The following is a 56,816-nucleotide window of genomic DNA, read 5'->3' on the forward strand; positions in this document are numbered from 1 at the left end:
CTGCCGAGCTGGTTCGCCTGGGCATCCCCCGCAACCAGATCACCGCCCGCGGCTTCGGCGAGACCAACCTGCTGGTCCCGACCCCCGACAACACCCGCGAGCCGCAGAACCGCCGCGTGGAAATCATCCTCCGCTGATCGCACGCATCAGCGTCGGATACCGGGAAGGGGCGCCGAAAGGCGCCCCTTTCTGCGTTGCGGGAGGAACCATGATCCTCCACATTCCGACAACAGATATGCCCGATACTCCTCCCATGTCCTCCGCCTCCTCCCGCCGCCGCCGCCGCATGACGCTGCTGCTCGGCAGCGCCTTTGCCGCCGCATGGCTTGCTGCGGCTCCGCAAGCACAGGCCCAGTATACCGAAGGGCTCTACATCGCCGGCGGCGCCGGCTTCAGCCTGCTGCCCAACACCGGACTCGGACTCGATTCGACGGTTGTCACCGGCCTCGCCGCAGCGGGCTACGGCAACCGGGCGACGGTCGGATTCGCGCCGGGCTTCGCCGGGGTGCTCAGCCTGGGCTGGGGCTTCGGCAACGGCCTGCGCGCGGAGATCGAAGGCAACTTCCGCAGGAACGACACCGACGGTTCCTCCGGCGTCGCCGGCTGGTCCGCCGATGGCGGCATCAGCGGCCACCAGCAATCCTGGGGCGTGATGGGCAACGTCCTGCTCGACCTGCTGCCGATCGGCCCCGTCATGCCCTATGTCGGCATCGGTGCAGGCTACGTCGTCACCGACTGGGCCGGGGTGCGCGGCTTCAGCCAGAATGGCGCGCTGCGCATGACGATCGACGACAGCGACGGCCGATTCGCCTACCAGGCCATCGCTGGGCTCGCCTTCCCGCTCGACTTCCTGCCGGGCCTCGCGCTGACGGCGGAATACCGCTTCATCGCCACGCTGCAGCCGCGCCTGCAGGTGCGCTTCGACAACCCGACGACAGGCGCCACCGTCGCGCGCGGCACGGCCGAGCCGGATGCCTACAACCAGTCGGTCATGCTGGGCCTGCGCTACTCCTTCAACACAACCGGCACCACGCCGACCCCAGCCCCGGCGGCTACAGCGCCGGTGCAGCAGCGCAGCTTCATCGTGTTCTTCGACTGGAACCGCGCCGACCTGACCGAACGCGCCCGCCAGATCATCGCCGAGGCCGCGCAGCAGGCACGCGCCCAGCGCACCACCCGTATCGAGGTCGCCGGCCACGCCGACCGGTCGGGCACCGTGCAGTACAATCAGGCGCTATCGCGCCGCCGGGCGGAGACGGTGGCCGCGGAACTGGTCCGCCTTGGTGTGCCGCGGGAGGAGATTACGATCACCGCGCTTGGCGAAAGCCAGCCGCTGGTGCCGACCGCGGACGATGCGCGGGAACCGCAGAACCGGCGGGTGGAGATCGTCCTGCGCTGATGTCTCAGAGAGGGGCTTTGCCTCTCTCCGAACCTCACCCCACCAGGATGCTAGGCATCCTGGACCGCAGGCTTCTGGTGCCGGGCGCGACAGTCAGACCGGCATGATCGGTGAGCGCGAAGCGCACCTGCGCCCGGCAGTATACGGCGCGAAGGGAAGGCCCGCGGATGCGGGCCACCCGTCGTCTGACGGCCGACTTAGCGCCGCGCGGAGGCCCGGCGTGCTGCCGGCCGGCGAGTCGCCGCCGCGGCCGTGCCGCAATCCGGCGCGTCGTAGCCTTCGATGATGTTGCGCTCATTCACCAGGCGCGGCAGATCCGCCACGGCGGTCTGCACCACCACCTGGAACAGCGGCTGGGCGTCGCGGCAGAAGAAGGCGCCGCTGCGCAGCGCGTCCTGCGAATGCTCATTCGCCAGGTTGGTGTTGTACTGGTCGAGCCGCCCGCCGCGCGCCGCGCCGCCGTAGCTGCGCTGGAAGTGCGACGCCGCCACGCGGTCAGCGGCCGACAGGTCCGACCCGAAGCGGCGGAGGAAATTGTTGTAGCCTTCCGGCGCATTGTAGCTCTGCCCGGTGCGGCACTGCAGCGCAGCCACCATCAGGTAGGAGCGCAGGGCGCGAATCTCGATCGCGGAACGCTCCTCGGGGCGAAGGCAGGCCTGCGCCAGCGCCGGGCCGGCGATCAGGACACCGCAAAGCGCGGCAAGGGCAGTGCGGGTCTTGGGCTTGTTCATCATCGGGCGCCGGGCGCTCCCTTCAGCATGTGGGGTGGGCTGCCCCACGCGCTGGCCCCCGAAACCGGTCGCGCATCGAAGCTGTCCCTGCTGCGGCATTTAACCGGCCTCGCCGGTCAAGACCACCAAAATCTTGTTTCAATCATTCATGGATAACAGGGTGTTGCACGGCGGCGTGCAGACGGCACCGTAGCGTCAGGCTGCCTTCGCCCCGCCAGCGGGCCGCCGGCACCGTTGGGCACGCGCCAGACCCGCCAATCGGCGGTCGAGGAAGGCGAGCGCCGGCCCGACATCCTCAGAATCATCGCGCAGCCAGAAGGCGAGCGTCGCGCCATAGATCGCTCCGAGAGTCGCCCGCCGCGTGTAGCGGGAAATGTCGGCCGAGGTGTCGCCCGCCGCGTTCCAGATTGCATCGGCGGTGCGCGCCGCCCCGCGCAATCCTGCCGGCGCGTTCCATGGCAGGGCGAACAGCGCCAGGGCCTGCCGCGCCGCCTCCTTGTGCGGGGCAATCAGCCGCAGGCGGGCAGCGACCAGCGCCCGGACACGCTGCGGGGTGCGCAGCGCATCGAGGTCGCCGGCGGCCTCGGCCATGTCGCGATCGGTCAGGTCGAGCCATGCCTCCACCGCCGACGTCACGCCGCGCGGGAACAGGAAGCTCGCCTCGTCGGGCGGCAGCCCGGCCGCTTCAAGGCCGGCGGCGATGCTGCGCGCCGTCCAGCCATGGCGCGGCACCACCGGCAGTATGGCGCGGATCGCGGCATCGCGGCCCGCACGGTCGGATTCGGAGAGCGCTTCCATCATGCCTCCTTCCTGGCCGCGGCGACGCGGGCCAGTTCCTCGTTGAAGCCGAACAGGGAGAAATCCTCCATCCGCATCGGATAGAGCATGCCGTCCAGATGGTCCGTCTCATGCTGCATGACGCGGGCAACCAGGCCGGCCGCCTCGCCCTCGATGGGCCGGCCGTCGATGTCGACGCCACGGAAACGCAGCCGCGTCGCGCGCCGCACCGCTCCACGCAGGCCGGGGATGGACAGGCATCCCTCCCAGCCGAGCTCCGTCTCCTCGCCGATCGGCTCCAGCTCGGGGTTGATCAGGGCGGAGATGCCCCCCGCCCCGGTGCGCCAGACAAATAGCCTCAGCCCCACATGCACCTGCGGCGCGGCAAGGCCGAGGCCTGACGCATCTTCCATCGTCTCCGCCATGTCGGCGACGAGTCGCCGGATGTCAGGCGCGGTCGGGTCTTCCACCGGCGCGGCGGGGGCGAGGAGGACCGGATGCCCCATGCGGGCGATCTTCAGCAGGGCCATGGTGGGAAAAGGCTCGAAAAAGTGGGCGCGACCATGCATATAGGGCCTTCGCGCCGCACGGGAGGGCTTTCGGCGCGGCGGGGAATCGTGATAAGCGTCCCGCAACCGATGCTGACCAGTCGTACGGTCGTGTCGATTGCCCTTCGTTCTATCCACTTCAAACGCGCAGGAGGTTGCGCCGCGTGCAAGTCGTCGTTCGTGACAACAATATCGATCAGGCGCTCAAGGCGCTGAAGAAGAAGCTCCAGCGGGAAGGCGTGTTCCGCGAGATGAAGCTTCGCCGGCACTACGAGAAGCCGTCCGAGCGTCGTGCGCGTGAGGCCGCCGAGGCCGTCCGCCGCGCCCGCAAGGTCGAGCGCAAGCGCCTGGAGCGCGAGGGCTTCTGAAGCCCCACGTTCCGCCCTTCCCGGCGGAAGCACGTAGGAAACCGCGGCACGGGCGACCGTGAGCCGCGGTTTTTTGCTGTCTGCGACATGCCCCACCCCGTCGCAGCCGTCCGAACGGCTGCTCATGTCAGTCATGGCGGAACGGAGCGGCCGGGTCCGGATCCACATCTGACGATCTCGTTAGCAGGCGAATGATTGCCTCAGGCCAATGACTGCGCATAGGTTGCCCGCCAACAAGCTGGGACGCTGCGCACGATGGGCCTGAACACGCTATCCGAGTCATTTAGCCTGGGAGCACGCTCCTCGAGTTCCGGCCTGACCTATTCGCTCCAGCAATCGATGGCGGAAACCTACACCATCAGGAGCGTCACCGGCGGTCAGTACCGTTCGGGGACGGCTCAGCAGGATCTGGTTTTCCTGCAGGAGAACCAGAGCAACAGCGACAACACCGACGTCCACTTCCGCACCTTCAATACCGGCGCGGGAACCTTCAACGGGTCCACCGTCACCACGGTCAACGGGGTCTGGCATTACACGGCGACCGCGGACCTGAACGGCGACGGCTATGGCGATCTGATTTTCCTCAACCCCGAATACGGGTCGAAGTTCGATCAGTATACGCAGGAGCCGGAATCGCCGCCGACGCTGACCATCGGCGTTCTGATGGGCAATCCCGGCAGTTCGACGCCCTTCGCCGGCAGCAGCCTGAAGACCATGACCATCGACGCGACCGGTACGACCCAGGACGAGGTCGCGATGACCGATATGGACTTCGCGGACTTCAATGGTGACGGGATCGTCGACGTCATCGTCGCCGGCGTCACGGCAGGCAAGCCGTTGGCCGAAGCCCCCAGCACCTTCAATCCAGCACCTTCAATTATGTGTACACCGGGGCCTACACGATCGGACTGGGCGTCGGTGACGGCACCTTCAACTTCCAGCCGCTCGCTCAAATGCCGATGACGTATACGGGCAGCGACAGCGATCTCGCGCTCGGGCGCGTCGCCGCGATGGACTTCAACAACGACGGCTACGTCGATATTGCATTCGGCTTTCACCTGGAGAACCAGGACACGCTCCCGGAAAATGACTTCAGCTGGGTCATCTGGGGCAGTGCGTCGTCGAGCAGCAGCACGCCAAGTTTCTACATGAATACGGCGGATTCCAGCAGTGTGGTTGCTGTAGGCCAATGGGCAAATCCGCAGGACTTCACCGGTGTCTGGCAGACGCCTTCCGGTGGCGTGTCGACTCCCGGCAATCTGGGCGTCACGCTGAACTCATCCACCTGGGCGGCGCTCTTCAACTACGACAAATCGTTCTTCAGCAACGTCGAAGTCAACAGCCACACGCCGCGCGGCCCTTTTGGTCCAGCCTATGACTACGATGGCGATGGCTACATCGACTTGATGTTCAATGACGGCAATGGCTCGGCCATCCTGACCGGGATCAATTGGGACTACTCCGACACGTCGAACACGGTTCAGCACCAGAACATGACCCTGGGGACGGATATTTTTTCGTCAGGGGCGCTGGATTTCAACGGCGACGGCAAGATGGATTGGGCCGGGGGCTACAACGGCGACAATCACATCTACGCCTATGTGAACCAGGCACAGTTCGCCAGCGACGCCGCTGTCCAGCTTGTCGAGGGGGAGGCCGTGGCCGGCGTCGTCAACGGCGTTGCCGCCCATCGCATGATGGGGTCCGACTTCACCCTGTCGGTGGTCGGTGGCCGCGCAGCCTACGACAACGCCCTCGGCTGGTTCGAGATCCGCGCCGACGGCAGCTTCGGCGATGCCCGGTTCCTGAGTGTCACCGGTGGCACCACGGAGATCGATGGGCTGGGCGCCGGCAGCAGGCTGGCGCTGTTCCTTGTTTCGAACGGTGCAGCGCTCAACGATGACCTGACGGGATCCTTTCGCTTCGTGGATGCCGTGTCCGGCGGCGCAGCCAAGATAGGCTCCAAGGCCCCGGCCCTGGTCAGCGTGGACCGCGCGGGCCAGGTGGTGGAGGGCAACATCTTCCATACCGCGGACGCGAACAGCTTCGACATGCTGAACGCTCTGAATCCCACCGGCCATCATCAGACGCTGTCGCGGATGGACGCCTCGGGTGACCTTCTGATCGCCTTCGAAGACACCCTTCTTACCGATGGCGACTTCGACTTCAACGACCTGGTCGTCAAGGTCACGGTGCATGAGGATGCGGGCCTGCTTTGAACCGGTGGATTGGGCGCCTGGCGTCCCTCCCCATGCTGGTTTCCGGCCGCCCGACATTGAAGAGGGCGCCAGTTGCCATGGCTGCACCCTGCCGCGTCGAACGGCGGTGATCCGCTCGCTCTTGCGCGCGCGGCACGGGCCCGGGCGAGGATTCGGGCCCTAATCCCGAGTCTGCTCGGCGGCGCGGGCCTCGGCCTTTGCCTGGCCCTCGCCGAGCCAGTCCTGGCGGTGCGACAGCAACAGGCGCCGCCCAGCCTCCATCCCCTGAGAGGATTCCAGCGCGAAGCGTTCCGCGTCGCGCCGGCGCAGGGTCGCGATCACCTCGTCGGCGTCCTCCTCGGAGTTATGCAGGCGGATCAGCGCCTCCCGCCCCAGCGTAAGGGCCGATTCGAAGGTCTCGCGCACCACCTCGTCGGCGCCGGCGGCGAGGAGGCGCATCGCATGCTCGCGATCGAAAGCGCGGCACAGCACCGGGATGCCGCGAAACTCCGACTTCAGCAGGTGCAGGATGCGTAGCGCGGCATCCCGGTCGTCCACGCAGCAGAGAATCATCCGCGCTCGCCCGGCCCCGGCGGCGTGCAGGATGTCGAGCCGCGTACCGTCACCATAATGAACCTTGAAGCCGTAGGCGTTGGCTTCGCGCACCATCTCCGGGTCGGTGTCGATGACCGAGATGGAGCATTGCCGCGTCAGCATCGAGCTGCCGACCATCTGGCCGAAGCGCCCGAAGCCGATGATTAGCACGCTCGCCTCGCTGTGCTGCGGCGCCTCGACGCCGTCCAGCGACGGCTCCTCCGGCGGCACCATCCGGTCATGCAGGATGATCATCACCGGCGTCAGCACCATCGAGACGATGACGGTTGCCGTCAGCACCGCATTCGTCTGCGCGTCGATGATGCCGACCGCGCCGGCGGCGGCATACAGCACGAAGGCGAACTCGCCGCCCTGCGCCATCATCACCGCGCGCTCCAGCGCTTCCCGGTGGCCGGCGCGGGCCAGGCGCGCGACGCCGTAGATCGCCACGCCCTTCACCAGCATGTACGCCACGACGCCGATCGCGATGGTCGCCCAGTTCGCGGCGATGACCGCAAGGTCGAGCGCCATGCCCACCGCCAGGAAGAACAGCCCCAGCAGCAACCCGCGGAAGGGCTCGACATCGGCTTCCAGCTGATGCCGGAAGTCGCTTTCCGACAGCAGTACGCCAGCGAGGAACGCCCCCATCGCCATCGACAGCCCGCCAAGCTGCATGGCGAGCGCCGAGCCCAGCACCACCAGCAGCGCGGCCGCCGTCATCACCTCCCGCGCCCGCGCCTCGGCCAGCAGCCGGAACATCGGGTTCAGCAGCCACAACCCGGCGGCGATCAGCCCGGCGATCGAGGCCAGCCCAACACCGACCGCCTGCCAGCGCGCGACGGCGCTCGTTTCGGCCGCACCGGAGGCCAGGAAGGCCACGAGCGCCAGCAGCGGCACGATCGCCAGGTCCTCGAGCAGCAGCACCGCGACGATGCGCTGCCCGGCCTGCACGCCGACCATTCGCCGTTCCTCGAGCATCTGCATCACGATCGCCGTCGAGGTCAGCACGAAGCCGGTCCCGGCCACGAAGGCAACGACCGGCGGCAGGCCCATCAGCACGCCGACGCTCATCAGCAGCCCGATGCAGAGACCCACCTGCGCCAGCCCGAGCCCGAAGATCTGCTGCCGCATCCCCCACAATCGGGACGGCTCCATCTCCAGGCCGATGATGAACAGGAACATCACCACGCCGAGTTCGGCGACGTGCAGGATCGACTGCGCATCGCTGAACAGGCCTATGCCATAGGGGCCGATCACCAACCCGGCGACGAGGTAGCCGAGCACCGAGCCGAGGCCGAGCCGCTTGAACAGCGGTACTGCCACCACCGCCGCACCGAGCAGCGCGACCGCGCTGACGAGGTCCGGGCCATGCGATTCGGCGCTCATGGCAGGCGATGGAATGTCATGGGAAGGCCCTGCGGGTTAGGGTGGCATGCTGGCGCGCCGCGACGGGCCGTGCAACGCACAGGGAAGAAAGAGCGGGGGAGCGAACTCCCCCGTGCCCCCTCCTTTTTCTGCCTGTCAGCCTGTCGCGCCAACGCGGCAGGCACGGACCATCAGGCCACGGGCGGGTCGAAGGCCCGGATGGGGGGGAGGTTGCCGGTGAAGCGCTCAACCTCGACGCTGGTGAGCTGGCCCGTGCAACCCTGCGCCAGCGAGGACGTCCCGACGTCGCGCGTCAGGATGTTCGGGTTGCCATGGACGCAGAGGGCCATGTCGTCCTCCGGGTCCTCCGGGTCGTACCAGGCGCCGGTCGGCAGTTGCACGACGCCGGGCCGCACATCCTCGCTGACCGCCGCCGTCGCGAGGCAGGCGCCACGCGCGTTGAACAGCCGCACGATGTCGCCATCGCCGATTCCGCGCACCGCGGCGTCGGTGGGGTGGATGCGCATCACCTCCCGCCCGCGGCGCTTCATCGCGCTGCTGTGGCCGCCGAAGTCGAACTGGCTGTGCAGCCGGCTCGCCGGCTGGTTCGCCACCAGCCAGAGCGGGCGGCCTTCCGCCGGCGCATCGGTCGGCTCCAGCCACGCCGGATGGCCGGGGCAATCGGCATAGCCGAAACCCGCGATCGCTTCCGAGAACAGCTGGATCCTGCCGGTGCGCGTCGGCAGCGCCGCGCCTTCCGGGTCGTCGCGGAAGGCGCGGATGATGCCGCCATCATCGTCCTGCTGCGGCAGGGTCAGGTAGCCTTCCTCCCAGAACGCATCGAAATCCGGTGCGGGCAGGCCCTTCTCCGCCAGCCCCTTCTGGGTCGGGGCATAGAGATGCCGCAGCCACGCCCTGGTGTCGCGGCCCTCGGTGAAGGCTTCCCGCTTGCCGAGCCGCTCCGCCAGGTCGGCGAAGATGTCGTAGTCGTCGCGCGCCTCGCCGAAGGGTTCGGCCACGCGATGCATCGCGACCATCAGCGGGTCGGTCGGCGCCGCGCCGATATCCTCGCGCTCCAGCGTCATCGTCGTCGGCAGGACGATGTCGGCATGGCGCGCGGTGGCCGTCCAGGCGATCTCATGCACCACCAGCGTCTCGACCGCCGCGAAGGCGTGGCGCAGCCGGTTCAGGTCCTGGTGGTGGTGGAACGGATTGCCCCCCGCCCAATAGACCAGCCGGATGTCGGGATAGGTCATCCGCTTGCCGTCATAGTCGAACTCGACACCGGGATTCAGCAGCATGTCGGAGATGCGCGCCACCGGGATGAACGGCCCGACGCCGTTCTTCCCCTGCGGCAGCGCCGCGGTCGGCACCGCGTTCTGCCGCTTACCGTAATGCGCGATCGACCCGAGCGCGTAGTTGAACCCGCCGCCCGGCAGCCCGTACTGGCCGAGCATCGCCGCGAGCACGCCGGCCATCCACACCGGCTGCTCGCCATGCTCGGCGCGCTGCAGGGAATGTGCCATGGCGATCAGCGACCGCTTGCCCGCCATGCGCCGCGCCAGGCCGGCGATGGTCTCGGCCGGCAGGCCGCAGATCGTCGCCGCCCATTCTGCGGTCTTCGGCACGCCGTCGCTGCGGCCGGTCAGGTAGGCCTCGAACTCGGCCCAGCCGGAGCAGTAGCGGTCGATGAAGGCGACGTCGTGCAACCCTTCGGTCAGCAGCGTGTGCGCCATGCCGAGCATCATCGCCGTATCGGTGTTCGGCACCGGCGCCAGCCATTCGTGATGGCATTCTTCCGGCAGGTCGTCCCGCACCGGGGAGACATTGACGAAGACGCAGCCGCGCTTCGCCGCCGCGGCCATCGAACCCCGCTCGACATGGGCGGAGACGCCGCCGCTCGCCACCGCCGAGTTCTTCAGCGCCATGCCGCCGAAGGCGACGCAGATCTCGGTGTGCTCGACGATCTGTTCCCAGGTGACGTTGCGCCGCGACACCGCTTCGAACGGCCCAAGGAAGTGCGGCAGGATGACCGCCGAGGCGCCGGCGGAATAGGAATTGACCGACTTCACATAACCGCCGATCGAGGTGTTCAGGAAGCGGTGCACCTGGGATTGCGCATGGTGGAAGCGCCCGGCGGAGGACCAGCCGTAGGACCCGCCGAACACCGCGCCGGGGCCGTGCGCGTCCCGCACGCGGGCGAGTTCGCCGGCCAGCAGGTCCAGCACCTTGTCCCAGGACATCGGCACGAATTCGTCGCGGCCGCGCCGGTCGCTCTTGCCGGGCCCTTTCTCCAGCCAGCCGCGGCGGACCATGGGCTGGGCGATGCGGGCGCGGTGGCGGATCGCCTCGGGGAAGTTCTGCAGGATCGGGTTCGGGTCGGGGTCGCCCGGATGCGGCTGCACCACCAGCCGCCCGTCCTGCCACCCGGCCTCGAAGACGCCCCAATGGGAGGAATGGGGCTTCAGCCGCGGTGGTGCGTTCATCTCAGTTTCCGGATCGTCCTGCGATGGCACCCGCCATGCGCTTCAGGCCGACGAATTGTTGCCGCACCCAGCCGCCCGTGGCCAGGGCTTCCGGCCCCTCCGGATCGCCCGTGCGGGGAAAGACATCGCGCCGGAAATCCGCCGTGCCGAAGATCCAGTCCCAGACCGGGAACAGCACGGCGTAGTTCTTCCCGTGCTCCGCGGCCGACAGCACGCCGTGATGCGCCCGGTGGAAGCGGGGGGAGACGATCAGCCGTTCCCCGACACGCCCGAAGGACAGCTTCACATTGGCGTGCGACAGGCTCTCCGCGAGCCGCGAGATCAGCACCAGCAGCGGGAACTGCCCCGGCGGCACGCCGATCAGCAGCGCGATGGCGCCGAACCACAGCGCGCCGATGATCTCATCCAGGATGTGGTTGCGGTCATCGGTCCAGAACGTCATCTGGCGCTGCGCGTGATGGATGGAATGCAGCGCCCACCACCAGCGGAAGGAATGCTGGAAGCGGTGCCGCCAGTATTCGCCGAAATCGAGGATCACGACGTAGAGGGCGAAGGCCAGCACCGGCATCTCGCGCAGGCCGGGGATCAGGTTCTCGAGCGTCGGCGGTACGAAGCCGCTGTCGGCGACCGTGCCTTCCCACCACGCGCTCAGCGAGTTCAGCAGCACGAAGGCGATCAGCGGCAGCAGGCCGAGGCGCGTCAGCAGCGTGTAGAGGATGTCGGTGCGGATCGCGCGTCGGTCGGTCACGGGCTCGACCGGCCACCAGGCTTCCAGCGGCCGGCACACCACATACACGACGATGATCGAGAAGATGCCGAACAGGCCGAACTCGATCCAGTCCACGGCGTCCTCAGCCCAGTCCATCAGGCCGAGCTGGTACATCGCCGGCTGGACGATGTGCTCGAACAGCCAGGCCGTGATGTCGTCGAGGGTGTGGGTGATGGACTCGGTCATTCGGGTCGCAACCTAGCCGGTCGCGGTGGCGCCGCGGAAGAAGGTTGGAGGGGCTGTGCCCCTCTCCAAACCTCACCTCGCCCAAGGCCGAAGGGCCTTTCGAAACCTTGAGTTGGCGCCGACCGCCGCGGTTCTCCTCGCAGGAAACGCCGGCACCGGACACGCCGCCCGGACCCAAAACGGGGACGCTTCGTCACCACGAAACGCCCGCCCAACCAGGTATCGGTTTCCAAAGGCCCTTCGGCCTTTGGTGGGGTGGGGTTCCGGGGAGGGGCAAAGCCCCTCCCCGTCTCCGCTCAGCGCAGGATGATTTCCACGCGCCGGTTCTGAGGCTCGCGCGTGTTGTCCGGCGTCGCCACCAGCAGGTTCGTCTCGCCGAAGCCCTGCGCCACGATCTCCTGCCGCGGCACGCCCAGCCGCACCAGCTCCGCCGCCACGGCATTCGCGCGCCGCACCGACAGGCCCTGGTTGTACTGCGCCGAGCCCGAGGTATCGGTGTAGCCGTTCACCTCGATGCGCGTGACCTGCTGCTGCGAACGCGCCTGCGCCGCTTCCGAGATGATCTGCCGCGCCCGGTCGTTCAGGTCAGCCCGGTTCCAGTCGAAGAACACCAGGAAGGTGCGCGCCGGCGCCGGCGCGACGGCCGGCGGCGCCGCGACGGGCGGCGGGGCCGCGTTGAAGGCGTAGCGTACGCCGAGCAGGATGGAGTGGTTGAAGTTGTCCACCTCCACCGGGCTCCGCTGCACCACGCCGTTGGCGTTGCGGGCGCTGGCGTTCAGCTCGGGCGAAAGCGTGCCGAAGAAGCGGTACTCCGCCGTCACGGCAAGCCCCGGCACGGACTGGATCGGCAGGGCGGCGCCGACGATCGCCTGGTAGGCGAAGCGACCATCGGTGCCGTCGACGCTGAACTGCGGCAGGGTGCTGCCGGCGGTCGAGCGCGCGCGGACATTCACATTGTCGTATTCCAGCCAGGCGTAACCGGCGCCGACACCGAGATACGGCAGCACCACCCAGTTCTGGGTCGCGCCGAAATCATACAGCGCGTTGACCATCACGCCGTAGCTCTTGGCCCGGCCGCCCGAGCTCGCGGAGCCGCCGTAGCCGCGGGCAGTCACGCTGTCGACCTCATTGTAGCGGAAGTTGCCTTCCAACTCGACCCGCAGGCCGTTGCCGAAGCCGTAGCCTACCGACATCACGCCTGCGAAGCCCATGTCGAAGGACGCGTTGAAGCCGCCGGACGGCGTCAGGCCGAGATTGTTCGGGTTGATGTCGGACGCATCCAGCCAGCTCTGGAGGTTGCCGCCGTCGGAATCCGTCAGCCAGTTCAGGCCGGCGCCGGCGGCGATGTAGACGCCGTTCACCGGCTGTGCGGAGGCCGCGGCGGCCGGCAGGACCAGCATCGTTGCGGCGAGCAGCGCGTTTCTCAAAGTCATGGATTGCATCCCATCCTTATCATTCGGCTTTGATTGCCGAAGGGCTCAACCACGGGGGGTGGAATGCGTTTCACGGCCCCGGTGCAACCCGCCGGAACTGTGACAGAATTGCCACTATGTTCGGGTCAGCGCCCGGAAGCCGGCAGGGTGGCGAAGCAGTAGCCACGTGTCTGGAGGCCGACAATCACCTCCTCGAGCACATTCGCGTAAGGGTCGCGGCGCGACCGGACGCCCCAATGCATGACGAGAACCTCCCCGTCGCGCACGGTGCGCAGCGCCCGGTCGGCAAGCGCCCGGTTGGAACTGGCCTCGCTGGACAGCTCGTCGCCCAGGAAGCCGTGAGCGCTCCAGCCCTGGTGACGCAGGCCGCAGGCCTCGGCCATGCGGATGGCGCCAGGGGTGGTGATACCGCCCGGCGCGCGCCACAGCGGCAGCACCACCGCATCGGGCGCAACGGCACGCAGGCGCTCGATCGGCTCGGCGAGTTCCCGGCACATGGCCGCCTGGTCCAGCACGGTTCGCCCTTCCCGCGTCCGCGAGACGTAGCTGGTGCGCCCCGGCCCGGCATCGCCCCGGAAGTACCAGTGGCGATCGGTATGGCTGGCGAAGACATGGCCTTCGGCGACGCGGGCGCGCCAGAACGCTGCCCAGCCGGGGTCGAGGCTGCGTTCCCCGGTGTGGGTCGGCTCATTGGCGACGAAAAGGGTCGCGCGAACGTTGCGGCGCTTCAGGATCTCGGCGATCCGCTCCGCCTCCCGCCCCCAGCCGGTGTCGATGGTGAGGTACAGCGTGCCGGCGCGGCAGGCGGGCGCGGCTGCCTGCTGCTGCGCCGCGGCCGGCGCGGCGAACAGCGCCAGCAGCGCGGCCAGGGCCGCCCTAGGATTCCACACGGCCCGGCTGGACGAAGATGCCGTGGGGGCTGCGGCCGACGCGGATCGTCTCGTATTCGCCGGTGCGCGGGTCTACGCGGGCAATCCGCCCGGCCCAGCGCAGCGTCGTCCATATCGCGCCGTCCGGGGCGAAGGCGATGCAGTCCGGCCCGCCCGGCAGCTCGATCACGCGTCGCACGTCGAGCGTGCTCGGGTCGATCTCGGCGAGGCGGCTCTGCACGCGGCTCGTCGCCCACAGCGCCTTGCCGTCGGGCTGGATGAAGATGGTGTGCGCGCCGCGGCCGATCTGGATCTGCCGCTCGATCTCCCGCGTCTCCGGGTTCATCACCGCGAAGTGGTCCGCGCCCATGACGCCGACGATCAGCTTGCCGCGGTGCCAGACGATGCCGGCCGGCTCGCGCCCCACCGGCGCCTCCCACATCGGGGTCCGCGTCTCCAGGCTGACGGCGGCGACCGTGCCGCTGCCCTGCAACGTGACATAGACGACCTTGCCGTCCGGCCGGAACGCCATGTGGGATGGCTTGTCCGGCATGCGCAGCCGGGCGAGCAGCGTCAGGTCGGACGCCTGGTAGATATCCACCTGGTTGCGTCGCAGGCTGCAGATAACGAGGTGACGGCCGTCGGGCGTAAAGTCGAGGTGATACGGGTTCGATATGCGCTCGCGCCGGCGAACGTCGCCCGTGGCGGGATCGACGAAGAAGATCTCGTTGCCACCGGAATCGGCGATCAGCAGGTCGCGCCCATCGGGCGAGAGGACCAGGTGATGCACCTCCCGCAGGGCGGGGATGCGACGCATCTCCTGCCGGCTGTCGGCATCGATCACCGAGATGCTCGAATCCCCCGAATTGAGGACGTAGACGAGTTCATTGGCGGCCGCAGCCGGCCGGGCCAGCAGCAGCAGCGGGGAACCAAGCAGGAGAGCGCGGCGGCGCATGGGCGGACCTGGGTTTCGCGACGGCGACCGGGGGATCGCCGATCGCCGGAAACTGCGCCGCGGCGATGCCGGACGCAAGCGGGGAGTCCATGCGATGACGCGTCCCGGCCCGTCAGGCCGCCGGCCGCTTCAACCGGTCGGCGAAGGACTTGCGGAACTTCAGCACCTTCGGCGCGACCACGGCGCGGCAGTAGCCGGACCACGGGTTGCGCGCGAAGTAATCGTGATGCTCCGGTTCGGCCGGCCAGAAGGGCGGCTCGGGCGCCACCTCGGTCACCAGCGGCCCGTCCCAGATGCCGGCCTTCGCCACCTCCTCCATCACGGCCTGTGCCGTCGCCGCCTGCTCGGGCGAATGGGTGAAGATGACGGAGCGGTACTGCGGCCCGACATCCGCACCCTGCCGATCCTTCGTGGTCGGGTCATGGATGGTGAAGAACACGCGCAGCAGGTCGGCGTAGGAAAGCTCCCTCGGGTCGAAGACGACGCGCACCACCTCGGCATGGCCGGTCTTCTTGCCGCAGACCTCCTCATAGGTCGGGTTGTCGACATGGCCGCCGGCGTAGCCCGACATCACCGAGACCACGCCGCGCAACTCCTTGTACACCGCCTCGAGGCACCAGAAGCAGCCGCCGCCGAGGGTCGCGGCCTCATGTCCCGCCTGTACGCTCATCGCATCCTCCATTCGCTCGCCATCGCCATGTAGGGATGACGGGTCATGCGAGGAAGACGAAGTCGTCGGCCGTCAGCGCCGCCTTTGAAACACCGGCGAGTTGCACCGAATCCCCCGGGCGCAGGTCGATGATGGCCCCATTGGCGCCATCGCGCGTCGCGGCCATCACCGCGGCGAAACTCGCGAAGCCGAAGCCCTGGAGCATGATGCGATCCTCCCCGGGGGTGAAGTCCGCCACGGCGTCCAGCCCCGATCCCGGTTTGAAGACGAAGGTGTCGCGGCCGGCCTCGCCGAACAGGATGTCGTTGCCGCCGCCGCCATCCAGCGTATCGTTCCCCGCGCGGCCGAACAGCGTCTCGGCCCGATCGGAACCCGCGATGCGGTTGGACGCGGTATTGCCGATGCCCACCGTCATGCCGTCGAGGATCAGCTCCTCGACATTGGCCGGCAGGGTGAAGGCGCCGGTGCCCAGGGCAATGACGCGGTCCCAACCCTGCCCCGCCAGCTCGATCACCGCATCGTCGGATTGCGAGACGACATAGGTATCGTTGCCGAGCCCGCCATACATCAGGTCGTAGCCCGGCCCGCCGTCGAGCCAGTCATCCCCCGCGCCGCCGCGCAGGATGTCGGTGGCAGCGTCGGCCCCGCCGTGGAGCGTGTCGTTGCCGGCATCGCCGTTGAGCTGGTCCCTGCCCGCGCCGCCGTTAATCGTATCGTTGCCAGTGCCGCCGAAGACGATGTCGTCGCCATCCTCGCCAAAGATCATGTCGTCGCCGGCGCGGCCCTGCAGCCGGTCCGCTCCGCCGCCGCCCCAGAGCGTGTCGTTGCCGTCCCGCCCGACCAGGAGGTTGTCGCCCTCGTTGCCGATCAGCCGCTCATGGCCCCCGGTGCCGATCGCGAAGCGGTTCCCGGACCCGGGGGCAAGGATGAACCATTCGATATTCAGCCGCAGGTAGTAGGAGGTGGTGGAGTAGACGGTGTCGTCGCCGCCGCCCGCGGCTTCGAATACCACCTGGTTCGACAGGGTGATCTCGAAGCGGTCATTGCCGGCGCCACCCCACAGGCTGTCCTTTCCGCCGCCGGCGATGATGATGTCGTCACCGGCTCCGCCATCGAGCACGTCGGCGCTCGGTCCACCCACGAGGAGGTCATTGCCGGCGCCTCCATACAGCGTGTTGAAGCCCGCCCCGCCGATGAGCGTATCGTCGGCGCCGTAGCCCGCGATGCGGTCGAAGCCCGCGGCGCCATCGAACCAATCCGCCGCGACGCTGCCATTGAGCGTATCGGCATAAGGGCTGCCGATCACACCCTCGATGCCGCTCAGCGTATCGCCGGTGGAGCTACTGCCGTTGCCGGCAAGGGAGACCGACACCCGGGCCGTGGCGGTCGCGTAGGACAGCGTGTCCCGCCCCTCCCCGCCGATCACCAGGTTGCGCCCCGCCCCCGGCAGCAGCAGGTCGTTGCCGCTGCCGCCGTCGAGCGTATCGGCCCCGGCGCCGCCTTCCAGCGTGTCGTCGCCCTCCCGCCCCTCCAGCCGATCGGCATGGGCGCCGCCAACCAGCCGGTTGCGGCCCGCCCCCCCGATCAGCGTCACCGCGCCCGTCGCGCCGGACGCATCCACCGCCTCGAAGCCGAGGGTGATGCCGCCGCCCGCCACCTGGTCGACCGGGCTGCCGAGGTCCACAGAGGCGCCGATCGTCAGCACCAGCGTATCGAAATCCTCCCCGCCATCGGCGTATGGGTCGGCGGGGTCGTAGTCCACGGTATCGTCGCCCGAGCCGGCATCGATGGAATCGGCACCCGGCCCGCCGGTGATGAGGTCCGCGCCGTCGCCTCCCGCGATGGTGTCGTCCCCCGCGCCACCGCGCAGCGTATCGGCGCCGACCCCGCCATACAGCCGGTCCGCACCCTCCCCGCCATCAAGGGAATCCCGCCCGTCCGACCCCCAGAGACTGTCCGCCCCGGCCCCGCCATGGACGGTGTTGCGGGCGAATAGCCCGTCCGCCTCCTCGGTGCCGGGGCCTTCGACGAAGATCTCGTCATCGCCTTCCCCGCCGTCCAGCCAGTCGTTGCCGGCGCCGCCCCAAAGCTGGTCGCCGCCGCCGCCCCCGATCAGCGTATCCGCGCCATTCCCGCCCAGCAGCCGGTCGGGGCCGGCACCGCCGAGCAGGCGGTCGTCGCCGGCGAGGCCGAAGACCTCCTGCCCGTCCGGCGCCGCGCCCAGCGTGTCGGCGCCGGCGGTGCCGACGGCGACACGGAAGGTACCGGCGGCGAATGCCTCCGCAGAAAGCACGCCGGCATCGATCCGGATCACCGCGTCGTCGGCATCGAGGATCAGGTCCTGGTTCAGATCGACGACGAACCAGCCGCCGGCCGCGCTGTCGCCGGACAGCGCCGGGATCCAGAAGGCCTGGTAGTAGCCCGGGCCGATGCCGTCCCCCGGCAGCGACAGGCCGAAGCCGGGGCCCGCCGCGAGTTGCCGGGCGGCCGCAGCGCCCCGCCAGACGAGCGGCGCGAGCCCCTGCGCCCCGGTGACCAGCCCGTCGATCAGGCCGAGCGAGATGAGGTCGCCGGCCGCGGCGTCGAAGTCGGTGATGGTGTCCGGCGCGCTGCCCGCTGCCTCCTCCAGCCCCGGCGCCGAAAGATCGATGACGAAGAGGTCGGCCCCGGCTCCGCCGGTCAGCAGACCGCCCCCTGGCCCGCCGACCAGCAGATCGTCGCCGTCCCCGCCTTCCAGCGTGTCAGCCCCTGCCCCGCCATAGGCGACGTCGTCGCCCGCCCCGCCTGAGAGGCTATCGGCCCCCTCGTCGCCCCAGAGCAGGTCGTCCCCGTCGCCGCCGAGCAGCGTATCGAGGCCGATCCCGCCGAACAGCGCATCGGGCCCGGCCCCACCCGCCAGCAGGTTGCGGTCGTCGGCCGCCTCGGTCTCCGGCGCGTAGGGGTCGGCGGCGAACAGCGTGTCCCAGCCGTCTCCCCCGTCCAGCGTGTCGCTGCCCGCACCGCCGATCAGCACGTCGGCCAGATCACCGCCGGACAGCGTATCGTCGCCGGTGCCGCCCTCCAGCCAATCCACGCCATCGCCGCCCGACAGGCTGTCGTCGCCCGCCTCGCCACGGAACAGGTCGTCGGTGGCGCCGCGGCCGGCCATCACGTCGTCGCCATCGCCGCCGAACAGCGCGCCGAACCCGGTCGCGAAGTCCGAGGGGTCGAGCACCTCCGTGGCATCGCCCGCCGGTACCGCGACGCGGATCAGCAGGTCCGCCGCGCCGAAGCGCCCGTCATCGTCGAGGTCGGCCCAGATCTCGAACCGCCAGGCCTCCCCCTCCACGCGCCGCCACAGCACATCGACCATGCCGTCGCCGACCAGCGCGGGGTCGAGCTGGAGGCCGGATTCCGCATAGCCCTCGAAGGCGAAGTCGGCCGGTGCGACGTGGAAGGCGATGATGCGCCAGACCGTCCAGGCGCCGGGTAGCAGGATGAGGTCGCCCCCGGGCACGCCGGCGCCCTCGAAATCCACGATCAGGTCGGGCGCGTCCGGCGGGCTCTGCGGCGCATCGATGCGGTCGAAGAGGAAGAGGTCGTCGCCCGCCCCGCCGATCAGCCGGTCGGTGCCCGCACCACCCTCGATCGTGTCGTCCCCGCCGCCACCGGCCAGCGTGTCGTCCCCTGCTCCACCGAGGATGATGTCCGCCAGAAGCCCGCCCAGGAGGGAATCGGCCCCGGCACCGCCGAGCAGCGCGACGGAAGCGCCGACGACCGCCCGGGCATCGACCTGGGCCGAGGACCCGCCGCCCTGCGCGGAGGCATCGATGGTGAACAGCATCCCGGGATCGGGCGTCGCGGTCGTCGCCGTGGCGTCGTCCAGCGTCAGCGCGATGGTGCCGTCCCGCAGCTCGATCACCTCGATGCCGGTGACGGTCGTCGCCGTGAGCGCGACGCTGAGCGTGCCCGACAGCGCCAGGCGATCCGCCGTGCCGGCGCCGCCATCCAGCGCATCGTCCGAACCGAGCGCACTACCGGCCTCGATGTAGTCATCCCCGGCACCGGCCGAGATGGTGTCGGCGCCGCCACGGTCCGCGCCGAACCAGTCGCTTCCCGCCGTGCCGTTGCGGCGGCTGTTGGCGGGGCTGTCGAAGGAGACCAGGCTGCCGTCCTGGAAGACCAGGTTGGAGGCCTGCAACCCGGCCCCGCCAACGCCGGTGTTCAGCAGGCGCAGCACCTGCCCGCCCGACGCCACCAGCAGGTCGCTGCCGCTGACGGAAAAGCGCAGCGACGCGGCGCCGATCGCCGGCCCGAAGACGAGCTGGTCCTGCGACGGCACGAAGTGCAGGCTGGCGCCTGGCAGGTCGGCGAAGGCGTAGGTCGTCATCGCATCCTGCGATCTCGGGAACCGCAGAAATGCCCGGACAGGCCTCAGTGACCGGTTAACGCGCGCGCCAGGTGCCGCCGGGGCGGATCAGTCCAGGCGCACCGTTGCGGCGATGGCGAGGATCGTCTCCACCGTCCGCCCGACCGGTTGGCGGGTGTCGATCTCCGCCTGCGCGGCGGCGCGCAGCCGCGGCTCGACAGCCTCGATGAGTCGCGCGACCGCCGCGCGTTCCGCCCCGCTCTGCCCGTAGCCATCGCCCGACCGCGCCGCCAGCCGTTCCATGATCGTGTCCGGCGGGGCCGACAGCAGGACGATCAGGTCGATCAGCTCGAAGGCTCCGCCCATGTTCTCCGCGCAGCCGCTGACGAACAGATCGGCCCCGGCATGCTGCGACAGCAGGGCGCGGACACGGTCCATCCGCCACACCCAGTCCCGCCCGGGGCGTGGCGTCAGCATGTCCTCGGCGGGAGCCTCGACCCAATGCGACCAGGCAGGCGCATCGAGATCGATGGCGCGATGCCCCAGGCGCGCCAATTCCTCGACGACAGCCGACTTGCCGGTGCCCGACATGCCGGTGATGAGAATGCGCGCCATCCGGGCCTCTTTCTCCGCCGCGACCGTTCGCCCCTGGCCTTGTCGATCCCCGGCCGAGGCTCCACCCTGCCGCCCGGCCGGGCGCGGTGCCTGCCAGCCCACCTCGCCGGAAGCCTCGCCCCATGCTGCAAGCCGCCATCCTGCCCGTCACCCCCTTCCAGCAGAACTGCACGCTGATCTGGGATGACGAGACGAAGGAAGGCGTGGTGATCGACCCCGGCGGCGATGCCGACCGCATCCAGGAGGCGATCCAGCAGGCCGGCATCAGCGTGCAGCGCATCCTGCTGACGCACGGCCATCTCGACCATGCGGGCGCTGCCGCGGAACTCGCCGCGGCGCTTGGCGTGCCGATCGAGGGGCCGCACCGCGCCGACGCCTTCCTGCTGGATGGCCTGCCGGCGCAGGGCGCGAAGTACGGCATGGACTGCAAGCCGGTCACACCCGACCGTTGGCTGGAGGAAGGCGAGACCGTCGAGATCGCCGGTCACGACTTCGCCGTGCTGCATTGCCCCGGGCATACACCGGGGCATGTCGTGTTCGTCAGTACCGCCCTCGGCTTTGCGCAGGTGGGCGATGTGCTGTTCCAGGGCTCGGTCGGCCGGACGGATTTCCCCTATGGCGACCATCAGGCACTGATTTCCGCGATCCGCACCAAGCTGTTCCCGCTCGGCGACGACATCCAGTTCATCTGTGGCCATGGGCCGGGCTCGACCTTCGGCACCGAGCGGCGCACCAATCCCTATGCCGGCGAGGGAGCCCCGGAATGAGCATCATCCAGGCCGAGATCCCCGCCATCCCGGCCACGCGGCCGGAGGCGGTCGGCATGTCCTCCGCCCGGCTCGCCCGCATCCGGCCGGCGCTGGATCGCGAAGTCGCGGAAGGCCGCTTCCCCGGCGGCGTCGTCGGCATCGCGCGTGACGGCAAGCTCGTGCATCTCGAAGCCGTCGGCTTCCTCGATGCGGAGGCGAAGACTCCGATGCGGCCCGATGCGCTCTTCGCCATCGCCTCGATGACGAAGCCGGTCTGCGGCGTGGCGGCGCTGTCGCTCGTCGAGGAAGGGCGCCTGCTGCTGTCCGATCCGGTCGGCGCCTATCTGCCCCCGCTGATGACGATGCAGGTAGCGATGCCGACGCCCGGGATGCTGTCGGGCGACGGCCCGATCGAGACCGAGGCCCAGCGCCGGCCGATGACGGTGCAGGATGCCGCGCGCCACACCACGGGCTTCGTCTATGGCGGCTTCGGCGGCACGGCGGTGCACAAGGCGCATCCGGGCACCTCGCTGACCGTCGCGAACGAGTTCGACGCGGAGGGGCTGGCGAAGGCGCTGGGCGCGACGCCGCTGCGTCATCATCCGGGCGAGGCCTGGGAGTACGGTTTTTCGACCGACGTGCTCGGGCTGGTCGCGCAGGCGGCGGGCGGGGCATCCCTCGGCACACTGATGCGGGAGAGGATCTTCGCGCCGCTCGGCATGGCGGAGACAGGCTACGTCCTGCCGCAGGGTGGGGCCGAACGCTTCGCGAAGGCGCTGCCGGCCTGCCCGCTGACCGGCAAGCCGCAATCCGTGACGGCGGCGACGACCGCCCCGCGGATCGAGGTCGGCGGCGCGGGCCTGATCTCGACCGTCTCCGACTATCTGCGCTTCGCGGAGATGCTGCGCGCGGGCGGCTCGCTCGGCGGCGCCCGCGTGCTTTCCCCGGCGACGGTGCGCTGGATGGGTTCCGACCACCTGCAGGGGATCGAGGGCGGCCCGGACCGCATGGATCCCGGGCTGAAGGGCTACGGCTTCGGGTTGACGGTCGCGGTGCGGAAGAACCCCGGTGGCTCCGCGTTCATGGGCGCGCCCGGCGCCTTCGGCTGGTCCGGCGTGTTTGGCACCTATTTCTGGGTGGACCCGGCCGAGCGCCTGGCTGTGGTGCTGATGGCCCACGCCCCGGGCGAGATGCGGCTGCGCTATCGCCGGCTGATCAACATGCTGGCGTACCAGGCGATCGAGAACTGAGCTTGGCCCGCACGGTTTCGTGTATGGTCGGGCCGCCATCCTGACGGACCCGCCGCGATGAACGTGCTGCTCGGCTTCCTGCCCTTCGTCGCCTTCGGCGTGCTGAGCGGGCCGCTCGGCACGATCCCCGCGCTGTTCGCGGGCGCCGCGGTGGCGGCGGTGTTGGTGCTGCGCGGCCAGCGGGCGGGGGCGGCCCCCAAGATCCTGGAAGTCGGCACGCTGGCGCTGTTCGTCGTGCTGGGGCTGGCGGCCCTGCTGCTGAGGCTGGACCTGCCGCTGATGGCGGTGCGGCTCTGTGTCGATCTGGGGCTTCTCGCCATCATCCTGACCTCGCTCGCGATCCGCCGCCCGTTCACCATCCAGTACGCGAAGGAGGAAGTGCCGGCGACGTACTGGGACAGCCCGCAATTCCTTCATGTGAACATGGTGATCAGCGCCGGCTGGGCGGTGGCGATCTTGGTGATGGTCCTCGCTGAATCCGCAGTGCTGCTGGGCATGATTCCGCAGCACGCCGCGACACTCGTCATCGTCGGGGCGCTGGTCGGCGCGGTGCTGTTCACGAAGCGGCGTGCCGCGGCGGCGTGACGGCGCCGATGCCTGGACTGTTGCTGTTGGAGGGGCTTTGCCCCTCCAAGCCACCCCAGCAAAGGCCGAAAGGCCTTTGCAAACCTCCACTTGGCGCCGGGCACCACTGGTAGAATGCGTGCCGCGACCCGCTCTTGCGCACGAAGCGCGCGCGGAGGGGACGGCAAGCCCGCCATGCCCGCCACCAACCGATTGCGGTCCAGGGGGTCCTACCCCTTGGCGGGGGTGGTTCGGAGGGGCGGCGCCCCTCCGACGGCGGCGTCGTCACGCCGCGTCGTGGAAGATGATCCCGAGCGTGTGCCGCCGCCCGCTCCGCAACCGGCTGACGCCGTGGCGGAGATTGACGCGATAGGTGCCGCGCGTGCCCTGCACGGGGCGGTTATGCACGGCGAAGATCACGCCCTCCCCCTGCGCCAGCGGCACCACCTCGGCGCGGGACTGCATGCGCGGGCGCTGTTCGGTCAGCACGAACTCGCCGCCGGTGAAGTCGCTGCCCGGCTTCGACAGCAGCATCGCCACCTGCAACGGGAAGACGTGCTCGCCATACAGGTCCTGATGCAGGCAGTTGTAGTCGCCGGTGCCGTAGCGCAGCAGCAGCGGGGTCGGGCGGGTCTGCCCGGCCTTGTGGCAGCGCGCGAGGAAATCCGCGTGGCGCGCGGGGAAGCGCGGGGCGAGGTCCATCGCCTCGTTCCAGCGGTTGGCCACCGGCGCGAGATGCGGCCAGAGGCCCTCACGCAGTGCCGTCACGACATCGGGCAGCGGGTGCGCGAAATACTTGTACTCGCCGCGGCCGAAGCCGTGCCGGGCCATGATGATGTGGCTGCGGAAGCCATCCTCCGCGTCATACAGCCCGGCGACCGCGGCGCAGGTCTCCGTATCCAGCAGCGGGCCGGTCGTCGCGCAGCCGAAGGCGTCGAGCTCCGCGCCGATGCGCGCCCAGTCGAGCGCGGCGATGCGATCGGCGATCATGCCGCAGCTTCGCGCATCAGCAGAGCGCGCTTGCGCTCGGCACCCCAGCGCCAGCCGCCCGTGCCGCCATCGGCGGGGACGACGCGGTGGCAGGGCACCAGCAGCGCCACGGGGTTGGCCGCGCAGGCGCGCGCCACCGCCCGCGCCGCGCCGGGATGGCCGATCCGCGCGGCGAGCGCGCCATAGGTCTCGGTGCGGCCTGGCGGGATGTCCCGCAGCGCGGCCCAGACGCGGCGCTGGAACGGGGTGCCGCGCAGGTCGAGGGGAAGGCTGGTCATGGTCTCTGTCTCCTTTGCTTGTCCCGCCCTTCATGCCCGGAACGCCGGCGCGCCGCCTTCCGTGTGTTGCGCCCGTCCGCGATCGGCGCGCACGCTCCCGGCCTCGTATCCGAGGGAGGAAAAACCGCATGATGATCGTCCAGATCAACTACACCCGCCCGGAGATGCCCAAGGCGGAGTGGGAAGCGCGCTACACCGATGACCGCGCAAAGCAGTTCCTCGCCGTGCCCGGCCTGCAATGGAAGATCTGGCTGGATGGCGAGGCCGACCGCCGCGCCGGCGGGATCTACCTGTTCGACAGCGGCGCCAATGCCGAGGCCTACATGAACGGCCCGATCGTCGCCCGCATGAAGGCGAACCCGGAGATCACCGACCTGCAGATCCGGATGTTCGACGTGCGCGAGCGGATGACGGCGATCACGAATGGCCCGGTGCCTGGCCTGGCGATGGCAGCGGAATAGGGCGTGACTGCCGGCGGTGACGCGCCGATGGCGCGCGTCACCCTCTCGGCTCGCCAGCGTGGCGCCTGGGCTGCGGAGGGTTCAGGCGACAGGTGAGAGCCAGCCGCGGTAGCGCGTCAGCCGACCCAGCAGCGGCACCGCGATCGGCACGTCGAAGGCGAAGCGGCCCTCGGCGTCTGGATACTCGCGCGCAGCGCTGATCGGGGCGAGGAAGCGCGGCAGGCGAAGGCCGAAGGCCCGCGCGCCGGTCGTTTCCAGCACGAGCCCGTCCGCGCTGCGGCGCAGCGCGAGCAGCCCGGTCAGTGGGCCGAACCGCTCTTCGATGCCGCCCTTGCCATCCGCGCGCAGCACCGACCGCATGGTGCGGCCGGGCCAGTGCCGTTCCCAGGCTTCCGTCCCGTCCGGCGCGGCGCGCATCTCGACGCGCAGCGGCGCCTCCGCCGTCGCGGCCGGCAGGCCGAACAGCCGCGCCGCCAAGGCCCCGAGGGGATTGGCCGCACCCTCCGCCGAGCCCCGGCCTTCCAGCGCCAGGAAGGGCGCCACGGCATGGCCAGCGACGATCGCCGCCGGCAACGTCCCCTCCCCCAACAGGCGCGCGAACAGCGGCGCCGGGAAGTCCATGGCGTCGATGCGCGTGGTGATGCGGTGCGCGGCGAAGGTCTCGGCGATGCGGTCGTAGTCGAGGATGCCGACGCATGGCGCCGCACCGCGGAAGGCCAGGCTGCCATCCGCGAGGCCCCGCAGCGCGGCGAGCGCCGGCAGGGTCGGCACGAAAGGCCCGTCCCCTTCCTCGGCAACCAGCGTCCAGCAGCGACGGCGCAGCACGCCATCCGCTTCCTCGGCGACGACCGATACCTCCATGCCGCCGCGATCCGTGCCGAAGGGTGCGAGCAGCCGCGCCAGCCCATGCAGTGGCCGCGTGAGCGGCAGCAGCGACCGCAGCAGCCCGGCCTCCACCAGCCACGACAGCGCCGCCAGCCCCTGATGCATCACGCCGAGTTCCAGCCCCGCGCGGAACAGCGCATCCGCACGCGGCGCGTAGCGGGTGACGAGCAGATCGAGATCCGGCGTCTCGCACAGCGACAGGCGGCGGCGGCCGAGACCCGCGATGGTGCGGCGATCGGACAGGCCCCAGCCGGGCGCCGTCGTCCAGCGGCCCCCGCGGAAGACGCGGATGGGCTGGCCGGCGCGGGACAGGATGGCGCGCATCACCGCCTCCCCGCGCGGCGCGCGATTGCCGGGGGAGATGGCGACGTCGATCATGTGGATCGCCCGCGCGCCGGCGGTGATGACGTCCAGCACGGCGTGCGACAAGGCGGGTGTGGAACTGGCGCCAGCCAGCACCGCAACGCCGGCCTGCCGTGCCGCCCCGTCCAGCGCGCCGATGCCGGCGACCCAGTCGCGCGCATCCGCAAGGTCCACCCAATGCAGCCCGGCCTCGATCGCCGCGCGTGCGGGTTCCGGTGGACGGTCCTGGAACGGGCCCGAGGCATCGGCGACGGCGATCAGCGCGGGATGTTCCGCCGCCAGCGCGCGCAGCCGCGCCGCATCCAGCCCGGCGCGATCCATCGGCAGCGGCGTCAGCAGCGGGCCGAGCCGTGCGGCCAGCGCACGCAGCGGCGCCTCCCGCCGCGCGGCGGCCAGCACGGCGATGCCCGACCGGACCAACCCCTCGGCAAGCCTTTCGCCGAAGGCGCCCGTCGCGCCCAGCAGCAGGACGGTCTTCATCGTTGGCCCGCCAGCCAGGGCGCGTCGCGATGCGTCAGCAGGCCCGTCTTCAGCCCCGCGAGGGTCAGCAGCGTCTGGCGATGCAGCCAGGGAACGATCTTCATGCGATTGAACACCAGGTCGCGCAGGACGGGCAGCGCCCGCGCATCGGATTGGAAGAAGGGCGTCATCAGCGCGCCGGCGCGTTGGTAGAAGTGCACATGGCGCCGCCGCGTCCGGGCATAGAGGGCGAAGGCCGCCTCAGGCTCCGGCCGCGCCGCCAGCGCATCGGCGAGCGCCCACGCATCCAGCAGCGCATTGTTCGCGCCCTGGCCAAGCTGCGGTGATGTCGCATGCGCCGCATCGCCCAGCAGGACCAACCGGCCGCGCCATGGGCGCCGGGCGGTGAACTGGACGTAGCTGGCGGGCGTGAAGTCCTCGGGCCCGGACAGCGCTGCCAGCACGGGCGCGATGGGTGGCCAGAGCGCCGCGACCTGCTCCCGCCACGCCTCGAAACCCGCGGCCCAAGCGGCGTGCTCGCCCGGCTTGATCGACCAGAACACGGCGGCGAGTGGCGGCCCGCCGGCTTCGGCGCTGCCGACCGGCAGCCAGCCCAGCATGTGCCGCGCCGCGACGTAGCGCTGCAGCAGCACGCCGGGGGCAATGCCCGGGTCCGGCACGGCGGCCCACACGGCGCCATAGGTGTAGGTGCGCGGCGCCCGGGGTTCGACCAGCGCGCGGAAGGGGGAGCGCGCGCCGGAGGCATCGATGACGAGGTCCGGTTCCGCGACCACCGCGCCGGCGCCATCGCGCAGCACGACACCGTCGATGCGCTGGTCGATGGCGGTGACCTGCCGACCGGTTTCGATCCGCGCGCCCGACGCGGCGAAGGCGCGCCACAGCACGCCGTGCAGCGCCGCGCGATGCACCGCGACCGCGTGCGCATCAGGCGCCAGATCCTCATAGGCGAGATCCATCACCGTCGCGCCGCGATCCGTCGTCCCGTGCAGACGGTCGATGCGCGCGCCGAGGGCCGCGATCTCCGCCCGCAGCCCCAGCCGTTCCAGCGCGGCGAGCCCGGTCGGTTGCAGCATCAGCCCCGACCCGACCGGCTTCGGCTCCGCGAAGCGTTCCAGCACCGTCACCCGATGCCCCGCACGGGCGAGCAGAGTCGCGACCGCCAGCCCGCCGACGCCGGCGCCGATCACAGCGATGTCGTGCGTCACGCGATGTCGCCGCGTTGTCTGAACGTCGCGATGGCCTCGCGGGCAATGGTGGCCGGGTCGTGCTCCACGCCGATCTCGACGATGTCGGGCTCGCCTGTTGTCGGTTCCAGCGTCGCGAACTGGCTTGCCACCAGCGAGGCCGGCATGAAGTGCCCCACCCGCGCCGCCTGGCGCGCGGTGATGAGATCCATCGATCCGGCGAGGTGCAGAAACCGGACGTCGCCATGCCCGTCTCGCAGCACGTCGCGATAGGCGCGCTTCAGCGCCGAACACCCGATGACGACCGGCGCGACCGTTCCGCGCGCCACATCGATGCGCGCGGCAATGGCCCGCAGCCAGGGCCAGCGGTCGTCATCCGTCAGCGGCGTGCCGGCGGACATCTTCGCGACGTTGGCAGCGGGGTGGAAGGCATCGCCATCCTCGAACATCCAGCCGAGGTCGCGGGCGAGACATCCGCCGACGGTGGACTTGCCGCTGCCGGAGACGCCCATCACGACGATGGCGGCGATCGTCATGTTAAGTGGCGCCGAAGGTCGGAGGGGCCCTGCCCCTCCGAACCACCCCGCCAGGATGCTGGGCATCCTGGACCGCAATCTTCTGGTGCGGAGCGCTTCAGGCGGTCCGGGGCCCTCGGAACAGGCTTCGTGCGCGGCGGCGGGTCGCGGCATTCATCCCGGCCGTGGCGCAAGGTGCCAACCAATGGTTTCCAAAGGCCTCGGGCCTTTGGTGGGGTGGCTTGGAGGGGCAAAGCCCCTCCAACAGCAACAGCCGCCATCGTCGTCACTTCGGCTCCAGATGCCCGCCGAACCCGGCCCGCATCGCCGACAGCGCCTTGCCCGCAAAGCGCTTCTCGTCGCGCGACGCGAAGCGCGCATAGAGCGCCGCCGTCAGCACCGGCGTCGGCACGGCGGTCTCCACCGCCTGCTGCACCGTCCAGCGGCCCTCGCCGGAATCGCCGACCGTGCCGGCATACTTCGCCAGCGCAGGATCCTCCGCCAGCGCCGCTGCCGTCAGGTCGAGCAGCCAGGAAGTGACGACGGACCCGCGCCGCCAGACCTCCGTCACATCGGCAAGGTCGACGGTGATGCGGTGGTCTTCGGGCAGCGCCGGACTGTCGGCGGCGCGCAGCAGGTCGAGCCCCTCGGCCAGCGCCTGCATCATCCCGTACTCGATCCCGTTATGGACCATCTTCACGAGATGGCCGGCGCCATGGCCGCCGCAATGCAGCCAGCCCTGCTCGACATTCGGCGCACGGCCCTCGCGGCGCGGCGTCGCCGGAATGTCGCCGCGGCCGGGGGCCAGCGCATCGAAGATCGGCGCGAGACGCGCGACGGCTTCCGCCGCGCCGCCGATCATCAGGCAGTAGCCGCGCTCGAGGCCCCAGACGCCGCCGGAGGTGCCGATGTCGAGGTAGTCGATGCCCTTCGCGCGCAGCGCGGCGGCGCGGCGGACATCGTCCTTCCACTGCGTGTTGCCGCCGTCGATCGCGACATCGCCGGGCGAGAGCAGCGCGCCCAGCGCGTCGATCGCCTGGTCGGTGGCCTCGCCATGCGGCAGCATCACCCAGACGGCGCGCGGCGCGGCCAAGCCCGCGACGACGCCGGCGAGGTCCGATGCCGGCACCGCGCCATCCGCCGCCACCGCGGCGACCGCAGCGGCGTCGCGGTCCCACACCACGCAGCGATGGCCGGCGCGCATCAGCCGGCGCGCGATGTTGGCACCCATGCGGCCGAGGCCGACGATCCCGAGTTCCGCCATGTGCCGCCCTCCGTTGCGCGATGCATGCCCGAGCACGGGGCTCGCCGCAACAGAACGGACCGTGCGCTTGCTCACATCGCGCTGTACAGCCGCGCGATGGCGTCCTCGGATGCGGTCATCGCCTCCCACACCAGCGCGCCTGCCGTCATCGTCGCGTCCTGCAACTGGCGCATCGGGACGAGATCGCGCCGGTCGGCACCCGTCAGCAGCAGACGCAGCGCGCTGTCGGGCTCATTGAAGCCGGCGATCAGCCGTGCGGCGCGGATCTGATGATCGGCGAAGTTCGCATGGTCGGAATTGCGCATCAGCGGGCGATGCGTGCGCAGGCTGCGCCCGGCTTTCTTCGCAGCGTCGGTGAGGAACGGACCGAGGCGCGCGAAGCCGCTCGTCAGCACGGTAAGATTGGGGCTTCCGGCAATGGAATCGAGATTGATGTTGAGCGCCATGCGGCGCTTCTCGGCCATGGTCTTCCCGTCGAGCCACGCCTTCGACCCCGCAAGCGCCCATTCCTCGGCACCGAAGATGCAGACCATCAACCCGCGCTCGCACTGCGCCGCGACGGGCCGCACGGCGCGCGCCAGGCACAGCGCGGCAGCGAGGCCAGTCGCATTGTCGATCGCGCTCTCGCCCAGCGGATGCCCGTCGAGATGCGCCGAGACGACGACATAGTCGTTGCCGCGCCCTGGCATGGTCAGCACCAGCGTCGGCGTCGTCGCGGCGTGGTCGCTGCCCAGCAAGGTGAGCCGCACGCGCCGTCCTTCCGCCAGCAGCGCCCCCGCCTCGGCGGAGATGCCGAGCGCCGGGATGCCCTGCCCGCCCGCGCGCCCGGACGATCCCGAGACCGGCCCGACACCCGCCTCCGGCTGCACGATCAGGAAGGCTGCCGCCCCCGCTTCCTGCGCGGCTGCCAGCTTCACCCGCCGATGAATCGTCTGCGCCGAGAACGGATATTCATGCCGCGCGAGCACCGCGCGCCCCGCCGCCCCCGAGAAATCGCCGGGCGCTCCGCGCCCGCAATCCAGCGTGTCGAGCAGCAGCCCATCGACCGGCGTGCCGGCCGCGCCGAGCAGCGGCGTGCAGTCCAGCTCGCGCCCCGTCGCCACATCCGTCAGCCGCGCCTCATGGCAGCGCCAGCCGGCATAGGGCACGGGTTCCTTCCAGACCGTGCCGAACGCCGACAGCCGCTCCTCCATCAGCGCGAAGCCGCGCTCCGCGCTCGGCGTGCCCTGCAACCGTCCGCCAGTGTCGCAGATCGCTGCGAAATCCGCGGCGAGCGCGTCGTCGGCCGCGATGCGGCCGAGGAAATCCGCGAGCGTCACTGCGCGGTGATGCCCCGCGACCGCGCGATCTCGCCATAGCGCGCGACATCCTCGCGGATGCGCTGGCCGAAGGCCTCCGGCCCGTCGCTGCGTGGGATCACGGCGAGCGCATCGAGCCGCTCCGCCATCCCCGGTGCGGCCAGCACGGCCGGCATGGCGGCCGCGATCTTCTGCACGACGGCATCGGGCGTCCGTGCCGGCGCCAGCAGCCCCCACCAGTGCTCCGCCACAAGGTCGATGCCCTGCTCGCGGAAGGTCGGGATGTTGGGATGGCTGCGCATCCGCTCCGCCGCCATCACGCCAAGCCCGGTGATCTGCCCCGAGGAAAGCTGCGGCGCCGCCGACGCCACGGTGACGAAGACCGTGTTGAGATTGCCCGCCGCGAGATCCTGGATCGCCGGCCCGCCGCCGCGATAGGGCACATGGGTGATCTGCGTGCCGGTGGCGGCCTGGAACAGCTCGCCCATCATGTGGGACGCGGCACCGACGCCGCCGGAACCGAAGGTGTAATGCCCCGGCCGCGCCTTCGCGAGGGCGGCGAATTCCGCTGCGTTGCGCGCCGGCAAGGACGGATGGCCGAAGATCAGCAGCGGCGCTGCCCCGACCATCACGACCGGGATCAGGTCCTTCTCGACGTCATAGGGCATGCGCGCCTGCAGCGCCGGCACGATGGCGTAGGGCAGGTCGGCGAGCAGCAGCGTGTACCCATCCGCCGGCGACCGCGCGACGAACTCCGTGCCGAGCATCGACCCCGCGCCCGAGCGGTTCTCGACGATCACCGACTGCCCCAGCGCCGCGCCGAGGCCCGGCTGGATCAGCCGGGCCAGCACGTCGGACGACCCGCCCGGCGCGAAGGGAACGATCAGCCGGATCGGCCGGTTGGGCCAATCCGCCTGCGCGAGCGCCGGCGCGGCCATCGCCGCCCCGGCCGCCCCGAGCAGGCTTCGTCGCGTCAGCCGCGCGGGCGCAGCCCGCACCATTCGCTGATGAAGGTCGCGATCGTTCTTGTGCATGTCCGGAGATCCTCGATCGAAGTGCGTTCGTCGAAGCCGTGCGCCACTTCCCCCTTGGGACCGTAGCAGAGACCGGGAAATCCGAAATAGAGTCCGTAATAACGTGCGTCGTTCACCGCCGTGGTGCGCCGCTCCGGCATCTGCCCGCCATGCACCGCAGCATGCGAAGCCGCCAACACCTTCTCCGCCTCGCTACCCGGTTCGAGCACATAGGGGTCGGTCTGGAAGCCGGTCCAGACGATCTCGGGCGGGTTGTTGGCCATGAAGCTGTCGCCCTTCGCCGCGGCCTTCACGCAGGCCTCGACGCGCGCCATCGCTTCTTCCGGCGTCATGCCGGGGATGAGGCCAATGCGGCAATCGACCTCGCACCAGGCCGGCGTCGAGGATGCCCAGTCACCGCCGCGAATGATGCCCGGGTTGAATTTGATCGGGTCCCTAATGTCCTTGTACCAGGGGTTGGACTTCGCTTCCTCGTTCAGCACCTTGGTGTGGGCATACAGCGCGTTGATCAGCGCATAGGCCGACATGATCGCATTGGTGCCGTCCTGCGCGACCGCCACATGCACGGGCACGCCACGCACGCGCAGGCGGAACCAGATGGTGCCGGTCTGGGTGCGGGTGATGGTGTGGCCCGTGGGCTCCGGCACCAGCGCGGCCTCCGCGCGATACCCGCGCAGCAGCGCGGCGAGCGCGCCATTGCCCGTGCTTTCCTCCTCCGTCACCGTCTGGACATAGACGTCGGCGGCAGGTTCGAAGCCGGCGGCGCGGATCGCATCCATCGCATAGACCATGCAGGACACGCCGGACTTCATGTCGTGCGCACCGCGGCCATACATCCAGCCGTCGCGGATCGTCGCTGAGTAGGGCGGGTAGGTCCACATCTCATGCGGACCTTCCGGCACCACGTCGATATGGCCCTGCAGGATCAGGCTGCGGCCGGTCGGGTTCTTCGGGCGATGCGAGGCCACCACCTGGATCGACCCCGCCGGATCGACGCCGACCATCGGCGCGAGCTTCGGGTGGTCCGGCACATCGGCAATGGAAAAACGATCGACCGCATAGCCACGCTCGGCCATCTGCCGCGCGAACCAATCCTGCAGCGGCGCCTCCCGCCCGCGCAGCGAGGGAAAGCGCACGAGCTCCTGGAGGAACTCCACCTGTTGGCCGAAGCGCTCGTCGATGGCTGCGGCAATGCGGGTCTGGGCGTCGGCATCAGGCATGGGCGAAGCAGTCCTTGTGCAATGGCAGGCACGCGATCGGTGCGGCGGGGATCATAGACGCCGCATGGCAGCCGCCCAGCCCATCCGAACTCCAACGCCCATTCACGCCGCGAGTTCGACCGACGCCTCCAGCCCCAGCACCGCTCCCAGCGCCTCAACGCGCCGCAGCACGCTTTCTCCCGCGAAGACGCCGCTGCCCTCGACCAGCCGCAGCACCAGCCGCCCGCCCTCGCGCTCCAGCCCCGTCCCCGCCAGCAGTTCCGGCGTGCCGCCCGACAGCGTGTAGGCAAGGCGCAGCGCCGCCCCGAGGCTTTCCGCCCGCCGCACCGCCGGCACGTCCAGCAACACCCGCGCCGCCTGGAGGAAGCCGGCATCGGGCGGCGCCTCGTATCGGAGCGCCACGGCGAGCGCGAGGAACGCGCGCGCGTGGTGGTCCAGCCCCACGCCCGGCTGCCGCAGGACGCGGAAATACGCATGCTCGGCGCGGTAATCCGGATGATCGTGGCTGCCGATGTCGCTCACCCAGCAGGCGGCGGCGCGCAGCGCGGCGTCACCCGCGCTCTCGCGCTCGAACAGCCCGGCGGTCCACTGCGCCAGCGCCGGCGGCAGGCGCGGATCGCGGCCGAAGCGGTCGGACAGGTCGCGCGCCGCGGCGAGCAATGGGTCCCGCCGCCGCTCATCGCCGCCGATCTGCCGCGCGTACCACCCCTCGCGCAGGCCGTTCGCGCTGAACACCACGCGCCGCGCGCCGGAAGCGCGCAGCAGCCGGCGCATCACCATGGCTGCCCAGGGCAGGTCCTGGACGCGCTTGGTGGGCGCGCCGGGCATGCGTTCCAGCGTGCGGCGCGTCGCCGCCATCGCGACGCCGGCGAGGTCCCGCGCCTCCTCCCGCGACAGCACGTAGTGATGGACGATCGACAACGGATAGGCGGTCTGCGCGATGTGCATCCGCGCCAGCGCGCGCCACGCGCCGCCGACCAGGTACAGGTCGCGGCCCGTCGCCTCCGCCAGCCAGGGCACGCGGTCGAACTCCTCCGTCGCCATCGCCCTGCCGCGCGCAATCTCGCCGCCCGCGCGTTCCGCCAGCCGGATGGCGCCGAGCGGCAGGCTCACCGCCCGCCCCGACCTTCCATGCGCCAGCTCCACCAGTTCGAGGGACCCGCCACCGATATCACCCAGCAGCCCGTCCGCATCCGGGAAGCCCAGCAGCACGCCGTCGGCCGACAGGAGCCCTTCCTCCTGGCCCGTCAGCACGCGGATCGTGAAGCCGGGCACCCGCTCGCGCAGCGCCGCCACGAAAGCCGGTCCGTTCGTCGCGTCGCGCACCGCGGCGGTCGCCAGCACCTCGACCGGGTCGGCGCCCATCGCGCGTGCCACGGTGTGGTATCGCACCATGACGGTCACGGCCTGCTCGACCGCTTCCTCGTTCAGCATGCCGGTCGTCACCAGCCCGCGGCCGAGGCCGAGCACCGCCTTCTCGTTGAAGATGGTCAGCGGATTGCGGTGGCGTCCCTCGAAGACGACCAGGCGCACCGAATTGGAACCGAGATCGACCACGGCCGAACGCGGCAATCGTCGCCCGTCCTCCGTCCAGGCGGGGCCCTCTCGCATCGCAGTGTCCACTGGTTCAGTCCTGCATCACGCGGTCCTGCCGCGGGCGGCGCGGTGCGCTTTTCAGCGCGCTGCCGCGGCCCGACAGGGACGGGTTGGTCATGAAGTAGTCATGCGCGGAGACCGGCTTCTCGCCGGGCTTCAGCCGCCGCCAGTCACCGTCCGGGCCAAGCTGCCAGGACTGCATCGTGTCCTTCAGGTTCACCACCATGATCTGGTCGAGAACCTGGGCATGTACGGTCGGGTTCTCGACCGGCACCATGGTCTCGACGCGCCAGTCCATGTTGCGCGCCATCCAGTCCGCGCTGCTGATAAACACCTTGGCGCGGCGCGACGGCAGCCGGTGCCCGTTGCCGAAGACGGCGATGCGCGAATGCTCGAGGAAGCGCCCGACGATCGACTTCACCCGGATGTTCTCGCTCATTCCCTTCACGCCCGGGCGCAGGCAGCAGATGCCGCGCACCACGGCATCGACCTTCACCCCGGCGCGGGACGCGGCGTAGAGCGCATCGATCAGCGTCTCGTCCACCATCGAGTTCATCTTGATCCAGATGGCGGCCGGCTTGCCTTCCTTCGCGAAGGCGATCTCCTGCTCGATCAGCGCAAGCAGCGTCGGGCGGATCGTCAGCGGCGCGAAGGCCAGCTTCTCCATGCTCTCCGGCCGCGCATAGCCGGTCATGAAGTTGAACAGCTTCGCGGCATCCCGCGTCAGCGCCGGATCGGCGGTGAAGTACGAAAGGTCGGTGTAGATGCGCGCCGTGACCGGATGATAGTTGCCCGTGCCGAAATGCGCGTAGGAGCGAAGTTGCGTTCCCTCCCGCCGCACCACCAGCGACACCTTTGCGTGCGTCTTCAGCTCGACGAAGCCGAACACCACCTGCACGCCCGCGGCTTCCAGCTCACGCGACAGCGCGATGTTGCGTTCCTCGTCGAAGCGCGCCTTCAGTTCGACGATGCCGGTGACGGATTTGCCGGCCTCCGCCGCCTCGATCAGCGCCTTGGCGATCGGGCTGTCGCGCGTGGTGCGGTACAGCGTCTGCTTGATGGCGACGACATTCGGGTCCCGCGCCGCCTGGCGCAGGAACTGCACCACCACGTCGAAGGATTCGTAAGGGTGGTGGACGACGATGTCCTTGGCCTTGATCGCCGCGAAGCAGTCGCCGCCGAAATCCAGGATGCGTTCCGGGAAGCGCGGCGTGAAGGGCGTGAACAGCAGGTCCGGCCGGTCGTCCACGATCAGCTGCGTGAGGTCCGACAACCCCAGCAGCCCTTCGACCGTGAATAGCTCGGACCGCGGCGCCTCCATCTCCTCGGCGACAAAATCGACCATGTCGCGCGGCGTCGCCGACGTCACCGACAGGCGGATCGGCCGGCCGCGCCGCCGGCGCTTCAGCGCGGTCTCATAAGACCGCACAAGATCCTCGGCCTCTTCCTCGAACTCCACGTCAGTGTCGCGGATCAGGCGGAACAGCCCCGTCTCCGCCGGGATGAAGCCGGGGAACAGCCGGCCGAGGAACAGGACGATCAGATCCTCGAGCTGGAGGAAGCGGATCATCCCCTCCCCCTCGCGGGCCGGCAGCCGAATGAAGCGCGGCACCTGCGGCGGCAGCGGCAGCAGGGCACGCATCGTCCCGCCATCCTCCTCCCGCACCAGCTTCAGCACCATGCACAGCGACAGGTTCGCGATGAACGGAAACGGGTGCGCCGGATCGACCGCGAGCGGCGTCAGGACCGGAAACACCCGCTCCATGAACCAGACATCGAGCCAGTCGCGATCCCCGCCATCCAGTTCCTGCGGTTCCACCACCGCCACGCCCGCGGCACGCAGCAGGCCCCGCAGTTCCAACCAGGCCTGCTGCTGCCCGCCGATCAGCTGCTGCGCACGCTCATGGATCGCGGCGAGTTGCTGTGCCGGCGTCTTGCCATCCGGCGAGACCTTGGGAATGCCCGCGCGCTCCTGCCCCACCAGCCCGGCGACGCGCACCGAGTAGAACTCATCGAGGTTGGAGGCGGAGATCGCGACGAAGCGCAGCCGTTCCAGCAGCGGATGGCGCGGATTGGCCGCTTCCTCCAACACACGCTGGTTGAAGGCGAGCCACGACAGCTCCCGGTTCGCGAAGCGGGCCGGGCTGGCGAGCAACGCCTCGGCCTGTGCCTCGGCGCCGGGGGCGGCAACGTCGTTCATGGGGTCCGGGATGCCGTCGTCATCCACACAGACTACAGCAGGGCCGGCACCTGCGGCGAGGGCGGGCTGTGCAACGTCTCCGAAGCGTCATCGTCCGCCCCCTCGCCAAACCCGTCCCAGCCTGCCAGGGCGGCGCGGGCCAGGGCACGGGTCACCGGCGCACGCGCCACGAGCGCCGCGCGATCGAGCCGCGCCGCCGCCTCCGCCAGCGCCGACGCCTCCCGCGACAGACGGGCGACCAGCCAGGCCTGTACCTCGGGCGCGACGCGCAACTGCCGATCGGCGAAATGCTTGGCGAGCAGCGCGCCCAGCAGCGCATCCCCCGGCCGGCCGATGCCGATCGCCGTCGTCGCGCGCAGCCGGCTCGCGAGATCAGGCAGCGCGACCGGCCAGCGCGCCGGCGCCTCCCGGCCGATCAGCAGCAGCCGCTCGCCGCGCTCGGCGCAGAGGTTGATCAGATGCAGCAGCGCGCGTTCCTCCGCGACCGCGTCGGCATCGTCCAGCACCGTTCCGCCGGCCGCCGGGTCCGGCAGGCCGCGCAGGGTCGGTCCTTCGATCAGCCGCCAGCCCATCGCCCGGGCGAGATGCGACTTGCCGACGCCGGCCGGACCGAACACCGCGAGCCGGCCACCCGGCCAGCGATCGGGCTGGTCGATCCAGGCGAGGGCCTCGGCGTTCGAGGCGTCCTCCAGATAATCCGCGCGGTCCGAGGAGACGGGGAGCGGGAGAGGGAGCGTCAGTTGGCGAGGGGCCGAGGGGGTCATGCGGCCAGGAGCCGGGTCGGGACCGAGAGGGGCCCTGCCCCTCTCGGGCTCACCCCGCCAAAGGCCGAAGGGCCTTTGGAAACCTCGATCTGGAGCCAGGCGCAGCGGTTCGGCGGAATGGCAGCACGGGTTCCATCCGACAGCCGGAACAGCGGCCCGTCCGCCGGGCACTGGGCTATCCCGCCCGCCCCGGACAGCCGGCTTGCCCAGGTCGGAGAGCAGCAAGGCGCCCTTCGCGCGAAGGTTGGATCAGAGAGGGGCGCCGCCCCTCTCCGAACCTCACCCCGCCAGGCCATGAATGGCCTGGACCGCCGTGACTTGGCGCCGGGCACGAAGCCCAATTCTCCTGACCTCACGACTCTTCCGGGCACGGAATCGTATGACGGCGATGTTCCGATCATGCGCGCACCGCGCCAGGTTGAGGTTTGCAAAGGCCCTTCGGCCTTTGCCGGGGTAGGGTTCGGGAAGGGGCAGAGCCCCTTCCTGATCCACCCGCCCCGGCCAATCCTCGCGTATATGCGGCAAGCCCCTTCTCCGAGACGCCACGCGCCCAGAAACCTGCCCCAGCTCACGACCCCGTCCGCGGCGGATCGAGATAAAGCGGCGATTCCAGATACCGCCGCAGCCAGTAACGCGCGACCACGCCCAGCGCCGCCGCCATCGGCACCGCCAGCAGCACGCCGAGGAAGCCGAAGGCCACGCCGCCCGCGAACAGCGCGAAGATCACCCACACTGCATGCAGTTCAACCCGGTCTCCGAGCAGATACGGGTAGATGACGTAGCCCTCGACCGTCTGGCCGACGACGAAGATGCCGACGATGACCAGCACCTCGTTCCAGGTGCCGAACTGACCCATCGCCAGCAGCACCGCAGCCACGAAGCCTGTCAGCGACCCGACATAGGGGATGAAGGTCAGCACGCCGGCCATCAGCCCGACGGTCAGGCCAAGCTCCAGCCCCGCGATCTGCAGCGCGATCGCATAGAAGATGCCGAGCGCCGCACAGCAAATCAGCTGCCCGCGCAGCCAGGCGGACATCACGCGGTCCGCGTCGCGCGCCAGTTGCCGCAGCACCGCCGCGTTGCGCCGTGGCAGCCAGGATTCGAGCCGCGCCAGCATCCCCTGCCAATCGCGGAGCAGGTAGAAGGCGACGACTGGCACGACGACCACCAGCGTGAAGACCTGGAAAAGCGCGAGGCCACCGCCGATGATCCGCGTCGTCGCCGTGCCGAGCCAGGCCAGCATGCTGCCCGCCTGGTTGATCGCGAGGTCGCGCAGCTGCTGGTCCACCATCTCCGGGCCGAGCGCTTCCTCCAGCCGCTCGAGCCCGTCGCGCAGCAGCGCGCCGACGCTGGCGATGTAGGCCGGCAGGCGCTGCACCAGGATGCCGATCTGGGCCAGGATCATCGGATAGAACAGCAGCGCCGCGATCAGCGTCGCCGCCATCAGCACGAAGATCAGCAGGAAGGCGGCGAACGAGCGCCGCACGCCGAGCCGCGACAGCCGCGTCGCCACCGGGTCGAGGAAGTAGGCGATCACCGCGGCCAGCACGAAGGGCGTCAAGATGCCCTGGAACATCCAGAGGCAGAACAGCAGCGTGCCGGCGAAGCCGACCACGAGCGCGATGCGCTGGCGACGCGTCGCGGTGCGCGGCGCGGCCGGCGGGGGGAAGCGCGCGGGCGGGCCGGACCGCGCGGCAGGCTCCGGCAGGGTCGGGGAACGCGTCATCTCGGTCGGGACCCGCCCTCCCCCGTCAGCCGCGCGGCCTGCAGCACATAGGCGACGCCGGAGGCGAAGGTGGTGCCGGCGACGAGCCAGACCATCGCATCCAGCAGGCCGGGCGCCGACAGCCCGAACCCCGCCAGCAGCAGGGCCAGCGCCGCCAGCGCGATCTGCGCCGCCGTATTCGCCTTCGAGATCATCAGCGGCTTGATATGCGCCGGGACGCCCAGCACCCACAGCAGCATGACCCCGCCGACAATCAGCAGGTCGCGGAACACCACCAGGATGGCGAGCCAGTCCGGCAGCACGTTGATCGCCGCGAGCGTGACATAGACCGACACCAGCAGCGCCTTGTCCGCCACCGGGTCGAGCAGCGCGCCGAGCCGGGACCGCGCATTGCGCACCCGCGCCAGCCAGCCATCGACGGCGTCCGACAGGCCGGCGCCGACGAAGACGATGAAGGCGATGTCCAGACGGTGGTGCAGCATCAGCCAGACCGCGGCGGGCACGGCGCAGAGCCGCCCGAAGGTGATGAGGTTGGGCAGGGTGAACAGCCCGGCCTCGACATCGGCCGGGGCCGGGTCTGCCGGCCGGCGAACCCTGTCAGGATCGCCCGCCAAGGCCCACGCGCCAGGCGTCGCCGGGCGCCCCGGAGCCCGGGGCCATGGCGATGCCCTGGGTGGCGAGGTCCTGCGCCGCCACCTGCGGCGGCGCGCGCAGGCCGAGCCGCAGCCGCGCGCGGTCGGTCGAGATGGCCAGGATGTCGATCCGCGTCGTCTGGCCCGCCAGCCGACGCCGCAGTTCCAGCCATTCGTTGAGCGAGCCGTACAGCGCCACGACCTCGACCGTGGCCACCGCCGGCCCCTGCGGCCGCGCCGGCGCGGCCGTGCCGTCGCTCGGGGTCGTCCCGCTGCCGCCATCCCCGGCGCTGGCCGTGCCGAGATAGCCGCGCGCGCGCCCGGGGTTGAAGTTGACGGTGATGCGCCCCGTGTAGCGGGTCGGGCTGGTGCGCTCCTCCTCGATGACGATGGAGCTGACCATCCCCTCGATCTGCGAATCGGAGAGCTGCCGCGTGACGCCGGCAGCCGATGCGATGCGATCCCAGGCCGCGCGGCGGCCGGCGGCGAGCGCCCGCTCGCGCGCAATGACGCCGTTCTCCGCGGTCGCCTCGGCGGGCACGCCGCGCTGGGTGAAGCTGACCGCGGCGGGTGCGGCAGCCTCATCCTGCGCGCGCGGCGCGGATAGCGGCGCCAGCATCAGCAGCAGGGCGGTTGCGATCATCGCCGCCCCATGGTTCTTTCCGCGCGCCCGCACGGAGCAGGACCTGACCGGCATCGCGCCCCCCTCTGTCCGGCCCCGGCGGCCGGCGTTACGCGCCGCGTCGCGCGGCACTTCCACACGAGCCTTACCCGATCGGAGGCCGCCCTGACCAGTTCCCCGTCTTCCCCCCTCACCTACCGTTCGGCGGGCGTCGACATCGAAGCCGGCGACGCGCTGGTCGATGCCATCAAGCCATTGGCGAAGGCGACCGACCGGCCGGGCACCATGGGGGGCCTCGGCGGCTTCGGCGCGCTGTTCGACCTGAAGGCCGCCGGCTTCACCGATCCGGTGCTGGTGTCCTCGACCGACGGCGTCGGCACCAAGCTGCGCGTCGCGATCGATGCCAAGCTCCATGCGACGGTCGGCATCGACCTCGTCGCGATGTGCGTGAACGACCTGGTCGTGCAGGGCGCCGAGCCGCTGTTCTTCCTCGACTACTTCGCGACGGGCGCACTCGACGTCGCCTCGGCGAAGCAGGTGGTCGCCGGCATCGCCGAGGGCTGCCGCCTTGCCGGCTGCGCCCTGGTCGGCGGCGAGACGGCCGAGATGCCCGGCATGTATGCCAAGGGCGACTACGACCTCGCCGGCTTCTCCGTGGGTGCCGCCGAACGCGGCGCGCTGCTGCCGAAGGGCGATGTCGGCCCCAGTGACGTGGTGCTCGGGCTGCTGGCGTCCGGCGTGCATTCCAACGGTTTCTCCCTGGTGCGGCGCGTTCTCGAACGCGGCAATGCGGGGCTCGGTTCCCCCGCCCCCTTCGCGGCGGGGAAAACGCTGGGCGAGGCGCTGCTGGAACCGACGCGGATCTACGTGAAGCCGCTGCTCGCCGCGCATCGCGCGGGGCTGGTGAAGGCCGCCGCGCACATCACCGGCGGCGGCCTGCCAGGCAACCTGCCCCGCGTGCTGCCGGAAGGCATCGTGGCGGTGCTGGATGGCCGCGCCTGGGAGCCGGCCCCGGTGTTCGGCTGGCTGGCGCGCACCGGCGGCGTCGCGGCGGAGGAGATGCTGCGGGTCTTCAACTGCGGCATCGGCATGGCCGTCGTGGTCAGGGCCGAGGATGCCGACGCCGCGACCGCTCTGCTGACGGAGCATGGCGAGACCGTCCGCCGTATCGGCGTGATCGAGGCCGGTTCGGGCCCGGCCAGCGTCCGCATCGATGGCCTCGCCGCCGGCTGGCCGGGATGAAGCGTCGCCGCGTCGCGGCGCTGATCTCCGGCCGCGGATCCAACATGGCCGCCCTGCTGGCGGCGGCCGAATCGCCCGACTACCCGGCCGAGATCGCGCTCGTGCTGTCCAACCGTGCCGATGCCGCCGGCCTTGCCCATGCGGCGACGCGCGGCGTGCCGACCGCCGTCGTGGACAGCCGCGGCTTCCGGGGCGACCGCGCTGGATTCGAGGCAGCGATGGAGGCCGAGTTCGGCCGCCATGGCATCGAGCTCATCGCGCTCGCCGGCTTCATGCGGGTGCTGACTGAAGGCTTCGTGACGCGCTGGGACGGGCGCATGGTCAACGTCCATCCCTCCCTGCTGCCATGCTTCCCGGGCCTCGATACCCATGCCCGCGCCCTGGCTGCCGGAGTGCGGCTGCATGGATGCACGGTGCATCTGGTGACGGCAGGCGTGGATGAAGGCCCGATCCTCGCCCAGGCCGCCGTGCCGGTGCTGCCCGACGACACCGAGGCGACCCTTGCCGCGCGCGTCCTGATCGAGGAACACCGGCTCTACCCCGCCGCCCTTGCCTGGGTCGCGGCCGGGTTGGTGCGGGTGGAGGACGGGCGGGCGGTGCTGTCTGGCGTCGATGCGGCCTCGGGCTGCCTCGCGAACCCCTTGCCCTCGGCGCCCGTGCTTTCTAAACGCTGAGCGGACAGAAGCGTTGAGGGCGTGACGTGGCCGAACAGAAGACCAACTATGAGTTCGTCGAGGTGAAGGCCGGCGACATCCTGGCCGAGCGGCAGGCGGAATGGCTTGGCTTCACGTCGTTCCTCACCTGGTCGACCGGCGCAACGGTCGTCATCCTCCTGCTGCTGCTGATCTTCCTCGTCTGATCGTTAGCCGCCGGTGATCTTCCGCGCCCCGGGCGCCGGCGCCGCTTTCACCCTGCACAGACGTTCGGGCGATAGCTGACGTTCCGGGCGCGCTCGCCGCCCGATGCATGGCGTCAAACCGGGGGGCTGAACGTCAGGGCCGCCGATCTCACATCGGTCCTTGTCCCGGCCGACCGAGCAGCCAACCCTGCAGCGCATCGCAGCCGCTCTCGCGCAGGATGCGCAACTGTTCCGCGGTCTCGACCGCCTCCGCCACGGCAGTGGCGCCCAGCGCATGCACCATCTCCACAACCGCGCCGACCGCGGCGCGGGCCCGATCCGTTCCCGGCCCGGGCGGATCCACCGCGCCGGTCAGCTGCCGGTCGAGCTTCACGGTGCTGAAAGGGATATCCCGCAACACACGGGCCGGGCCCAGCGCACCGCCGAAATCGTCCAGCGCAACGGCGATTCCGCATCCGCGCAACGCCGCGGCCAGGTCACGCGCGGCCCCGATATCCTGGATCAAGGCCACTTCGGGAAGTTCGATGGACAACGCGCGCGGATCGATGCCGGTGGTCTCCAGCGCCGCGCGGATCATCGGCGCCGCATGGCCCGCCAGGATGCCCGGCGCCGAGACGTTCACGGCCAGGTAGGGCGCGCCCGGCCGCCAGCCGGCCCGCAGGCGGAAGGCCGAAACCAGCACCCAGGCCTCGAGCGCCACCTCACGCCCGGCGGCGGCCGCCGCCGCCAGGACCTCGGCGGCGCCGATCGGTCCCCGTTCCGGATGGTCCCAGCGCAACAGCGCTTCATAACCGACGATGAGGAGGTTCGACGCCGCGCAGATCGGCTGCAGGTCCAGCCGCAGCCCCGCGCCGCCACGCGCCAGCGTCTCGGCAAGTTCCTCGCCGAGCAGGAGGGATGAGGCGCCACCCGCCTCCTGCGCCGCCATGCCGTCCATCGACCTGTCCGTTCCTTAATCGGGCGGATATCAGGCGCGGTGGACCGTTAACGTGCCGTTGGCGTGACGGGGAGGAAATGCGCGTCACGGCGCCGAAGGTGCCGATGGGGCACACGGAGGGGCTCTGCCCCTCCGAACCACCCCGCCAGGGGGTTGGACCCCTGGACCGCAATCTGTTGGTGCCGGGCGTGCCGGGCGAGCGGCCTTCGCGCGCAAAAGCGCGCCTAGGCATCGTTCCCGACCCGGTCGCCCAACGCCAACGCGAGGTTTGCAAGGGCCCTTCGGCCTTTGCTGGGGTGGCTTGGAGGGGCAAGGCCCCTCCAACCCCGACAGCGGCCCACCAGGGACAAGCCCTCAGGCCGCAATGTCGATCAGCCGACGATCTCGGAGCCGGCGAAGAAATACGCGATCTCGGTCGCCGCATTCTCGGGGCTGTCGGAACCGTGCACCGAATTCGCCTCGATGCTCTCGGCGAACAGCTTGCGGATGGTGCCCTCGGCGGCATTGGCCGGGTTGGTCGCGCCCATCAGCTCGCGATTCTTCGCCACCGCGTTGTCGCCTTCCAGCACCTGCACCACCACGGGGCCGGACACCATGAAGGAGACGAGGTCCTTGAAGAAGGGACGCTCGTGATGCACGCCATAGAAGGTCTCGGCCTGGGCCTGGGACATCTGGATGCGCTTCTGCGCGACGATGCGCAGGCCGTTCTTCTCGAACACGGCGTTGATGGCGCCGGTCAGGTTGCGGCGGGTCGCGTCGGGCTTGATGATCGAGAAGGTACGTTCGGTGGCCATGGGGCTGTCCTCGGGGTTCTTTGCGGATCGCGGGGGCGCATAGACGCCGCGCGCCGGGACCGCAAGCCCGCGCCGGTGACGCGGCAGGTGCCAATCCCGACGCGGCGTTCTACAACCCGGCCCCCATGACCGTCCTTTCCATCCGCGACCTGACCATCCGCATCGCCGGCCGGCCGCTGCTGGATGGTGCGAACCTCCAGATCGACGACGGCCGCAAGGTCGGCCTCGTCGGGCGCAACGGCGCCGGCAAATCCACGCTGCTGCGCGCCATCACCCGCGATCTCCAGCCCGACGGCGGCGACATCCGCCTCGCCGCCCGCGCCCGCATGGCCCATGTGGCGCAGGAAGCGCCGGGCGGCGACGAATGCCTGCTGGACGTGGTGCTCGCCGCCGACACCGAGCGCAGCGCCTTGCTTGCCGAAGCCGAGACCGCCGCCGACCCCGCGCGCCTCGCCGAGATCCATGAACGCCTGATCGCGATCCGCGCCGACAGCGCGCCGGCACGGGCGGGCGCGGTCCTGTCGGGCCTGGGCTTCGATGCCGCGGCGCAGGCGCGGCCCTCGCGCGAATTCTCGGGTGGCTGGCGCATGCGCGTGGCGCTGGCCCGCGCGCTGTTCCTCGAACCGGAACTGCTGCTGCTCGACGAGCCGACGAACCATCTCGATCTCGAAGCCACCATGTGGCTCGAATCCTGGCTGCAGCGCTTCGCCGGCGCGGCGATCGTCGTCAGCCACGACCGCGGGCTGCTGGAACGCTGCGTCGATTCCATCGCGCATCTCGATCAGCGGAAGATCACGCTCTACCAGGGCAATTTCGCGACCTTCGTGCGCATGCGCGCCGAACGCGCCGCGCAGCAGGCGGCCGCCAACGAACGCATCGCCGCTGAGCGCGCCCACATCCAGTCCTTCATCGACCGCTTCCGGTACAAGGCGTCGAAGGCGCGGCAGGCACAGTCGCGCATCAAGGCGCTGGAACGCATGCCGGCGATCGAGGCCGTGGTGGAAGACCACCCCGTCCGCTTCGCCTTCCCCGCCCCCGAGGAACTCGCCCCGCCAATCCTCTCGCTGAATGGCTGCTCCGTCGGCTATGGCGGCCCGCCCATCCTGCGCAACCTGACACTCCGACTGGACCAGGACGACCGGATCGCGCTGCTCGGCGCCAATGGCAACGGCAAATCCACGCTGGCGAAGCTCCTCGCCGGCCGGCTGACGGCCGAGGGCGGCACGCAGTTCCGCAACCAGCGCCTGCGCGTCGGCTACTTCGCCCAGCATCAGGCGGAAGAACTCGATCTCAACGGCACGCCGCTCACGCATATGCAGGCGGCGCTGCCGAAGGCGACAGAGACGCAGTGCCGCTCCCAGCTCGCGCGCTTTGGCCTCGATGCCGACCGCGCGGACAACCGCATCACTGCGCTGTCGGGCGGCGAGAAGGCGCGGCTGCTGCTGGCGCTGACCACGCGCGACGCGCCGCAGCTGCTGATCCTCGACGAACCGACCAACCATCTCGACATCGATGCGCGCGAGGCGCTGGTGAAGGCGCTCGCCGACTACAATGGTGCCGTGGTGCTGATCACCCACGACCCGCATCTGGTGGAACTTGCCGCCGACCGGCTGTGGCTCGTCGCGGATGGCAGCGTCACGGCATTCGACGGCGACCTCGACGACTACCGCGCATTGCTCGCCGAACGGGCGCGCGGCGGCCCCAGGACCGATGCCGCCGACACCCGCGCCGGAGCTCGCCGAGAACGCGCCGGCACCCGTGTCGCGACAGCCCCGCTCCGCGCCCGGCTCAAGGAGGTGGAAGCCGCGCTCGACAAGCTGTCGCGCGAGGATTCACTCATCGAGAAACGCCTGTCCGACCCTGCGACCTATTCCCGCTTTAAGCCCGAGGACATCACCTGGGCCAACACCCGCCGCGCCGCGATCGCGAAGGACGTCGCGACGCTGGAGGAGGAATGGCTCGATCTCTCGGCGCAACTCGACGCGGCGTAGGTGCCGTCAGGACGGCTTGCGCTTATCCTCCGCGCAGGCACGCACCTTTTCATCGTCCAGGGTGCGCCGCATGAAGGTCGGCCACAGCGCGCGGCCGGTCGGCGGTTCGGGTGCGACGTCCCGCTTGGTCGGGACGCGGGCGGCCTGGGTGGCCGCTCCGGGTGGTGCGATGCTTTCCATCTGGCCACTCCCTCAACAGCAGGCGCAACCTATGCCCCTGCCTCTCCGAAATACAACCCAAGGATGCGTGACATGCGTGCGTCACGGCTGGACCAGCGCCGCGCGATGCGCCAACACGCTGCGGTGAACGGCGCGCTTGCGCCAACGGGAGAGAGATCCGTCATGATCCGCCGCCGCGCGATGCTCGCCGCACCGCTGATCGCCCTGCCCGCCACCGCGCGCGCCCAGGCCTGGCCGTCGCGCCCCGTCCGCATCGTGCTCGCCTACCCGCCGGGCGGCTCGACGGACGTGCTCGCTCGCACCCTCGCCGCCGCATTGCAGGATGCGATGCCCGGCAGCGCCTTCGTCGTCGACAACCGCCCCGGTGGCGCCGCGGTGGTCGGCACCCAGGCAGTCGCGACCGCCGCGCCGGACGGCTACACGCTGTCGCTCGGCAACAACCAGACGCACGCGGCCAACGCCGCCATGCTGCCCTCCCTGCCCTACGACCCGATCGCGGATTTCGCGCCGATCGCGCGGCTCGCCGCGGTGCACCACGCGATCGTCGTGCCGGCCAATGGCGCGCGGACGCTCGCAGAACTCGCCGCGAAGGGGAAGAACGGCGGGCGCGTCACCTACGCTTCCTCCGGCACCGGCTCGGCCAGCCACGTCATCGCCGAGACCTTCGCCCGCCGGGAGGGCATGAACGCCACCCACATCCCCTATCGCGGCGGTGCGCAGGCGACGACGGACACGGTGGCAGGCACGGTCGACTTCTTCGTCTCCACCTGGCCGCAGGTCGTGGCGCTGGTGAAGGACGGCCGGCTGCGGTCGCTGGGCATCGGCGCGCCAGCGCGCCTCGCGGAGACGCCCGACGTCCCGACCTTCGCCGAGCTGAACACCCCCGACCTGGCCGTCGATGCCTGGTTCGGCCTGTGGGCGCCGGCGCGCACCCCGCCCGAGATCATCCGCCGCCTGTCGGATGCGTCGCTCGCCATCCTCGCTCAGCCGGCGATGGTGGAACGGCTCAATGGCCAGGGCTTCGTCGCAGCCCCGATGCCGGCGGAACCCTTCGCCGCCTTCCAGCGGGAGGAACTGGCCCGCTGGCGGCGGCTGGTGGAGCTGACGGGCATCCGGCTGGAGGGCTGATAACAGCGGCCGACTGCGTCGACCGCCTCCGTCCGCATTTGCGGACCCTCAGACGCCGGGCGCAAACCTGCGGTTTGCGAGGCTTTCCCCGGACTACCGGCGGACCGCATCCGCGGCCTCGGCACGAGTCGAGGACTCGTGCCGCTGGTATGGGCCCCGCGCTTCAGCCCGCGGCCCGGATGGCAGTCCGTTCGCGACGGCGTGCCACGGTCAGGCGCGCCTGGGTGAGTGCAGGCCCATCCGTCACGCGCGGCATGCCGTCGTCTCGCCGAGGTGCGAAATCGGGGTGCAGCATCTGCACCACGCCGGCATTTTCGAAGGCATCGCGGTTGCCGAGGTCGATGTAGGATTCGGACGGCGCGCCATCGGCCAGCAGGATGTCGTGCTCGTCCAGTTCGACATGGAAGTAGGTGATGCGGCCCCTGGGCGGCAGGCTCAGGATCGCCTCCCCATCAACGAGCAGCTTCGCCGGGACCAGCGCGCCGTCGACCAGCAGCGCATGGTCGGGGGAAACACGCAGCGGCCGCCAGGGCGCGTTGTCGCCGAGCGCACCGGGCATGACCAGGACGGGTGCCGCCTTCTCAGGTTCCGGATGGGCGGCCAGATCGACCGTCCGCCGCCCGACCCAGCGCACCGGCTTGAACGGCGCCCCACGGCCCGACGCCGTGACGACCAGGTCGCCCGCACGCAGCGTCTCGATGGCGCGCTCGCCCTGCGGCGTCATGATCATCGTGCCCTCGGCGAAGCAGACGATCGTGCCGCCATACCCGCTGCCGAAGTAGATGTTGTAGCCGTCGGCCGTGATGTAGGTCCTGTTGTAGTGGTACGTCTGGCCGCCCACCGAGACGGTGCCGCTGGCATTCAGCAGCTTGTCCGGATCGAAATTGTCGATCAGCGCGACGTCGCGGCCGCTACCGCCATCCACGAACTTGATCTGCCCGTCGCGCGTGAAGCCGCTGAAGGTATCGTCGCCGGCGCCGCCCAGCAGGACCCGCGGGCCGCCATTGCCGGCATGCAGCCAGTCATTGCCGTCGCCACCGTCCAGCGTCTCGGCATAACCGGTGCCCGACCCGACCAGGCTGTCATGGCCGCCGCCGCCCAGCAGCAGGGCGTCGCCGCCGATCGCCACCAGCGTGTCGTTGCCCTCGCCGCCGTCCAGTGTCGCAGCGCCCCATCCCCCCGTCGTCAGCGAATCGTCGCCCGAGCCGCCGAAGAGATGATCCGTGCCGCCCCCGCCGATCAGCGTGTCGTTGCCACCGCCGCCGTGGAGATAGTCGTCGCCGCCACCACCGTCGATCCAGTTGGCCTCATCGCCGCCGTGGATGGTGTCGTTGCCCCAATTGCCGGCCCCGTTTGGCCAGACGGCATTGCCCCCTGTCAGCGTTGTACCCGCCATCGTCCGTTCCCTGCCGTAGATCCAACAGCAGAACGTCTCTCACAGTGGGACTGGTATTACAATATTGACGATTAACAGGCTATCGCGCTGATTTTACTAGTGAAAAACGGCAATTGTCTTTATTTTGCGTCGATAATCGCATTTAGGCACGCTTTTCCCACCCTGAACCTCCCTGCTGCCAGTAAGCCATGCGGTGCCCCGCCGCCTTTGCCGCCGACCATCGCCCACGCGCCGCCGCGACTGCGGCCTCATCGGCACCGTCGAACAGGTCCAGGACCCGGTCGTACTCGGCCAGCCGCGCGCTGACCGCGCCATCCACCAGGAACAGGAACCGCGCGTCGTTCCCCGGCGCCACGTCGGCCGTGCCGATCAGGATCGGTTGGAGCGCGTCGTTCTCCCCCCCCGCCAAGCCATGCGGCAGCCAGTCCGGGTCAGGTGCCACCCACAGCGCGGCATCCAGCGCCTTGGCCCGTTCCGCCTCCCCGCACAGCAGATAAGCGCGCCCGCCGCTGCCCAGCACCCGCCCCAGCAGCTTCGGCAGCGCCTGGTCGAGCCGCGTCCGCGTCAGGTGGTAGAAGCCGATATCGGTCACGGTTCTTCCTCGAAGCGCAGCGCCACCAGTCGGTCGAGCAGTCGCGCCCCGAAGCCTGTCGGCCCGGCCGGACCCAGCGCGTGTGCCGCCTCCGCCGTCTCCACCCCCGCGATGTCGAGATGCGCCCAGGCACGGTCGCCCGCGAATTCCCGCAGGAAGGCCGCAGCGTGGCAGGCATCCGGCAGCAGCCGCCCGCCAAAGGCGCCCGACCCCGCCGGCGCGCATTGCCTCAGATCCGCGACGTCGGAGGCCAGGTCCTCCCGGTGCCGCGCCCCGATCGGCATCGGCCACAGTGGCTCGCCCACCGCCTCCCCCGCCGCCGCCGCCGAGGCCAGGAGCGCCGCATCCGTCCCGAACAGCCCCGCCCGATGATGCCCCAGCGCCGTGACGATCGACCCGGTCAGCGTCGCGAGGTCGATCACCGCGCGCGGGCGGAAGGCGGTCACGGCATGATGGATCGCGTCGGCCAGCACCAGCCGGCCCTCCGCATCGGTGTCGATCACCTCCACCGTGCGCCGCGACGCGGTGCGGATCACATCTCCCGGCCGGTAGGACGCCGCGCCGACGGCGTTCTCGGCGATCGCCAGCACGGCGACCGCCGGGCTCGGCGATTTCCGCCGCGCCAGCGCCAGCATCGCCCCGGCGCAGGCGGCCGCTCCGGCCATGTCGGCGCGCATCGCCTCCATTCCCGCCGCCGCCTTGATCGAGATCCCGCCGGTATCGAACACGATCCCCTTCCCCACGAAGGCGACCGGGGCAACCGGCAGCACCCCGCGCCAGCGCAGCACGGCCAGCCGCGGCGGGAAGGCGCTGCCGCCGCCGACCGCCAGCAGCGCCCCGAAGCCATGCCGCTCCAGCCACTTCCGGCCGTGGATGGTGACCTCGACGCCTTCCGCCTCCAGCGCTTCCAGCCGATCGGCGAAACGTCGCGTGGTCAGGCGGTTCGCGGGCTCGACCGTCAGGTCCCGCGCCAGCAGGCAGCCCGCGACGCCGGGTGCGACGGCCGCGAAGGCCCTATGGACCGCGTCCGGATCCTCGGCATGGATGACCAGCCGCTTCAGATGCTGCGGCACGTCCCGGCTGCGCAGCGCATCGAACCGCCATGCCCCCAGCGCGATTCCGGCCGCCACCGATGCCGCGACGGTCGGGTCCAGCTGGTCCGCTGCCAGCGACAACTCCGCCACCGGCCCGGCCGCCAGCGCGGCCGCGGCACCGGCCGTCTCGGCCGCGAGCAATGTCGGCGCTGCACCGAGGCCGACGAGCATCCGGCGCGGCACGCCCGGCTGGTCCAAAACGGCGCCGACCGTGGCGGTGAAGCTCGCCGCAGCGATGGCAGGTGCCAAAGCCGGCGGCGGCTCCGCGCCGGCGATCAGGGGGATGATGCAGGGACGGTCCGCGGGCGGCGCCGTGCGGCGGAAATCGACGGTGATCATGCGCGGCGCCGCCCGGCACCCGGCTGGTTCTGTCGGAGAACGGAGGGGCTCTGCCCCTCCGAACCACCCCGCCAGGGGGTTGGACCCCCTGGACCGCAATCTGCTGGCGCCGGGCATGGCGGGCTTGCTGCGCGCACCGAGCGCGCTGCGGGCGCAGGCACCATGCGCACCCGCGTCGGCCGGCACCAGGTTGAGGTTTGCAAAGGCCCTTCGGCCTTTGCTGGGGTGGGTTGGAGGGGCAAAGCCCCTCCAGACGTACGGGGGTGGCTCGGACGACCCTTCAGCCCTTGGCAGGACAGGGTCCAGGGAGCGGCGATGCCCGTCCCCGTCTCTGCCTCACCTCCGCAATCCCGTCCGATCACAACGCCCAGCATGCCACGGCCCGCCCTGCCGAGCCGCTGGGCCCGGCGCCAGGTGATGGTTTCCAAAGGCCCTTCGGCCTTTGGCGGGGTGAGGTCCGGAGAGGGGCGGCGCCCCTCTCCGGCGTGTGCCATCACCCTTCGTAATGCTCCGCCACCATCCGATCCAGCAGCCGCACCCCATAGGCGGTCGCGCCCTTCGGTGCGGTCGGCGTGTCCTTCGTGGTCCAGGCCGTGCCGGCGATGTCGAGATGCGCCCAGGGCCGCCCCTGCACGAAGCGCTGGATGAACTGCGCCGCGGTGATCGACCCGCCCGGCCGGCCGCCGACATTCTTCATGTCGGCGATGTCGGACCGGATCTGCTTGTCATAGGCATCGCCGAGCGGCATGCGCCACGCCGCCTCGCCCACCATGCGCCCGGCGGCCTCGATGCGCTGGGCCAGCGTGTCGTCGTTGCTGAACAGCCCGGCATGCTCGTGGCCGAGCGCGATGATGATCGCACCTGTGAGCGTCGCCAGATCGACCATCAGTCGCGGGTCGTGCTTCTCGATGCAGTAGTGGATGACGTCGGCGAGGACGAGGCGCCCCTCGGCGTCGGTGTTGATCACCTCGACCGTCTGGCCGGAGGCGGTCGTCACCACGTCGCCCGGCCGCTGCGCGGTGCCGGAGGGCATGTTCTCGACCAGGCCCACGATGCCGACGACATCCGCCTTCGCCTTGCGGCCCGCGAGGGCGGCCATCAGCCCGATCACCGTGCCGGCGCCGGCCATGTCCCACTTCATGTCCTCCATGCCGCCGGCCGGCTTGATGGAGATGCCGCCGGTGTCGAAGGTCACGCCCTTGCCGATGAAGGCGACCGGCTTGCCTGCCTTCTTGCCCTTGGACGCGCCGTTCCACGTCATGACCACCATGCGCGGTTCCTCCGCGCTGCCCTGCGCGACGCCGAGCAGCGCGCCGAAGCCGAGCTTCTTCATATCCTTCGGACCGAGAATCTCGACCTCGACGCCGAGCTTCGTCAGCGCCTTGCAGCGTTCCGCGCATTCCACCGGCGTCAGCACGTTGGGCGGCTCGGAGACCAGGTCGCGGGTGAGGAAGACGCCGTCCGCCACTGCCTGCATCGGGGCGAAGGCGGCCTTGGCCTTCGCGACGTCGGACACGGCGAGGGCGATGCGCTCGATCTTCGGCTTGTCCTCCTCCTTCTCCTTCGTCCGGTAACGGTCGAAGCGATAGGATTTCAGCACCGCGCCCAGCGCGAGGGCGGCAGCGAGCGCGGGGGTGAGCTGGTCCGCGGCGACGGTCGCCTCGCGCTCCTGCGCGATGGCGCCGGCGATCGACCCGCCGGCGGCCTCGGCGCCCACGGCGAGCAGTTCCGCCGGCTTGCCAAGCCCGATGGCGACGACCTTCGACAGCCCCGCACCCGGCGCCCACAGCGTCGCCGTCTGGCCCTTGCGGCCCTTGAACTTCGCCGCCTCCAGCCCGCGCCCGATGGCGCCGCCGGTCGCCTCGTCGGCCTGCTGCGCGAGGCCGGCGAGCGGTGCGTCCTCGGTCATCGGCAGGACCAGGGCGCCGGCGCGCGGCAAGGCGGACTTCACGAAGGCGATGTCGGGCATGATGACTCCGTGGCTGCGGCGGTTTGTGGCCGCCACATTACGCAGCGTGGCGCGGTGCGGCCAGGGGCGGGGCTTGCCCCGGCGGCAGCGCGGCGCCACACCCGCCGCATGGACGATGATGCCCTGCTCGCCCTCGCCACGCGCCTCGCCGACCAGGCCGCCGCCGCGATCAACGCCGTGCGTGCCGCGGGATTCGCCGTGGAACGCAAGACCGACCGGTCCCCGGTGACCGAAGCCGACCGCCTCGCCGAGGCGCTGATCGTCGAGGGGCTGCGCTCCGCCGCGCCGCACATTCCCGTCATCGCGGAGGAGGAGATCGAGGCCGGCACCGCGCCGACCGACCCGGGAACCCGCTTCTGGCTGGTCGACCCGCTGGACGGCACCCGCGAATTCGCCGCCGGACGCGACAATTTCACGGTGAATGTCGGGCTCGTGGAGGATGGCCGGGCGGTGCTCGGCGCCGTTGCGGTCCCGGCGACCGGGGAATTGTTTTGGGGCCGCGTCGGCGCCGGCGCCTGGAAGCGCGATGCCGGCGGCACACGGCCGATCGCCGTCCGTGCCGTGCCGCAACAGGGCGTCACCGTCATGGGCAGCCACCACTACCAGGACGACCCGCGCATGGACCGCTTCCTGGCGGGGCGGCGCGTGGCGCGGGTGGTGAATATCGGCTCGGCCGAGAAGTTCTGCCGCGTCGCGGAAGGCAGCGCCGATCTGTATCCGCGCTTCGGCCCGACCATGGAATGGGACACCGCGGCGCCGCAGGCAGTGCTGGAGGCCGCCGGCGGCACGCTGCGGCTGCTCGATGGCGGCGGGCCGCTGGTCTACGGCAAGGCCGGCTGGATCAACGCCGCTTTCGTCTGCGAAGGCCGGCAGCCGTGACGTTGCGCCTGGCTGCGGACCAGGCCGACCGCGCCGCGGCGCTGCTGCGGGCCGGCGACCTCGTCGCCTTCCCCACCGAGACGGTCTATGGCCTCGGCGCCGATGCACGGAACGCACGCGCCGTCGCCGCCGTCTTCGAGGCCAAGGGCCGCCCGCATTTCAACCCGCTGATCTGCCATTTCCCTGACGCCGAGGCCGCCTTCGCCGAGGTGCTGCCGGACGCCCGCGCCCGCGCGCTGGCCGAGGCCTTCTGGCCCGGCCCGCTGACCCTGGTGCTGCCGCGCCGGCCTGAATGCCGGGTGGACCTGCTGGCAGGCGCGGGGCTCGACACGCTGGCGGTGCGGGTGCCGGCGCACCCGGTCGCGCTCGCGCTGCTGCGTGCCGCCGCGGTGCCGGTGGCGGGCCCCTCGGCGAACCGCTCCGGCCAGGTCAGCCCGACCACGGCGGCGCATGTGCAGGACGGGCTCGGCGGCCGGATCGCGGCGGTGCTGGATGGCGGGCCCTGCGAGGTGGGCGTCGAGAGCAGCGTGCTCGACCTCGCCGCCGGCGGTGCGGCACTGCTGCGTCACGGCGGCGTGCCGGTCGAGGCGATCGAGGCGGTGATCGGCCCGGTCGCCCGCCCGATCCCGCTCTCCACCGCTGCCGCATCACGGAGCCTCCGCTCGCCCGGCATGATGCTGTCGCACTACGCGCCGTCCCTGCCCGTACGGCTCGAGGCACGGGAGGTCGCGTCGGATGAGGCGCTGCTCGCCTTCGGCCCGCCTCTGCCGGGCGCCGGCGCGGTCTGGCAGATGTCCGACGCGCGCGACCCGACGGAAGCGGCGACGCGGCTTTTTGCGGGGCTGCGCTGGCTGGATGCAGAAGGCGCGCGGCTCGGCCTGTCGCGCATCGCCGTGATGCCGGTGCCGATGGAGGGGCTTGGCGCGGCGATCAACGACCGGCTGACGCGCGCGGCCGCCCCGCGCTGACGGCAGGCTCAGCACGCATCGCCCTTCGTGATAGTGCCACGCGCGGACGCCGCGCCATCTTTTGCCGGAGACCGCGCACATGACCCTGCCGACGAGCTTCGCGCCGCGCCCCACGCGGCGACGCCTGCTGCACGCCGCCATGCTGTCCGCCGGCACGGGGGCCTTGCCGCGGCCCGCACTGGCGCAGGCCGCGGCAGCCGGCGCGCAGGCGCTGCAACTCGGCCCGCCAGCCACGCTGACGAAGGCACGGCTGGATAACCTGGTCGCCACCTGGCACGCCGCCTTCAACGCCGGGGACGTGCTGCGCCCCTTCAATCCGATGGTGCAGGGCGCGGGGGGCGACGTGGTGCTGCGCCTCATCACGACCAGGACGACCCTGCCCGGCACGGGCGAGAGCGTGCCCATCACCGGCCTGCTGGCCGTGCCGGCGGGCGCGCAGGGCCGCATTCCCGTCGTGTCGTGGCAGCATGGCACCATCTTCGGCGCGGAATCCGTACCGTCGAACCTCACGCGCGTCATCGATGCGGACTACGTGATGCGCGACGGCATCGATTCCGCCGAGACGCTGTTCAACATCCAGCGCCTCGCGTCCCACGGCTTCGCGGTGATCGCCGCCGACTATGTCGGCAAGGGCCCCTATGGGGCATATCGGCCCGAGGCCTATCTGGTCCGCGAGGTCTCGACGCAGACCTGCCTAGACATCCTCGATGCGGGCCTCGCGGGGCTGGGCGAGATCGGCCTCACGCCCGGTCCCCTGTTCCTCAATGGCTGGTCGCAAGGTGCGCTCAACACGCAATGGCTGGCGCAGACGCTGCAGCGCGATGGCCGCACCGCGCGCGGCGCGGCGGCGTCGAGCCCGTTCAACGACCTGAACGAGACGCTGCGCTACTGGACCGGCAATCTGAGCTACCCCGCCAGCGCCACGCCTTATCCGGCCGTGCCGGATTGGGGGACGCTTGCGATGGTGCTGATGCTCGGCAGCTATCAGGTCTGGTACGGCATGGGCGGGCTGATCGACGCCGCGATCCGCACGCAATTCCGCGCATCGGCCCTGACCTTCTGGAACACGCAGGCCATCGACATCGACCCCGCGATGTTCCCGAAGCCGGATGCGCTGCTGGCGGAAGGCTTCTTCGACCGCTTCACGGCCGATGTGGTGGCTGCCTTCCTGCGCCGCCTTGCCGCGAACCGCGCGACCTTCTGGGACTACGCCGCGCCCATGCGCCTGTTCTATGGGCTGGCGGACGAGGCGATCCATCCGGTCCTGGCGCGCCAGCCGCTGGCAGCCGGCGGCCGCAGGATCGACGGCGCGGCGGTGCCGAGCGGCACCCATCGCATCACCTTCCTCGCCAGCCTCTACGGCAGCGGCGATGAGGTCAGCGGCAAGCCGGACGTGCTCGAGTGGTTCCGATACCTGATGATCGACTGAAGCGGACCCCGCTCAGCGCCAAAGGCCCTTCGATGCCAGCCAGTCCTGCACCAGCGCCGCAACCTCGTCGCTGTTGCGGTCCATCATGATCATGTGGCTGTTGCCGCGGATGCCGCGCGCCGGCAGGTCCATCACATCGACGCTGCCGCCAGCCGCGCGCACCGCATCCGCGAAGGCGACGCCGTGGCCGCGGATGGTAGGCCAGCGCGCATCCTCCGCGATGTAGTCGCCGAAGATCATCAGCACCGGCACGCCGCGCAGGGCGGCGACCTTCTCCGCCAGCCCGACGGAGGCCGGTTCCACCAGCACCAGCGCGCGCACCTTGTCGGGCCACTCCTGCGCCGCGCGCCAGCCGAAGAACCCGCCCTGGCTGTGCGCCACCACCGCCGACGGCCCCACGCGATCGAGCAGCGCGCCATAGGCCGCGAGGATCATCTCATCCGTCGTGGTGAAGCGCGGCACGTTCTGCCGGATGAAGGCGCGCCAGGATTCCGGATCGGACGGGAACTGCTGACCGGGAAAGACGCGCCCTTCCTGCGGCGTGCCCGGCCCGATGCGGAACCGCAGCCAGGGATTCTCGAGCGGCCCGACGACCGGCGCGCCGCCCGTCTCCTCCGGGATGCGCGTCCAGCC

The 56,816-nt window shown here is 70.6% G+C and carries 52 protein-coding genes (1 of these 52 running past the window's edge); 17 read left to right on the forward strand and 35 right to left on the reverse strand.

Annotated features, from left to right (window positions below):
• Positions 1-137 (forward strand): OmpA family protein (locus tag GXW78_RS28635; protein WP_408904188.1); only part of this gene is annotated, 137 nt, incomplete at its 5' end.
• A 116-nt stretch (positions 138-253) separates the two neighbouring features.
• Positions 254-1,399 (forward strand): OmpA family protein, encoded by a 1,146-nt coding sequence (locus GXW78_RS12925; RefSeq protein ID WP_246522133.1) that lies wholly within the window; start codon positions 254-256, stop codon positions 1,397-1,399.
• 197 nt (positions 1,400-1,596) lie between these two features.
• On the opposite strand, the gene GXW78_RS12930 is transcribed toward GXW78_RS12925, so the two are convergent.
• The 3 genes from GXW78_RS12930 to def all read right to left on the reverse strand — a co-directional run bounded on the left by GXW78_RS12930 (position 1,597) and on the right by def (position 3,437).
• Positions 1,597-2,133 (reverse strand): hypothetical protein, encoded by a 537-nt coding sequence (locus GXW78_RS12930; RefSeq protein WP_211869240.1) that lies wholly within the window; start codon positions 2,131-2,133, stop codon positions 1,597-1,599.
• A gap of 192 nt (positions 2,134-2,325) precedes the next feature.
• Entirely contained in the window at positions 2,326-2,931 is a 606-nt protein-coding gene (locus GXW78_RS12935) for a COQ9 family protein (protein ID WP_246522135.1), read from the reverse strand.
• Entirely contained in the window at positions 2,928-3,437 is a 510-nt protein-coding gene (def, locus tag GXW78_RS12940) for a peptide deformylase (protein ID WP_211869241.1), read from the reverse strand. The genes GXW78_RS12935 and def overlap by 4 nt, the downstream gene beginning before the upstream one ends.
• Before the next feature lie 182 nt (positions 3,438-3,619).
• Between def and rpsU the strand changes: the two genes are divergently transcribed.
• The 3 genes from rpsU to GXW78_RS28490 all read left to right on the forward strand — a co-directional run bounded on the left by rpsU (position 3,620) and on the right by GXW78_RS28490 (position 6,042).
• Complete coding sequence (gene rpsU, locus GXW78_RS12945) at positions 3,620-3,823, forward strand: 30S ribosomal protein S21 (RefSeq protein ID WP_007006360.1); 204 nt, start codon at positions 3,620-3,622, stop codon at positions 3,821-3,823.
• Between the two features lie 255 nt (positions 3,824-4,078).
• Entirely contained in the window at positions 4,079-4,786 is a 708-nt protein-coding gene (locus GXW78_RS12950; RefSeq protein WP_211869242.1) for an FG-GAP repeat domain-containing protein, read from the forward strand.
• Positions 4,705-6,042, forward strand: coding sequence for an FG-GAP repeat domain-containing protein (locus GXW78_RS28490; protein WP_211869243.1), 1,338 nt, complete (start codon positions 4,705-4,707; stop codon positions 6,040-6,042). Before GXW78_RS12950 ends, GXW78_RS28490 begins: the two co-directional genes overlap by 82 nt.
• Positions 6,043-6,201: 159 nt before the next feature.
• Here the strand turns inward: GXW78_RS28490 and GXW78_RS12960 are convergent, their stop codons facing one another.
• The 9 genes from GXW78_RS12960 to GXW78_RS13000 form a co-directional block, all read right to left on the reverse strand.
• A complete protein-coding gene (locus tag GXW78_RS12960) occupies positions 6,202-8,001 on the reverse strand; it encodes a monovalent cation:proton antiporter-2 (CPA2) family protein (protein WP_211869244.1) in 1,800 nt (599 codons plus the stop codon).
• Between the two features lie 170 nt (positions 8,002-8,171).
• Positions 8,172-10,466, reverse strand: coding sequence for a molybdopterin guanine dinucleotide-containing S/N-oxide reductase (locus GXW78_RS12965; protein WP_211869245.1), 2,295 nt, complete (start codon positions 10,464-10,466; stop codon positions 8,172-8,174).
• Position 10,467: 1 nt separating this feature from the next.
• Entirely contained in the window at positions 10,468-11,421 is a 954-nt protein-coding gene (locus GXW78_RS12970; protein ID WP_211869246.1) for a sterol desaturase family protein, read from the reverse strand.
• Between the two features lie 296 nt (positions 11,422-11,717).
• Positions 11,718-12,854, reverse strand: coding sequence for an OmpA family protein (locus GXW78_RS12975; RefSeq protein ID WP_211869247.1), 1,137 nt, complete (start codon positions 12,852-12,854; stop codon positions 11,718-11,720).
• 125 nt (positions 12,855-12,979) lie between these two features.
• Complete coding sequence (locus GXW78_RS12980; protein WP_211869248.1) at positions 12,980-13,744, reverse strand: polysaccharide deacetylase family protein; 765 nt, start codon at positions 13,742-13,744, stop codon at positions 12,980-12,982.
• A complete protein-coding gene (locus GXW78_RS12985) occupies positions 13,731-14,678 on the reverse strand; it encodes a YVTN family beta-propeller repeat protein (protein ID WP_246522137.1) in 948 nt (315 codons plus the stop codon). The genes GXW78_RS12980 and GXW78_RS12985 overlap by 14 nt, the downstream gene beginning before the upstream one ends.
• 112 nt (positions 14,679-14,790) lie before the next feature.
• Positions 14,791-15,348 carry a peptide-methionine (S)-S-oxide reductase MsrA gene (msrA, locus tag GXW78_RS12990; RefSeq protein WP_211869249.1) on the reverse strand — a complete coding sequence of 186 codons (558 nt, stop codon included), beginning with the start codon at positions 15,346-15,348 and terminating at the stop codon, positions 14,791-14,793.
• A gap of 43 nt (positions 15,349-15,391) precedes the next feature.
• Positions 15,392-19,717 carry a calcium-binding protein gene (locus GXW78_RS28295; RefSeq protein ID WP_211869250.1) on the reverse strand — a complete coding sequence of 1,442 codons (4,326 nt, stop codon included), beginning with the start codon at positions 19,715-19,717 and terminating at the stop codon, positions 15,392-15,394.
• An 87-nt stretch (positions 19,718-19,804) separates the two neighbouring features.
• Positions 19,805-20,311 (reverse strand): AAA family ATPase, encoded by a 507-nt coding sequence (locus GXW78_RS13000; RefSeq protein WP_211869251.1) that lies wholly within the window; start codon positions 20,309-20,311, stop codon positions 19,805-19,807.
• 122 nt (positions 20,312-20,433) lie between these two features.
• On the opposite strand from GXW78_RS13000, the gene GXW78_RS13005 reads away from it, so the two are divergent.
• Genes GXW78_RS13005 through GXW78_RS13015 form a run of 3 tightly spaced genes read left to right on the forward strand, consistent with a single transcriptional unit; the run spans position 20,434 to position 22,895 of the window.
• Positions 20,434-21,078: an MBL fold metallo-hydrolase gene (locus tag GXW78_RS13005; protein ID WP_272876844.1), complete on the forward strand. Its 645-nt coding sequence runs from the start codon at positions 20,434-20,436 to the stop codon at positions 21,076-21,078.
• A complete protein-coding gene (locus GXW78_RS13010) occupies positions 21,075-22,310 on the forward strand; it encodes a serine hydrolase domain-containing protein (RefSeq protein ID WP_211869252.1) in 1,236 nt (411 codons plus the stop codon). The genes GXW78_RS13005 and GXW78_RS13010 overlap by 4 nt, the downstream gene beginning before the upstream one ends.
• Before the next feature lie 57 nt (positions 22,311-22,367).
• Positions 22,368-22,895 carry a hypothetical protein gene (locus tag GXW78_RS13015; RefSeq protein ID WP_211869253.1) on the forward strand — a complete coding sequence of 176 codons (528 nt, stop codon included), beginning with the start codon at positions 22,368-22,370 and terminating at the stop codon, positions 22,893-22,895.
• A gap of 264 nt (positions 22,896-23,159) precedes the next feature.
• On the opposite strand, the gene GXW78_RS13020 is transcribed toward GXW78_RS13015, so the two are convergent.
• Together GXW78_RS13020 and GXW78_RS13025 are read right to left on the reverse strand one after the other, a co-directional pair.
• Complete coding sequence (locus GXW78_RS13020; RefSeq protein WP_211869254.1) at positions 23,160-23,864, reverse strand: 2OG-Fe(II) oxygenase; 705 nt, start codon at positions 23,862-23,864, stop codon at positions 23,160-23,162.
• Positions 23,861-24,142, reverse strand: a complete 282-nt coding sequence (locus GXW78_RS13025; protein WP_211869255.1) for a methylated-DNA--[protein]-cysteine S-methyltransferase — start codon at positions 24,140-24,142, stop codon at positions 23,861-23,863. Before GXW78_RS13025 ends, GXW78_RS13020 begins: the two co-directional genes overlap by 4 nt.
• 128 nt (positions 24,143-24,270) lie before the next feature.
• Between GXW78_RS13025 and GXW78_RS13030 the strand changes: the two genes are divergently transcribed.
• The gene (locus tag GXW78_RS13030; RefSeq protein WP_211869256.1) at positions 24,271-24,603 is read left to right on the forward strand and encodes a YdhR family protein; all 333 of its coding nucleotides are present in this window, start codon (positions 24,271-24,273) and stop codon (positions 24,601-24,603) included.
• An 81-nt stretch (positions 24,604-24,684) separates the two neighbouring features.
• On the opposite strand, the gene GXW78_RS13035 is transcribed toward GXW78_RS13030, so the two are convergent.
• The 13 genes from GXW78_RS13035 to GXW78_RS27965 all read right to left on the reverse strand — a co-directional run bounded on the left by GXW78_RS13035 (position 24,685) and on the right by GXW78_RS27965 (position 40,407).
• Positions 24,685-26,331 (reverse strand): SDR family oxidoreductase, encoded by a 1,647-nt coding sequence (locus tag GXW78_RS13035; RefSeq protein WP_211869257.1) that lies wholly within the window; start codon positions 26,329-26,331, stop codon positions 24,685-24,687.
• Positions 26,328-27,536 (reverse strand): FAD-dependent oxidoreductase, encoded by a 1,209-nt coding sequence (locus tag GXW78_RS13040; RefSeq protein ID WP_211869258.1) that lies wholly within the window; start codon positions 27,534-27,536, stop codon positions 26,328-26,330. The genes GXW78_RS13035 and GXW78_RS13040 overlap by 4 nt, the downstream gene beginning before the upstream one ends.
• Complete coding sequence (locus tag GXW78_RS13045; protein WP_246522139.1) at positions 27,533-28,051, reverse strand: gluconokinase; 519 nt, start codon at positions 28,049-28,051, stop codon at positions 27,533-27,535. Before GXW78_RS13045 ends, GXW78_RS13040 begins: the two co-directional genes overlap by 4 nt.
• 265 nt (positions 28,052-28,316) lie before the next feature.
• Positions 28,317-29,294: a phosphogluconate dehydrogenase (NAD(+)-dependent, decarboxylating) gene (gene gnd / locus GXW78_RS13050; RefSeq protein ID WP_211869259.1), complete on the reverse strand. Its 978-nt coding sequence runs from the start codon at positions 29,292-29,294 to the stop codon at positions 28,317-28,319.
• A 71-nt stretch (positions 29,295-29,365) separates the two neighbouring features.
• On the reverse strand, positions 29,366-30,613 hold the full coding sequence (locus GXW78_RS13055) for a M28 family peptidase (RefSeq protein ID WP_211869260.1): 1,248 nt from the start codon (positions 30,611-30,613) through the stop codon (positions 29,366-29,368).
• Positions 30,610-31,626, reverse strand: a complete 1,017-nt coding sequence (locus GXW78_RS13060) for a tripartite tricarboxylate transporter substrate binding protein (RefSeq protein ID WP_211869261.1) — start codon at positions 31,624-31,626, stop codon at positions 30,610-30,612. Before GXW78_RS13060 ends, GXW78_RS13055 begins: the two co-directional genes overlap by 4 nt.
• Positions 31,566-32,846 carry an ArgE/DapE family deacylase gene (locus tag GXW78_RS13065; protein ID WP_211869262.1) on the reverse strand — a complete coding sequence of 427 codons (1,281 nt, stop codon included), beginning with the start codon at positions 32,844-32,846 and terminating at the stop codon, positions 31,566-31,568. Before GXW78_RS13065 ends, GXW78_RS13060 begins: the two co-directional genes overlap by 61 nt.
• A gap of 102 nt (positions 32,847-32,948) precedes the next feature.
• On the reverse strand, positions 32,949-34,457 hold the full coding sequence (locus tag GXW78_RS13070) for a Ppx/GppA phosphatase family protein (RefSeq protein WP_211869402.1): 1,509 nt from the start codon (positions 34,455-34,457) through the stop codon (positions 32,949-32,951).
• 16 nt (positions 34,458-34,473) lie between these two features.
• Positions 34,474-36,642: an RNA degradosome polyphosphate kinase gene (locus GXW78_RS13075; protein ID WP_211869263.1), complete on the reverse strand. Its 2,169-nt coding sequence runs from the start codon at positions 36,640-36,642 to the stop codon at positions 34,474-34,476.
• 32 nt (positions 36,643-36,674) lie between these two features.
• The gene (locus tag GXW78_RS13080) at positions 36,675-37,406 is read right to left on the reverse strand and encodes a P-loop NTPase family protein (protein WP_211869264.1); all 732 of its coding nucleotides are present in this window, start codon (positions 37,404-37,406) and stop codon (positions 36,675-36,677) included.
• Between the two features lie 568 nt (positions 37,407-37,974).
• Complete coding sequence (locus GXW78_RS13085) at positions 37,975-39,132, reverse strand: AI-2E family transporter (protein WP_211869265.1); 1,158 nt, start codon at positions 39,130-39,132, stop codon at positions 37,975-37,977.
• Entirely contained in the window at positions 39,129-39,746 is a 618-nt protein-coding gene (locus GXW78_RS13090) for a CDP-alcohol phosphatidyltransferase family protein (RefSeq protein ID WP_246522141.1), read from the reverse strand. Before GXW78_RS13090 ends, GXW78_RS13085 begins: the two co-directional genes overlap by 4 nt.
• Complete coding sequence (locus GXW78_RS27965) at positions 39,730-40,407, reverse strand: hypothetical protein (RefSeq protein WP_246522142.1); 678 nt, start codon at positions 40,405-40,407, stop codon at positions 39,730-39,732. Before GXW78_RS27965 ends, GXW78_RS13090 begins: the two co-directional genes overlap by 17 nt.
• Before the next feature lie 144 nt (positions 40,408-40,551).
• Here GXW78_RS27965 and purM point away from each other — a divergent pair, with 144 nt between their 5' ends.
• The 3 genes from purM to GXW78_RS13105 are packed head-to-tail and all read left to right on the forward strand — an operon-like array spanning position 40,552 to position 42,487.
• Positions 40,552-41,628 carry a phosphoribosylformylglycinamidine cyclo-ligase gene (gene purM / locus GXW78_RS13095; protein WP_246522162.1) on the forward strand — a complete coding sequence of 359 codons (1,077 nt, stop codon included), beginning with the start codon at positions 40,552-40,554 and terminating at the stop codon, positions 41,626-41,628.
• Positions 41,625-42,302: a phosphoribosylglycinamide formyltransferase gene (purN, locus tag GXW78_RS13100; protein ID WP_211869268.1), complete on the forward strand. Its 678-nt coding sequence runs from the start codon at positions 41,625-41,627 to the stop codon at positions 42,300-42,302. The genes purM and purN overlap by 4 nt, the downstream gene beginning before the upstream one ends.
• A 26-nt stretch (positions 42,303-42,328) precedes the next feature.
• Positions 42,329-42,487, forward strand: a complete 159-nt coding sequence (locus GXW78_RS13105) for an aa3-type cytochrome c oxidase subunit IV (protein WP_211869269.1) — start codon at positions 42,329-42,331, stop codon at positions 42,485-42,487.
• Positions 42,488-42,635: 148 nt separating this feature from the next.
• On the opposite strand, the gene GXW78_RS13110 is transcribed toward GXW78_RS13105, so the two are convergent.
• On the reverse strand, positions 42,636-43,424 hold the full coding sequence (locus tag GXW78_RS13110; RefSeq protein ID WP_211869270.1) for an EAL domain-containing protein: 789 nt from the start codon (positions 43,422-43,424) through the stop codon (positions 42,636-42,638).
• A 371-nt stretch (positions 43,425-43,795) separates the two neighbouring features.
• A complete protein-coding gene (gene ndk, locus GXW78_RS13115; protein WP_211869271.1) occupies positions 43,796-44,218 on the reverse strand; it encodes a nucleoside-diphosphate kinase in 423 nt (140 codons plus the stop codon).
• A gap of 125 nt (positions 44,219-44,343) precedes the next feature.
• Here ndk and GXW78_RS13120 point away from each other — a divergent pair, with 125 nt between their 5' ends.
• A complete protein-coding gene (locus GXW78_RS13120; protein ID WP_211869272.1) occupies positions 44,344-46,209 on the forward strand; it encodes an ABC-F family ATP-binding cassette domain-containing protein in 1,866 nt (621 codons plus the stop codon).
• A 6-nt stretch (positions 46,210-46,215) separates the two neighbouring features.
• On the opposite strand, the gene GXW78_RS13125 is transcribed toward GXW78_RS13120, so the two are convergent.
• A complete protein-coding gene (locus GXW78_RS13125; RefSeq protein WP_211869273.1) occupies positions 46,216-46,389 on the reverse strand; it encodes a hypothetical protein in 174 nt (57 codons plus the stop codon).
• A gap of 162 nt (positions 46,390-46,551) precedes the next feature.
• Between GXW78_RS13125 and GXW78_RS13130 the strand changes: the two genes are divergently transcribed.
• A complete protein-coding gene (locus tag GXW78_RS13130) occupies positions 46,552-47,517 on the forward strand; it encodes a Bug family tripartite tricarboxylate transporter substrate binding protein (RefSeq protein ID WP_211869274.1) in 966 nt (321 codons plus the stop codon).
• A 163-nt stretch (positions 47,518-47,680) separates the two neighbouring features.
• Here the strand turns inward: GXW78_RS13130 and GXW78_RS13135 are convergent, their stop codons facing one another.
• From GXW78_RS13135 to GXW78_RS13150, 4 genes are all read right to left on the reverse strand, one after another.
• Positions 47,681-48,913 carry a Hint domain-containing protein gene (locus GXW78_RS13135; protein ID WP_211869275.1) on the reverse strand — a complete coding sequence of 411 codons (1,233 nt, stop codon included), beginning with the start codon at positions 48,911-48,913 and terminating at the stop codon, positions 47,681-47,683.
• 142 nt (positions 48,914-49,055) lie between these two features.
• Positions 49,056-49,505, reverse strand: coding sequence for a DNA polymerase III subunit chi (locus tag GXW78_RS13140; protein ID WP_211869276.1), 450 nt, complete (start codon positions 49,503-49,505; stop codon positions 49,056-49,058).
• The gene (locus GXW78_RS13145) at positions 49,502-50,938 is read right to left on the reverse strand and encodes a leucyl aminopeptidase family protein (RefSeq protein ID WP_211869277.1); all 1,437 of its coding nucleotides are present in this window, start codon (positions 50,936-50,938) and stop codon (positions 49,502-49,504) included. The genes GXW78_RS13140 and GXW78_RS13145 overlap by 4 nt, the downstream gene beginning before the upstream one ends.
• A 493-nt stretch (positions 50,939-51,431) precedes the next feature.
• Entirely contained in the window at positions 51,432-52,907 is a 1,476-nt protein-coding gene (locus GXW78_RS13150) for a leucyl aminopeptidase (RefSeq protein ID WP_211869278.1), read from the reverse strand.
• Between the two features lie 108 nt (positions 52,908-53,015).
• Between GXW78_RS13150 and cysQ the strand changes: the two genes are divergently transcribed.
• The 3 genes from cysQ to GXW78_RS13165 all read left to right on the forward strand — a co-directional run bounded on the left by cysQ (position 53,016) and on the right by GXW78_RS13165 (position 56,183).
• Entirely contained in the window at positions 53,016-53,786 is a 771-nt protein-coding gene (gene cysQ, locus GXW78_RS13155; RefSeq protein ID WP_211869279.1) for a 3'(2'),5'-bisphosphate nucleotidase CysQ, read from the forward strand.
• Positions 53,783-54,754: an L-threonylcarbamoyladenylate synthase gene (locus GXW78_RS13160; protein ID WP_211869280.1), complete on the forward strand. Its 972-nt coding sequence runs from the start codon at positions 53,783-53,785 to the stop codon at positions 54,752-54,754. Before cysQ ends, GXW78_RS13160 begins: the two co-directional genes overlap by 4 nt.
• A gap of 79 nt (positions 54,755-54,833) precedes the next feature.
• A complete protein-coding gene (locus GXW78_RS13165; RefSeq protein WP_211869281.1) occupies positions 54,834-56,183 on the forward strand; it encodes an alpha/beta hydrolase family protein in 1,350 nt (449 codons plus the stop codon).
• Positions 56,184-56,195: 12 nt separating this feature from the next.
• On the opposite strand, the gene GXW78_RS13170 is transcribed toward GXW78_RS13165, so the two are convergent.
• On the reverse strand, positions 56,196-56,816 hold the 3' portion of the coding sequence (locus GXW78_RS13170) for an alpha/beta fold hydrolase (RefSeq protein ID WP_211869282.1). The gene runs 333 nt beyond the window's last position; only the last 621 of its 954 coding nucleotides appear in the window; the start codon falls outside the window, past its right edge; it ends in the stop codon at positions 56,196-56,198.

Origin of the sequence: Neoroseomonas terrae, assembly GCF_018129025.1 — a bacterium.
In the GTDB taxonomy this organism is placed as follows: Bacteria; Pseudomonadota; Alphaproteobacteria; order Acetobacterales; family Acetobacteraceae; genus Neoroseomonas; species Neoroseomonas terrae.

Coding starts and splice junctions, on each gene's coding strand:
- GXW78_RS12925 (WP_246522133.1), top strand. CDS start 254: ATGTCCTCCGCCTCCTCCCGCCGCCGCCGCCGCATGACGCTGCTGCTC.
- GXW78_RS12930 (WP_211869240.1), bottom strand. CDS start 2,133: ATGATGAACAAGCCCAAGACCCGCACTGCCCTTGCCGCGCTTTGCGGT.
- GXW78_RS12935 (WP_246522135.1), bottom strand. CDS start 2,931: ATGATGGAAGCGCTCTCCGAATCCGACCGTGCGGGCCGCGATGCCGCG.
- def (WP_211869241.1), bottom strand. CDS start 3,437: ATGGCCCTGCTGAAGATCGCCCGCATGGGGCATCCGGTCCTCCTCGCC.
- GXW78_RS12950 (WP_211869242.1), top strand. CDS start 4,079: ATGGGCCTGAACACGCTATCCGAGTCATTTAGCCTGGGAGCACGCTCC.
- GXW78_RS12960 (WP_211869244.1), bottom strand. CDS start 8,001: ATGAGCGCCGAATCGCATGGCCCGGACCTCGTCAGCGCGGTCGCGCTG.
- GXW78_RS12965 (WP_211869245.1), bottom strand. CDS start 10,466: ATGAACGCACCACCGCGGCTGAAGCCCCATTCCTCCCATTGGGGCGTC.
- GXW78_RS12970 (WP_211869246.1), bottom strand. CDS start 11,421: ATGACCGAGTCCATCACCCACACCCTCGACGACATCACGGCCTGGCTG.
- GXW78_RS12975 (WP_211869247.1), bottom strand. CDS start 12,854: ATGACTTTGAGAAACGCGCTGCTCGCCGCAACGATGCTGGTCCTGCCG.
- GXW78_RS12985 (WP_246522137.1), bottom strand. CDS start 14,678: ATGCGCCGCCGCGCTCTCCTGCTTGGTTCCCCGCTGCTGCTGCTGGCC.
- msrA (WP_211869249.1), bottom strand. CDS start 15,348: ATGAGCGTACAGGCGGGACATGAGGCCGCGACCCTCGGCGGCGGCTGC.
- GXW78_RS28295 (WP_211869250.1), bottom strand. CDS start 19,717: ATGACGACCTACGCCTTCGCCGACCTGCCAGGCGCCAGCCTGCACTTC.
- GXW78_RS13000 (WP_211869251.1), bottom strand. CDS start 20,311: ATGGCGCGCATTCTCATCACCGGCATGTCGGGCACCGGCAAGTCGGCT.
- GXW78_RS13005 (WP_272876844.1), top strand. CDS start 20,434: ATGCTGCAAGCCGCCATCCTGCCCGTCACCCCCTTCCAGCAGAACTGC.
- GXW78_RS13010 (WP_211869252.1), top strand. CDS start 21,075: ATGAGCATCATCCAGGCCGAGATCCCCGCCATCCCGGCCACGCGGCCG.
- GXW78_RS13015 (WP_211869253.1), top strand. CDS start 22,368: ATGAACGTGCTGCTCGGCTTCCTGCCCTTCGTCGCCTTCGGCGTGCTG.
- GXW78_RS13020 (WP_211869254.1), bottom strand. CDS start 23,864: ATGATCGCCGATCGCATCGCCGCGCTCGACTGGGCGCGCATCGGCGCG.
- GXW78_RS13025 (WP_211869255.1), bottom strand. CDS start 24,142: ATGACCAGCCTTCCCCTCGACCTGCGCGGCACCCCGTTCCAGCGCCGC.
- GXW78_RS13030 (WP_211869256.1), top strand. CDS start 24,271: ATGATGATCGTCCAGATCAACTACACCCGCCCGGAGATGCCCAAGGCG.
- GXW78_RS13035 (WP_211869257.1), bottom strand. CDS start 26,331: ATGAAGACCGTCCTGCTGCTGGGCGCGACGGGCGCCTTCGGCGAAAGG.
- GXW78_RS13045 (WP_246522139.1), bottom strand. CDS start 28,051: ATGACGATCGCCGCCATCGTCGTGATGGGCGTCTCCGGCAGCGGCAAG.
- gnd (WP_211869259.1), bottom strand. CDS start 29,294: ATGGCGGAACTCGGGATCGTCGGCCTCGGCCGCATGGGTGCCAACATC.
- GXW78_RS13060 (WP_211869261.1), bottom strand. CDS start 31,626: ATGCACAAGAACGATCGCGACCTTCATCAGCGAATGGTGCGGGCTGCG.
- GXW78_RS13065 (WP_211869262.1), bottom strand. CDS start 32,846: ATGCCTGATGCCGACGCCCAGACCCGCATTGCCGCAGCCATCGACGAG.
- GXW78_RS13070 (WP_211869402.1), bottom strand. CDS start 34,457: ATGCGAGAGGGCCCCGCCTGGACGGAGGACGGGCGACGATTGCCGCGT.
- GXW78_RS13075 (WP_211869263.1), bottom strand. CDS start 36,642: ATGAACGACGTTGCCGCCCCCGGCGCCGAGGCACAGGCCGAGGCGTTG.
- GXW78_RS13080 (WP_211869264.1), bottom strand. CDS start 37,406: ATGACCCCCTCGGCCCCTCGCCAACTGACGCTCCCTCTCCCGCTCCCC.
- GXW78_RS13085 (WP_211869265.1), bottom strand. CDS start 39,132: ATGACGCGTTCCCCGACCCTGCCGGAGCCTGCCGCGCGGTCCGGCCCG.
- GXW78_RS27965 (WP_246522142.1), bottom strand. CDS start 40,407: ATGATCGCAACCGCCCTGCTGCTGATGCTGGCGCCGCTATCCGCGCCG.
- purN (WP_211869268.1), top strand. CDS start 41,625: ATGAAGCGTCGCCGCGTCGCGGCGCTGATCTCCGGCCGCGGATCCAAC.
- GXW78_RS13110 (WP_211869270.1), bottom strand. CDS start 43,424: ATGGACGGCATGGCGGCGCAGGAGGCGGGTGGCGCCTCATCCCTCCTG.
- ndk (WP_211869271.1), bottom strand. CDS start 44,218: ATGGCCACCGAACGTACCTTCTCGATCATCAAGCCCGACGCGACCCGC.
- GXW78_RS13120 (WP_211869272.1), top strand. CDS start 44,344: ATGACCGTCCTTTCCATCCGCGACCTGACCATCCGCATCGCCGGCCGG.
- GXW78_RS13125 (WP_211869273.1), bottom strand. CDS start 46,389: ATGGAAAGCATCGCACCACCCGGAGCGGCCACCCAGGCCGCCCGCGTC.
- GXW78_RS13130 (WP_211869274.1), top strand. CDS start 46,552: ATGATCCGCCGCCGCGCGATGCTCGCCGCACCGCTGATCGCCCTGCCC.
- GXW78_RS13135 (WP_211869275.1), bottom strand. CDS start 48,913: ATGGCGGGTACAACGCTGACAGGGGGCAATGCCGTCTGGCCAAACGGG.
- GXW78_RS13145 (WP_211869277.1), bottom strand. CDS start 50,938: ATGATCACCGTCGATTTCCGCCGCACGGCGCCGCCCGCGGACCGTCCC.
- GXW78_RS13150 (WP_211869278.1), bottom strand. CDS start 52,907: ATGCCCGACATCGCCTTCGTGAAGTCCGCCTTGCCGCGCGCCGGCGCC.
- cysQ (WP_211869279.1), top strand. CDS start 53,016: ATGGACGATGATGCCCTGCTCGCCCTCGCCACGCGCCTCGCCGACCAG.
- GXW78_RS13165 (WP_211869281.1), top strand. CDS start 54,834: ATGACCCTGCCGACGAGCTTCGCGCCGCGCCCCACGCGGCGACGCCTG.